Origin of the sequence: Silicimonas lutimaris (assembly GCF_047314965.1) — a bacterium.
Lineage (GTDB): Bacteria > Pseudomonadota > Alphaproteobacteria > Rhodobacterales > Rhodobacteraceae > JAVJUV01.
Genome location: NZ_JBLBVK010000047.1, coordinates 113,057 through 167,871, shown reverse-complemented (window position 1 = coordinate 167,871; position 54,815 = coordinate 113,057). Strand labels below are relative to the sequence as shown.

Here is a 54,815-nt window from a genome sequence, read left to right as displayed (position 1 = left end):
GTTCAGCATGAGGTTCCAGCGGTCAAACCAGACCAGCTTGCCGTCCAGCGTGTCGTCAAAACGCAGCCGGACGATGATGTCCCTGCCAAGCATTCCGCGCAGATAGTTGTTGGTCTGGAGCGGTTCCGGCGGCGGGGTCTTGGTCTTGAGTGTCAGGGGCTTGTTCATTCTCTTTCCTCTCGCTGTTTGCGTTTCCTGTCCGCCTCCGCTGTTTTTTCCTTCCAGCAGGGGACGTGCAGCTTCTGGTCGTCTGGGTCAGTTACGGACACGCGCCAGTCGGACTTGCCGCACCACGCGCATTTCGGGGGTTTCATGGTTTTCCGGTATTCAACCGCCCGGCGGGTCATTTCGGACCACATGGCCTCAATCGCCTCGGGCGTCCGCGCAACGCCATCGGCGTCAGGGGCGGTGGGGTCAGATTTTTGCAAGCCTGTCGTTTTTTCGCGGGGACCACAGGGACCACAGGGACCACTTTTTGTTTTCAATGGGTTATCTGGTCCCCTTGCCCGGGGACCGGCAGGGACCACAGGGACCGGACCGGCTTTCTGGTCCCCGTGGTCCCCGTGAGAATCTTCAAACAGGGACCGGAGTTTTCCCTTAATATCAACGTGGTCCCTGCTGGTCCCCGTGGTCCCTGTGTTTTTAGGATGCTTTTGCATTGTCAGCCCCCAAAATGTCGGCGAGGACCGCGAAGCATCGGGTTCTGTTTTTGACGAAGCGGGGGCTTCTGTGCATCAGCTTGGTTGCTTCGTTCTTTAGGTACCCGAGGTCACGCAGCGTTCTGGCGGCTGCCTGGTGGTCGTTCCCGGCGTGTATCTTTCGCCACGCGTCGTCGTGGATGTAATAGACGCCATCGGCAAACCATCCGGCGCGGTCTTGAATGATGTGGGTGTCAGCTTCGCGTTGAAAGCGTGAATCTCCATACCTGTTCAGGAATGCCACGACGCGCTGCACGGCTTCGCGTTCTTCTGCCGATCCGCTGCCGCCTCGGCCATCAACCCAAGCCTTCAGGGCGTCCATGGCTGCGTCTATGGCTGCACCATCGGGCCATCCGGTCAGACCCCAGATTGTCGCAACTTCGCCAGCCGCCGCGATCAGCCCAAGGCGTGCGGCGGCCCTCGCTATCTGGCCATCATTTCCCAGCCCGAGTTTTTCTTTTGCGACTTCGCAGAAATGCTCGATTCCGGCGCGCACCTCAGAGACCGCCGCATCCTTGTCCGCAATCAGCCGCCGCACAAACTCAGGACCGGCGGTGCCATATTGCTGCGCGGCTCGGATCTTCACCGCGTCGGCAAATGCCGCCCCGCTTGCCATTCCGTGCAGACTGTCAAAGACCCCGTGAGTGCGGTTCGTGGCGGCAATGTCCAGAAGCCGCACGTCTTGCCCTGCCTTTGGCTTCCTGCCGTCTTCGGCCATCTTGTCGGCAAGGCTCAACTCGCCTGATGACAATATCAGAGTGCGCCATGTCGCTGACGGCCTGATGACGCCCTTTACCGTTGCGCGTCCTTTGCCCTTGCCGTTTGCAAGAGTGTAGGCCGTTTGGCCCGCAACCTTGGGTTCGACTTGTCCCATTTCATCCAAGGCTATCAGCGTGCTGTTACACATCGCCGCCGTGCCTTCTGCTGCGTTGTCCGTTGTGCGCCATGTCTGAAGAAATCCCGGCGATCCCCAAACGCTGACCGCCGCCCGCTGGATGCTGGTTTTCCCCTGCGAGGATTGGCCGCGCAGGTGAATGCCGCCGCCTTCCATGCTGAGAGGCTCAAGCAGCGGCCCCGCGAAGGCGAGAGAGACGCCCAGTGTCATGAGGGGGTTCCCGACGCATAGAGCCGCCACCCCGTCGCGCCAGTCTTCAAGCGTGCCGCTGGACCTGATTTCGGCTGCTGCGCTTTTGACGTTTTCACTTTGAAAGACGACAGCCTGGTTTCCGATGACGCGCCCATCACCCAAGGCGAATGCGGCGCAGCTTTCGTCACTCCAGCCGAGCCGGTCCGTGCAGACTGCCCTTGTGCTGAGTTTCCATGTCTGGATCAGCCGTTGGAAAGTCTCTCTTGCCCGCCTACCGGGGGCGATGGACATTCCAAGCCTGACGCACTCAGAGATAAAGCCGTTTAGATCGACCGCATAAAGGGTGGCAGGTGCAGCCCAGCGATGCCAAACGCCGTCGTTGTCCCTGATCTCGATCAGGCGGCCCCAGTCATCGCTGCTACTGCTGCGCGTTTCCGCGCTCAGGCGGATTTCCGAGCAAAGCCATTTCCACTCGGGCTTGTCGTCGTCCTTGCCCTCGACCTCATAATAGATGCCGCCCTTTTTCAGCTTGTAGCCTTCCGGCAGGTCGTCGGTTTCGGAAAGGGTGAACGGCTTAATATCCATCAAAACGCCTCCCGTTCCAGAAGGTCGTTATGGTCTTTCCCGTCACCCGGATCGGCGAAGTCCACCGACCAGTCACTCAGGACAGCGCGTGTGCCGAGTTCCTTTGCAGCCGTGCGTCCGGCTTCGTCACCGTCTAGCGCAATGATCAGACGCCCCGGATGCGAAGGCAGCCGCATATTGATCATGCCGGATGTGCTCAGGGCCGCGCAGGCGCTGGCGGGTTTGCCGTAACGGATCAGGGCCGAAAGCGTGCTTTCGATGCCTTCACCGACAATCCAAGGCTGCCCGCCTGCATATGTCAGCCGGACGCAACCGCCGCGCATCGGGCCAAGCGTCATCTTGTTCGGCGCGATCTCGGCCTTGCGTCCGTCTTGCGTGAGATACGTCCGATGTACGGCAAAGCCTTCGCCGCCTTCGATCTTGGCAACCAGAGCCGGATAGCGGTGTGCGGTCGGGCCATGCCAGCACGCCGGATGAAACCCGAGGTTGTCGGCCTCGATCGCTATACCGCGCCGCCGCAGATAAGTTTCCGCCGGTGTACCGTCGATTTCCGTGCAGTCGGTCCAGCACTGCCGCGCCTGGCCTTCTCTGCGCTTGGTGTCGTCAGCCCATGCCTTGCGTGCAACCAGAAGGTTGTCGCCTGTGTCCTGTTCGCGCAGGGCTTCATCCAGTCCGTGCAGCCTCAGGTTCTCGGCTATGTCGGAAAAGGCGCATCGGCTCTTATGGCAGAAGAAAAGGACGCCTTTCTGTCCGTCCTTGATGGACAATGGTGGGTTTTTCGGATCGCCGCCGCAGACAGGGCATAAGGCGCGACCCTGATTGCGCTGCCATTTACCGTTCAGCGCCTCGGTCAGTTGTTTTGCATTCATTACTGTCTTCCTCAATATTGTCAGCGAGGAAGCAATGCGGTAACATTTCCGGGTTCATTATCTGCTCGGAAATAGAAACACGCGTGCTTCCGGCTCGCGTGTTTTTTTTATTCGGCAGGTACAGTGTTGGACTCGATATAGGCCAAAAGATCGCTGACGCGATAACGGACATGGCGGCCCATTTTTACATATGGAATGGTTGGACCAGTGCGGCGGTCAAGTTCCATCCATTTTCTTGACTTGCCGATAATCGCACCGGCTTCCTTCTCGTCCAACAGGTGAGGAACGGTAACGGTGGTTTCGATCTGCATTTCAGCCCCTTTCGGCTAAGGGGGCGAAAAATTGCCCCAGTTGCGGTTACTGGGGCATTGATATGTTTGGGCGGTATTTATTTCGTCGGTAAAATTGCGGCGTCCAGTTTTACCTACTCTAAGTGCGTGTAATAACTTCGCTTCTTCCAGATCGCGTACACGCCTTCATATGTTTGAGGTCTCAACCGCAATTCTTTCATAGCCTTTGCCACGATGTCGCAGGCGCTGTGTGGGGGTGACTCAGGATTCCGCGTAAAGTCATAGCCTTCAACCCAAACCCGATGGACCATATAGCAAATTGAAGCGTTGCGGCTGAAAGGAGACTTCTTTTCTTTTTTCGGGGGATTTGGGTTTTCCAGTTCCTCGGCCAACCAATCCGCAAGCTGTTTGGGCAACTCTCGGTTTTTTCTCAGGAGGCGGGCGCATATGCGCCTTACGATTTCGTATTCATAGCGATCCTGTGGCGGGAAGCAGTCATTAAACAGTTCTGCCACCGTGCGTGAATCAAAGGCTCGGTTAATTGTTTCTTCCGTCTCCCAGACCATCAATTCATGGTTGTCTTTGAGGAATGGCCCAAACCTGCCCTCGATAATGGCGTTTTTTATGCAGTCAACAGCTTCACGCTCCGTCATTCCTTTGTCGGTCACCGCCCTGCCTCCATCGAAACGATATTGCCGCCTGTCTGGCGATCCGGTGAGAGCATGAAATCCGCGATCCGCTGCATTGCCTCGCGCAAGTCTTCCAGACTGATCTGGACGTAACCGGCGGTCACGTCGCCGCCGCTGACATGATTGGTAAGGCGCTTCAGCTTGTAGGCCGAAATATCCAGCTTGTTCGCAACGCTGGCGAAGGTGCGGCGTAGATCGTGGGCGGTGACGCGCAGGCCGGTCTTTTCTTCAATCCGCGCATAGGATGCCCGCAGGTCATAGGGCACGCGGTCGTTTGCGTTGCCGAAAACATAGGTTCGGCTGCCGTATGCCTTGCGCTCTTTCAGGCGCTGGACAAGTTGGCGGGGCAGGGGAAGGACATGATCGTTTCTGTTCTTCGTGTCGGTGAATGTGACTGTGCCTTTCTCAAGGTCCACGTTTTCCCAGCGCAGCGGCTCATAGCCCGACATCGGATCGCCCAGCGCCTCGCCAAGCCTGGCCCCTGTCATCAGGAGAAACAGAAGGGCGTCACGGCATTCATTCTCACCGGCCAGACCGCCAAGGCCGTTTTCCACCGCGTCTATCCACTCGGACAGCTTGTCGTCTGGGATATGTCTTGTTGCCGGTGTGACGGGTGCCCATTGGCTCAGGCGGTTCAGGCGATCCACCGGGTTACGCTTCAGGATGGGATCGTCTTCGTCGGTATCGGCCATGACGTGATTAAAGACCGCGCGAAGATAGCGCATGATCAGGTTGGCTTGCGCAGGTGACGTTGCCGAAAACTCGGCGTGCTTCTTCTTCACCATGTCGCCTGTGATTTCGGTCACGGGCAGGTCAAGCCAATCGGATAGGCGGGCTTCAGCCTTTTCGATGTCGCGGATTGTCCGCGCCTTCTTCTTGCCGCCGCGTCCGCTGCCCTTCTTCTTGGGCGCATTCTTGTAGGCGGTGAAAGCGTCCCTTAGCGTCGATGTGCGGGCCTTCTGGCGCTTCTTCTCGGCCACCGGGTCAATACCGTCAGCAAACTGCACGACAAGCCGTATGGCCTTCTTACGGGCTGCGTCAGGGTGCATGTCGTCAGCCCGTCCAATGGTGATGCGGCGCTCTGCATTCCCGACACGGCGCTGGACGATGTAGGACTTAGCACCGCCAGGAGAGACGCGCAGACCGAAGCCGCGCACCTCGCTATCCCAGACCATGAATTGCCGGTCTTTTGGCTCGATTGCGTCAACCCTGTCCTTGGTGAATTTGATGCGGTCCATGCGCCCCTCCAAATCAATTAGTAAGCAAATAGTAAGCAGCTTACTTAGGGCTAACAAGGGGTTGCAGCGGATTAGAAGGACGAAAAGCCCATATTTTTATGGCACAATTCTGCTTACTAGGGTCAGAAGGGGTTACCTAAAAGCGGATTCAAAATCCGCCGGTAGCGATGCCGTGTCGGTTCGAGTCCGACCTCGGGCACCAACTCCATCTTCTTTGATGTCGGTTTGAGCTTGGCCGCGCCGATTTAACGCGATGTCAGGTATGGTCATGCAATGCGAACCTGATGACCGCACTCGTCAAGTGCGGCTGAAGAAATGGCTTTCGTCGGATTTTCGAGAAGTGGTCGAGGCAGGTGGAAGCCGATGAATGGGGGCTAGGCACGCACCCGAAATAACTAGGTACAGCACCGACCGCCCCGACCGATTCAAATATATTCTCCGAAGCGGCGGGGATAAACGCGTAGACACGAAACACTGTGTCCATTGCGCGAGTGCTGTAGCCGTGGAGGCGGGATACGTCTGACGTTGCACGTGAACATCGCGAAACGGGCTTCGCGTCCGACGTGGCCGGCAAGTCAATTCGTGGTAGCGTGGCAACCTTTGCGGTTGAACTCACGGTTCCAGAAGCTAAGTGATTAGTGCTCTGTTTGAATCGCGGGGCAGTCCCGATCGCGCTGGTTCGGTTTGTCCGCATTCCGGTGGGGTCGGGACACATAGGTCGTGCCAGCGAAACTTGCTGCCGCGCCGAGGCATACTAATTAAGATATGTGTTGCCGTCGCGTGTCCTGTCCCTCGTTTGCGGGCGGGTGGTTCCCTGTCGAGCAGCCGTCGGCGGCAACACCACCGGCTTATTTTTGGCACCGAAGCTTCCAGGCGTGGGCGGCGTAGGGCGATTGCGTGAACAGGGTCGCGCCATAATGCCCTTCGTAGTGAAACTCCGTCAGGGCGACGGCAGCCAGCGAATCCATCGTGTTACGCACGGCGTAGATGTCGTTGCCGTAAAAACCGCGCTGAACGATCGTATAGATGTCCTGACTGCTCTTTCGTTCGGGGTCCAGTTCGGTGACATATACGCTTTTCGCGTCGACGGCGATCAGGAAGGATTTTCTCAGCGCCGTTTCCACGACGCCCGGCTTGTCCTCTTCGAAGGAAGATACTTCGGCCACCGAACAGAGATACTCGCCCTTTGTCACCCAAGCTGCCGAGGCCTGTGACTGTGTGGCGATAGCGGCAAAAAGAAGCGCGCCTGCGACGCCGGCAAAACTGTTTTTCATTCCCTGCCTCTCTTTTCATTTTTTCCGAAGGCGAGACCCAAACACTCCATGTATGAAGGGAATAAGACGGCTGCCTCCTTGCCAACAGAACTAGCACATTTTTCAGAAAGTCACGCGTCTGACTGCTGCTTCATCGACGTCACACGAGCAGTACCCGGGGAAACGCGACCGAAGGTCTCGCAACGCCCCTAAATGACTTGCAAATCCCCCGAACCCATGTCCAGAAGAGCGAATGAAGCGAATTCTCGTACTTCTGCTCTTTCTGACCGCGCGCGCTGCCTTTGCTGGCGACGTGACTGTGGCTGTCGCCTCGAATTTCCTGACGACCGCAGAACAGGTCGCGGCGCGGTTCGAGGCGGAAACCGGCCATACGGTCACGCTGAGCCATGGATCGACCGGCCAGATCTATTCACAGATCGAGGCCGGAGCGCCTTTCGACATCTTCCTTTCGGCGGATGCGCGGCGGCCTGAGTTGTTGAAGGATGCCGGATTGACGCGCGACGTCCGCACTTATGCGCTTGGTCGGCTTGTCCTTGTGTCCCGGAGCGAGGTCACACGCGACTCGGCAGCCGAGGCTTTCGTTGGACGCACCGCCGCTCTGGCCGATCCCACAGTCGCGCCCTATGGCCTCGCGGCCACGGCGGCGATGGAACGATTGAAACTGGATACGGCGACCTTCCGGCCTGTGCTGGTCGCCAATGTCGGGCAGGTCGCGACCGTGTTCGCCACTGGAAATGCCGAATTCGCCTTCGTCTCGGCAGCCCAGTTGCCCCTTATCGACGCGCCTTTCGTTCTGGACCTTGAGGGGCTCTATCCCGCGATTGCACAAGACGCCGCGCTTCTGAAGCGCGCGGATGACAACGAAGCAGCCCAGACTTTCTGGGGCTGGCTTTTCTCGGATGACAGCCGGTCGCTGATCGCGGAATCGGGCTACGATTTGCTGGAATGAGTGCTTGGCCTGCCATATGGCTGACGCTGAAGCTCGCGACGGTCACGACCGTGATCCTGATGATCATCGCCCTTCCTCTCGGCTGGTGGCTGGCAAAGACCAAGGCGAAGATCCGGCCTCTGGTCGAGGCGATTACCGCCTTGCCGCTGGTGCTGCCGCCCACAGTCCTTGGTTTTTATCTCCTCGTGCTCATGCGCCCCGATGCGCCGTTGGGCGCGTTCTGGGTACGGATCACGGGCGATACGCTGGCGTTCAGCTTCTCGGGCCTCGTTCTTGCATCGGTCATCTATTCGCTGCCTTTCGCCGTCCAACCAATGCAAACAGCCTTCATGGCAGTGCCGCAATCGACGATCGATGCCGCGCGGACGCTGGGCGCGACGGCACGGGATGCGTTCTATTCCGTTTCGCTTCCTCTGGCGCGGCGTGGCTTCATCACGGCGGCGGTTCTCAGTTTCGCGCATACGGTCGGGGAATTCGGCGTAGTACTGATGGTCGGCGGAAATATCCCCGGCCAGACCCGTGTCATCTCGATCGAGATCTTCACCGCGGTTGAGACGCTGGATTACGCGACGGCGCATCGCCTGTCACTGTGGCTGTTGGTGCTGTCCTTCGTGGTGCTGACATTCATCTATGTCTTCAACCGTGGAGGCGGTGCCCGTGTCCGCTGATACGCTGCGATTTCGTATCGAACTGGCGCGGGGCGACGCGTTCTCGCTGGATGTCGATGGCACAATCCCGTTGACCGGAATCACGGCGATCGTCGGCGCATCGGGCGGCGGCAAGACCACGATGCTTCGGACGCTTGCCGGGCTGGAGCGGAGCGCGGATGCGAAAGTGCGTTTCCGCGAACAGGACTGGGACCGAGCCGGCACCCATGTTCCGCCCGAAGAGCGCCGCATCGGTTTCGTCTTCCAGTCACCGTCACTGTTCCCGCACTTGAACGTTCAGGGCAACCTGGCCTTCGGCGCCCGCCGGCGTGAGATCAAGGGGTACGATGCGATTATCGATGCCCTGGACCTTCGGCCGATCCTGCACCGGGACGTCGAGAATCTGTCCGGCGGTGAGGCGCGCCGGGTAGCGCTTGGGCGCGCGCTGGCGTCGAACCCTCAGATACTGTTCCTGGACGAACCGCTGTCCGGATTGGATCGCGCCCGCAAGGCAGAGTTGCTGCCCTACATTGGACGCGCAGTCGTCGAGGCTCAGGTTCCCGCGCTCTATGTGACCCATTCCATGGACGAGGTGACTGCCCTTGCCGACCGTGTCATGGGCCTTGCTGGCGGACGGCTGACAGGTTGGCGCACGCCGCCTGCGCGCCTGACGGCGACGGTCACGTCGACTACGGAAGGCTTGATGCGGGTGCTGATCGATGGCGCCGATCTGGGGCAGGGCGCTGATCTTTCCCTGCCGCTGATTGCACGGGTAGGCGAGAAGGTCGGCCTTGGGCTACCTTCCGAGAGCCTGATGATCAGCACAGCTGCGCCCGGACGAAGCGATGCCTTGGCCACCTTGCCTGCAACCGTGGTGCAGGGCGCCGATGGGCTGACCCTCTCGGTTTTCGGGCAGACCCTCAAGCTTCCGAAGGGCGGTCCTTATGCGATCGGTGCCACTGTCTGGCTTTCCATCTTACGCATTCTGCCACGCCCCGAGGGCGGCGATTCGGCGGTGAACGGTTAAGAGCCGGTTCCTAATCGCTTCGGAGAGGTGGGATTGATGACCGTCCATGAACGTCGCGCGCTCAAGGTCAGCCGCCATATTTTCGCCGCATTTTTTTGACGGGGCAGCGAGATTTTGTACAAAATCGAAACAAAACGGTTCCCCGCCTTGCAGGCGGAAAATGGATATCTTGCGAATATGGCCGCAGCTTGGCCGACAACCCGCAACATCAAGTAGGACCAATCGTTTCTGAACGGTAAACAATGACGACCAATTTACGCTGGACGTCCTGCCACAATACTTCCGACGGACACTGCGTTTCCTCAGTGGGTGCCAATATTCCGCCTTTTTTCCTTTGGCTTCCGGCCCTCTTTGGTTACCTTTTCCTTACCTCGCTGGGGGGTATGTGTCGCGGCGATTGGGGGTGCCGCACACACCTTGCAGGTCGACCTGCAGGGGTGGGTATCGAGTGCTGCCGTTCGGCGGCGGGGATCGATGCACCCCGTGTGATCTAATCGCCCTGGGTGGAGGGCTTCACGGAAGTTGCATTGATCCCCGCTTGTTCGCCAGTACACGCCCGACGGGTCCCCCGGGGGGTAGTTTGTATTGCCAGGTGCGTCTTCGGTTAGTCCGTGCTTTACGCCCGGAACGCTGATCGCAACCGACCGCGGACAGCGGCCGGTCGAAACATTGAGACGTGGCGACAAGGTGGTGACACGCGACAACGGGCTGCAACGCATCTACTGGGTCGGTCGGCGTGACCTGGGGTTTGATGAACTAACTGAAGCGCGGCGCTTGCGCCCGATCCTTGTCCGGGCAGGGGCCTTCGGTGACGGTATGCCGGCTCGCGACATGCTGGTCAGCCCGAACCACCGCTTCCTTCAGGAACTTGATCCGATGCCGGGAGACATCGGAGGGAACAAGGAGGAAGTTCTGGTCGCGGCGCGTCACCTTATCGACCACAGACGTGTCGGACCGGCTCGGACTTTGGGGGTCAGCTACATCCATATTCTCTGCAATCGACACCAGGTCATCCTGGCCAACGGCGCCTGGACGGAAAGCTTCCATCCCGACGACAGGGTAATGAGAGCGCTGGAGACGTCGCAGCGGCTTGAACTGAGCGAACTCTTCCCGGAAATCGAGACGATCGGCGCCTCTGCGCGGTTCCCCGCGGCACGAAAGATCGTCGAGGAACGCTCGCGTTTCGAGAAATAAGTCGCTCCCGTCAGACGCTTTGTCAGGGCAGGGGGTTTTCTCTTGCAATTCCTCCGCGCGCATCATAAACGGCGCGCACTTCACAGGCAGGGCTTGGGCCTTCGGGGGAGACATCCCCGTCTGGTCCGCCGGTTGGGAGAAATCCCGTGATAGCTCTGCCGAGGCGCAAACCGGAAAGGAACATGGACATGGCGCTCCCTGAATTCACTATGCGTCAGCTGTTGGAAGCTGGCGTTCACTTCGGTCACCAGACGCAGCGATGGAACCCCAAAATGGGCGAGTTCATCTATGGCGACCGCAACGGTATCCACATTCTCGACCTGACTCAGACCGTCCCGATGCTGGACGCGGCGCTGAACGTCATCCGCGAGACCGTCGCCAAAGGCGGCCGTATTCTCTTCGTCGGCACCAAGCGTCAGGCACAAAAGCCGATCGCCGACGCCGCCGAGCGCTGCGCACAGTATTACATGAACCACCGCTGGCTGGGCGGCACGCTGACAAACTGGAAGACCGTCAGCCAGTCGATCCAGCGTCTGAAGGCGATCGACGAGCAGATGGGTCAGGGCTTCGAAGGCCTGACGAAGAAAGAGCGTCTGGGCATGGAGCGTGAGCAGGCCAAACTGCAGGCTTCGCTTGGTGGTATCCGCGAAATGGGCGGCGTGCCTGATCTTCTGTTCATCATCGATGTGAACAAGGAAGACCTGGCCATTCTGGAAGCCAAGAAACTCGGCATTCCGGTTGTTGCCGTGGTCGACACGAACTGCTCGCCCGACGGCGTTGACTATATCATCCCGGGGAACGACGACGCGGCCCGTGCGATCGCGCTCTATTGCGATCTTGCCAGCCGTGCCGCTCTGGACGGCATGAGCGCACAGCTTGGCGCCGCAGGCGTCGACATCGGCGCTCTGGAAAATGCCGCCGAGGAAGGCCTTGAGCCGGAAGCCGCAGTCGAGGCTGCGCTGGCCGAGAGCGGTGCCGAGGACGAGACGGCCGAGTAAGGCCTGCCGCGACATTGATACCGGGCGCGGCCAGAGCCGCGTCCGAAACCGTTTCTGAAGATTGAGGAGAGGCCGATATGGCAATCACCGCTGCACTTGTGAAAGAGCTGCGCGACACGACCGGCGCAGGCATGATGGACGCGAAGAAAGCGCTGACCGAAACCGGCGGCGACATGGAAGCCGCCGTTGACTGGCTGCGCACAAAAGGTCTGGCCAAAGCCGACAAGAAAGCCGGCCGCACGGCTGCTGAAGGACTTGTCGCCGTCAAGACCGAAGGCGGAACCGGCGTTGCGGTCGAGGTGAACTCGGAGACCGACTTCGTCGCCAAGAACGGCGAATTCCAGACGATGGTCGCCGCTTTTGCCGACGCCGCAATGGGTGTGGATGACGTCGAAGCGCTGAAGGCCGCCTCGGTGAACGGCAAGCCCGCAAGCGAAGTGCTGACGGATGCAATCGCCAAGATCGGCGAGAACATGCAGCTGCGCCGCATGGCAAAGATCACCGGCGACAATGTGGTCTCATACGTCCACAACGCAGCCGCGGACGGCATGGGCAAAATCGGTGTGCTCGTGGCATTCAGCGGCGACGATGCAGCGACTGCAAAGCAGGTAGCCATGCATGTGGCCGCCGTGAACCCGGCGGCGCTGGCCGAAGCCGACATGGATCCGGCCGTGGTCCAGAAGGAGAAGCAAATCCAGATGGACATCGCCCGTGAAAGCGGCAAGCCGGAGCAGGTCATCGAGAAGATGATCGAGGGCCGGATGAAGAAGTTCATCGCGGAATCGACGCTTCTCAGCCAGGCATTCGTTGTGAATCCCGACCTGACCGTGGCAAAGGCCGCAGAGGAAGCCGGCATCACCATCACCGGCTTCATCCGCCTTGAAGTCGGCGAGGGCATCGTCGTCGAGAAGGAAGACTTTGCGGCGGAAGTCGCGAAAGCCGTTCAGGGCTGATACGAAAAATGGCGGTGCCGCCAGGAGCAGCACCGCCAAGACCACCCAATGGCCCGCGCGCTCATTGGGGATGACGAACAGCCGCGGGCATTTACTCTTAAGAAAATGCCGGCCTTCTACGGAAAAATAACGCTTCAGGCCGGCACCCGGTTTCCCGGTATCCCAAGGGTCCATCCCGTAATTACGGGCGGTTCCTAGGGCCTTGTTCCATGGCTAAATGCCACCACTCACGGAACGTCTCCAATATTCCCAAAAACTTTACTTATGGGAAGAAGAAATCGTCGCTATCGCTCTCTTAAAATTTTAGCGCTCAGATTCTTTTCGGAGTCGACAAGACCTATGCTTCGATTCCCGGGTGGGTGCCGAAAGCTGATCGCCCGAGACTGCGGGCTTTTCTCTGAAGAGCGGCGCGTAACTTTTTGGAAAAATGGGAGATATTCAAATATTCTGGAGCGCTGGGTTTGCAAATGGAACAAGCATCGTTCTTCGCTGGGGTGTCTATAAATTAACATAATATCGATTATACGATTATCACGCTTCCGAAAACAAACCGCCATTTCTGAGAATTATCCCAGCGCGTAGCCAGCTCCCCTGACGGTTCGGATCGGATCGTCCCCACCATCCCGACACAACGCTTTTCGCAAACGTCCGATATGGACGTCCACGGTTCGTGTATCCACGTAGATGTCGCGGCCCCAGACGCGATCCAGAAGCTGTTCCCGACTCCAGACACGTCCGGGCTTTTCCAGGAACGTCGCCAGAAGCCGGAATTCCGTCGGCCCCAACTTGATCTCGGTTTCACCGCGCGTCACGCGATGCGTCTCGGCGTCGAGTACGATATTCGCGAATTCGATCCGTTGTCCGACTGTCGAGGGCCGCACTCGGCGAAGTTGCGTTCGAACCCGAGCCATGAGCTCGTTCACGGAATACGGCTTCACCACATAGTCGTCCGCGCCGGTTTCCAGACCCCTCACCCGATCCGTCTCTTCGCCGCGCGCGGTTAACATAATAATCGGAATGGACCGTGTCTGACTGCCGGCCTTGAGGCGACGGCAAACCTCGATGCCGGAGACGCCGGGCAGCATCCAATCGAGGATGATCAGATCAGGCTGCGCTTCCTCGACGACGACAAGCGCCTCATCGCCGTCTTCCGCGTGGGAAACGCCATAGCCTTCGGCTTCAAGATTGTAGATCAGCACCTCTCGCTGCGCAGGTTCGTCCTCGATAACAAGAACGCTTGGGGCATCGACGGACACTGCATCAGGCTCCTTCACCTATGAACGACGTCCTGTCGTATTTTGGGCGGCTTTCATCCGGGAATTTCCCGGTCACGAGGTAGATCACCTGCTCTGCGACCGAGGTCACATGGTCTCCCATGCGCTCGACATTCTTGGCGATGAAATGCAAGTGCATACAGGGAGTTATATTGCGCGGGTCTTCCATCATGTGGGTCAGAAGCTCTCTGAACAACGCATTGTAAAGCTGGTCGACATCCTCGTCCCTCTGGATGACTTGCAGCGCCAGTGCGTCGTCCCGCTGGATATAGGCATCCAGCGCATCCTTGAGCATCAACTGCACTTCCCGCGCCATGCGCCGGATCGAGGCCGGAGCCCCCGCGATCACGTTGGATTCGGCCAGCACCGTGGTGCGCTTCGCCATGTTCTTGGCATAGTCCCCGCAGCGCTCAAGATTGGCGCTGATCTTGATGACGGTCATCACGGTGCGCAGGTCGCTGGCCGTTGGTGCACGCAGTGCGATGACACGGGTGGCCTCTTCGGTCAGTTGCTCTTCAAGTTCGTCTATCAAGGCATCGTTTTTGCGAACTTTTTCGGCAAGCTCAACATCCCGCGTCTCCAGCGAGAGAGCGCCTTCGACGATGGCTGTTTCGACAAGCCCGCCCATTTTCATCAGCATCGCCTGGATGGCTTCCAGGTCGCGATCGAAGGCCGAGACGATATGTTGTTCGTGCATCTCTGTGCTCCTAGCCGATACGGCCGGTGATGTAACTTTCCGTACGGGGATCGTTCGGATTGGTAAAAATCTGGCCGGTCTCGCCGAATTCGACCAGATCTCCCAGATGGAAGAACGCGGTCTTCTGGCTGACGCGGGCCGCCTGCTGCATCGAGTGCGTGACGATGACGACCGAAAAGTTCTGCCGCAATTCGTCGATCAGTTCCTCGACCTGGCTGGTCGCGATGGGATCGAGCGCCGAGCACGGTTCGTCCATCAACAGCACCTCGGGTTCGGTCGCCACGGCGCGCGCGATGCAGAGGCGCTGCTGCTGGCCGCCGGAAAGCCCGGTGCCTGGTGCATCGAGCCTGTCCTTGACCTCGTCCCAGATCGCGCCTCGGCGCAGGGATTTCTCGACGATGTCGTCCAGTTCGGCCTTGTTCCGGGCGAGCCCGTGAATGCGTGGCCCGTACGCGACGTTGTCGTAAATCGATTTTGGAAACGGGTTCGGTTTCTGAAAGACCATGCCGACTTTCGCGCGCAACTGAACGGGGTCGACCTTCGGGTCGTAGATGTCTTCTCCGTCCAGCGTGATCGAGCCGGTGACACGACAGATGTCGATCGTATCGTTCATCCGGTTCAGACACCGCAGAAAGGTAGACTTGCCGCAGCCAGACGGACCGATGAAGGCGGTCACGGTCTTGTCTTCGATATCGACGGTGACGTTCTTGATGGCATGATTGTCGCCGTAATAGACGTCGACCCCTTTTGCCGAGATCTTGGTTTCCTGCATTCCAGTCGCCCTGTCGATCATTCGCACATCATTCATGTTTCAACTCCCCTTTACCAGCGGCGCTCGAAGCGGCGGCGGAGGATGATGGCTATCGTGTTCATCATCAAAAGGAAGATCAGCAGAACGATGATCGCCCCCGATGCGCGCTCGACGAAGGCCGGATCGGCGCGTTGTGTCCAGTTGTAGACCTGCACGGGCAATGCCGAGGCAGGATCGAAAAACCCCTCGGGTGGTCCGGCAGGGTATTCCCGCACGAAGGCGACCATGCCGATCAGCAAAAGCGGTGCGGTTTCTCCAAGAGCCTGGGCCAGTCCGATGATCGTGCCGGTCAGGATGCCAGGCGCGGCCAGCGGCAGTACATGATGCATGACCGTCTGCATCTTCGAGGCCCCTACCCCCAGAGCCGCCTCGCGGATCGATGGCGGCACGGACTTCAGCGAGGCACGGGTCGCGATAATGATCGTCGGCAGGGTCATCAGGGTCAGCACGAGACCGCCCACCACCGGGGCCGACTGCGGCAGGCCGGCGAAGTTGATGAAGATCGCCAGACCGAGGATGCCGAAGACAATTGACGGAACGGCGGCCAGGTTCGAGATATTCACCTCGATGATGTCCGTGAGCCGGTTCTTTGGTGCAAATTCCTCGAGATAGATGGAGGCCGCGACGCCGATCGGCAGGGCAAGAACCAACACGATAATCATCATGTAGAACGACCCCAGGATCGCCACGCCAAGCCCGGAGGCTTCGGGGCGGTTCTCCGACGCATCGGGCCAGACAATGAAATTCCAGTTGAACCGGGTTTCCAGCGTGCCCGCTTCTTTCAGCGCATCGGCGAGTTGAAGCTGCTCGGGCGAGACGTTCTTGTCGCGCGACGCGGACTCCATGCTCACGCGCCCTTTGTAGTAGCCATCGACACGGCCGGAGGCGAGGAACTCCAAGGTACGCGTCGTACCGACGACTTCAGAGTTGGCGAGAACGAAGTCGCGCATCTGTGCGGCCGCTTCTTTCGAGATCAGATCTTCGGGTTTGTTCAGTCCTTCGATCTGAATCCCCAGTTCCTCGATCTTTCTCGCCATTGCGTCCTTGATCAGTGGCGCGTAGCCGAAGGTCGTGACCTTGGCCATTTCTTCCCTGTCGCGGTTGCCGGACTTGTCCAGTTTGCCTTCGTCCAGCGTCACATCGAGCGTGACGAAGGTCTGCATGAACGCCCCTGCCCCGTTCCGGACGATCGACGTCAGCAGAAACACCAGTGCGATCACTGCCAGACCAACGGCAACCATGCCATAAATGCGAAACCGCTTTTCGGCGGCATTACGCTTTGCGGTTCGGACATCGGCCGCCAGCAACGAACCCTTGCGCGACGCGGCGCCCGTTGGTTGTGCCGTCAAATCGGTCATTCATATTGCTCCCGGTAGCGGCGCACGATCCAGAGTGCCAGAACGTTCAGTCCAAGGGTGATGACGAACAACGTGAGTCCAAGTGCGAACGCCACGAGCGTTTCGGGCGAGGCAAAGTCGGTGTCGCCGGTCAGCTGGCTGACGATCTTGACGGTAACGGTCGTCATGGCCTCGAAGGGATTCACGAGGTCGCCCAGGCCGCGATTGAACTGGGCCGCGGCTGCCCCTGCCCCAAGGACCACGATCATCGTCTCGCCGATGGCGCGCGATGCGGCCAGCAGCACCGCGCCCACGATACCCGGCAGGGCGGCGGGAATGATCACCTGACGGATGGTCTCGGACTGCGTGGCGCCCAGCCCATAGGACCCGTCTCGCATGGACTGCGGGACTGCATTGATGATGTCGTCGGACAGCGAGGACACGAACGGGATCAGCATGATCCCCATGACCAGCCCCGCCGTGGCCACGCTGGATGACGACTCGCCCAGCCCCAGCGGCATCGCGAAATAGTCCCGCAGCATCGGCCCGATCGTGATCAGCGCGAACAGCCCGTAGACGATGGTCGGGATACCCGCCAGAATCTCGATGGCCGGTTTGGCGATCGAGCGAACGGTCTTGGACGCATATTCCGACAGGTAGATGGCGGCAAAAAGACCGATTGGAACCGAAACCAGAAGCGCGATGAACGAGATATAAAGCGTGCCCCAGAGCAAGGGCAGGATCGCAAGCTCTGAATTCCCCCGGAAATCCGGCGCCCAATTCGTGCCGAAGAAGAAATCGGTCCAGGAATGACCGGCAAAGAAATTCCGTGTCTCGAACAGCATCGAAAGAACGATGCCCAGTGTCGTCAGGATGGCGATCGATGCCGCACCGACAAGTACGATCAGGATGCCACGCTCAACCGTGTTGCGGGCCCGGAAGTCCTTGTCGGTCATCATCAACGACACGGCGAGCCCGCCAATTGCCGCCACAAGCACGACAAAACTCATCGCCATCCGGCCCCATTCGGCCTTGGCGCGGTAGGATTGAGCGGCGCTGTAGATCTCCGGACGCACATCGGCACCAAGCGCCACTCCGACACTTCCAAGGTCATCGCGAAGGGCGGCAAGATCATCGGCGCCGTCGCCGCCATCCATGGGACGGTCAAGAAGGTTCAGACCCTCGGCGATCCGGCGCACATCACTCATCAGGAGGCTGCGGTTCTCACCGTCCGCCAGAGCGCTGTCGGGAATGGAACCCGATACGGTGTTTTCGATGAACGCTGGTTGAATGAGAAGCCAGAGCGCAAGGAGTCCCAAGGCCGGAGTCAGGACGGTCAGGGCTACGTTCCAGCCGTAGAAATTCGGGAGCGAGTGAAGCCTGCGTGAGTCACCTCCCGCGGATGCCAGAGCGCGCCTGCGGCCCAGAACGAAGCCTGCGGCAGCGATGGCGGCGATGATCAGGACTAGCCAGTAAAACGGCATTTTCTTCCACCCGTGTGTCCGGCTCAGGTCCGGAGATGCAGAAAGGGCGGCAAGCCGCCCTTCCCGGTTCGTTCAGTCAGAGGCTCAGGAACCCGAACCCATCGTCTCTTCGTTCTCGATCGTCATCTGCGTTTCGGCCAGTGCCGGATCAGCAACGAGGCCATACTCGGCCAGCGGACCGTCGGGGCCGGCGATCTCATCCATGACGAAGAACTGCGCAAATTCCTTCAGTCCGGGAATAACACCGATATGCGCGCCCTTGATGTAGAAGTACAGCGGACGCGATACCGGGTATTCACCGGTCGATATCGTTTCCACCGACGGGGCGACGCCCGACATGGTGGCAACCTTCAGCTTGTCGGCGTTGTTCTCGTAGAACGCCAGACCGAACACGCCGACGCCCTGGGGGTTGGCATCGATACGGGCCAGCGTTTCGGTGTAGTCGCCGTCGATATCGACCGAGCGTCCGTCGGTGCGGACGCTCATGCAGGCATCCTCGGCTTCGTCTTCGGATTTACCCATGGCCACCATGGCTTCCATTGCGCCAGAGGCTTCACACCCTGCCAGGATCACCTTTTCTTCGAAGACCTCCCTGGTTCCGTGCTTGGTTCCGGGGATGAACGCCTGGATATCGGCATCGGGCAGAGAAGCGTCGATGTCCGACCACTTCGTGTAGGGGTTCGCAACCAGCGCACCGTCCACGACCACTTCAGCGGCCATGGCCTTGTACCACTGCTCTTCCGTGAATGCGGTGAACGCAGGACCGTCCGTCTGGCTGGCGAAAACGATGCCGTCATAGCCGATGCGTACTTCAATGATCTCTGTCACACCGGCGTCAGCACAGGCGGCGACTTCTTTTTCACGGATTTTGCGCGATGAATTGGCGATGTCGATCGTATTCTCACCCACACCTTCGCAGAACCGCTTGAGCCCGGCGGAGGAACCGCCAGATTCAACGACTGGCGTCGGGAAATCGAAGTTCTCGCCGAAGGCTTCGGCGACAATCGAAGCATAGGGCAGCACGGTCGAGGACCCCGCGACCTGCACCTGGTCGCGCGCTGCTGCGGCGGTTGCGGAAACGGCTACGATCGCCAGGGCAGAGGCGGTCGATCTCACGTTCAGCATGGAAAATCTCCTGGTTGTCTATGGTCGCCCCACGCGACCTCGCCTGTTTCACTAAGCGCCGCCGGCTATGCTTTTGTGACAGTTGCGTAACAGTTTTATGACAATGCTGGACGCGCCCGCGTCATGGGGCCGTCCGTTGGTCGCTGCAGAAATCAAAACTGCTCGGAGGCCGGCAAAATAACTGAAAATCTGCTTCCTTTGCCGAGATCGCTTTCGATCTTCAGACGTCCCCGGTGACGGTTGACGATGTGCTTTACGATGGCCAGTCCCAGTCCGGTCCCGCCCAACTCCCGCGATCTGTGACTGTCGATTCGATAGAATCGCTCCGTCAGGCGGGGAATGTGGATCGGATCGATTCCCTCGCCGGTATCGGTGACGGTCATGACCGCAGCCTCGCCCCGCATCATGGGATGATCCTGTTGGCGCGTCAGAGAGAGCGTGACGTGCTTCCCTCTGCCGGAGTACTTGATCGCGTTTTCGAGGAGATTAGTCATTACCTGAAGCAATTGGTCCCCATCCCCGCGCACCATGCAGGTCGCATCCAGCCCTTCGGTCGCTACGACAATATTCGCGTCTTCGGCCAGCTGTCCAAGGGCGCTGACCACGCTTCGCGCGATTGCGGCCAAATCGACCATGGTCGTCGGACGAACGCGCTCGTTCGCCTCGACCCGGCTGAGCGACAGAAGATCACCGACCAGGCGATTCATGCGCTGCGCTTCCTTGTGCATGATCCCCAGGAAACGGTCCCGTGTCGCAGGATCATCCCTCGCCGCGCCCTGCAGCGTTTCCACGAAGCCCATCAGCGCCGTCAGGGGCGTTCTCAGTTCGTGACTCACATTGGCCACGAAATCGCGGCGCATTTGACCCGCCTCTTCCAGCGGGGTCTGATCATCGAAATACACCAGTATGTCGCCCGAAGGACGAACCGGCGCGCAATGCGCCATCAGGGTAATGTCTTTCTGGGCATCAGTAGTCAGGTAGCGCGCCTGAGAGGCGCTTCCATCGCGCATGACCTTTTCTATCGCATCGAGCAAAATCGGCTGCCGGAGGACCGTTATGTAGTGTCTGCCGATGATGGCCTCGCCGAACATCCTGCGAGCGCCTTCGTTGGCTACTCCCAGCCGACCGGAGCGTTCGATCAGCAGCGCCGGGCGCGGCAAAGCATCGATCAATCCCTGCGTCATTGGCACTCATTCCTGTTCGGACGGACATGCGGCGTCGATGCCCAGAGCTTCAATCATAAGAATATCCGGAAGCATACAGCAAAACCCATACCCCACACGGAATGTAGGGCCACACTGTCGGACGCGACGTTTTCTGCTGAATTGGATTTTCAAATGTACAACCATGACATGCATATTAAGTCGCTCGGGAGTTTGTGCCGGTGCGTGACACATTGATTGAAGAAATTTTGCCGACCGGAGCCAAGGCGCATACCAGAATTCTGGCCGTAGGCTCGCTGGACGAATGGAACCGACGTTACGAGAACGTCCGAATTCCGATGAACATCAGGTTCGTGGATTTTCACGAAGTGACGCCGGCGTTGTTGGAACTGCTCCATCCGGAAGCGGTTGTGTCGCCTGCCCTCGCGCGGAATTTCGACTGCATCGAGCTGGCCTGCTTGCTGGACAGCCTTGACTACCGCGGCGTCTATTGCGCGACGGCTTACGGTCTTCCGAACCCGCGCCTCATCGAGAACGAGATATCCGAACTTTGCCCGGGGCTTAACTTCCAGATCATCGCGGAACGCTAACCGCCCCGGGAAATGCTGCCGACGAACGTCTCAATCAAAGCATCCGGCTCTTCGCAGCCAACGGACACCCGGATGAATCCTTCGGAAATACCCAAGCCCAGGCGCTCGGCCTCGGACAGCGCCCGGTGCGATGAACTCGCCGGATGGCTGATCGTCGTATTCACATCGCCGAGCGTCGGGGCGAAAGACAGGCTCGAAGCCGCGCGCAGAAAGCCGTTCACCGTCTCGCGCCCTCCGTCCAGTTCGAAACTGACCATGTTGCCGCCAATTCCGCCCAGAAGGGACGCCGCCCGGTTGTGATCGGGATGGTCTGGGCGCGTCGGATAGAGAACGCGCCGAACCCCTGTGGTCGAAGACAGGGCTTCGGCGAGCCGAGACGCCGTGGCAACGGCGCGGTCGAAGCGCAATCCGAATGTGTAGAGCCCTCGTTCCGCCAGCCAGCAGTCAAAAGGTGAAGGCGTAAAGCCCATTGTTGCTGCCAGCACATGCATCCGGGCGCGCACCTCCGGGTCCCGTGCCGCGACATAGCCCAGGGTGGCATCCGAATGCCCGGCCAGCAGCTTGGTCACGGAGTGGATTACGATATCCGCGCCAATCGCGAACGGCTGCAGGGCTCGAGGCGTGGTGAAGGTATTGTCCACTGCCAGCAACACCCCGTGACGACGTGCCAGTTCCGCAGCTCCCTCGAGGTCGGCGACCCGGAGCGTAGGGTTCGATACGGTCTCCAGCAGCATCATCCGCGTGTTGGGCCGGATCGCAGCGGCCAGGCGCCCGGCGTCGGTCGGATCGACAAGCGTGACGTCGATCCCGAACCGCGGCAGATCCTCCCGCATCAGGCGCAGGGACCGGCCATAAAGCTGATCCGCTCCGATGACGTGATCGCCCGCTTTGAGATTTGCCAACAACGCTGCCGTGACCGCGGCCATACCGGAGCCGGTCACCAGACCACCCTCCGCGTCCTCCAGCGCATCGATCATGCCGGCAAGCGTATCGGCGTTCGGATGTCCTTCACGGGCATAGGTATAGCCCTTGGTCCGCCCTTCGTACTGGGCGTCCAGCGCGTCGGCGTCGACCGATGCATAAACCACGGAGGGCTGGATCGGAGAGACAACGGGTCGGCTGACGCCGACGGGAAAACGTGGGCGGCGAATATCGTCGGATGTCATGTGCCGGAAGGCTCCACCGGTTTCAGCGCAGTTCGGAAATGCCGCATACGCGTGCGGTAGTGCTCGGCAGACGATGGGATTCCGGTTCGCGCGGCTTCGTCAAGCTGCCGCACGACCTTGCCGGGCACACCCATGACGAGGCTGCCATCGGGTATCTCCTTGCCTTCGGCGATCAAGGCGCCCGCCCCGATGATACATCCCTCGCCGATCACCGCGCCGTTCAGAATCGTCGCTCCCATCCCGATCAGGCTGCCGTCCTTGATCGTGCAGCCATGCAGCATCGCCTTGTGGCCGATCGTGCAATCGCGACCGACGGTACAGGGATAGCCCAAGTCGGTGTGGATCACGCAGTTCTCCTGGATGTTCGAACCCTCACCGATGGTTATCGGCTCGTTGTCCCCGCGCAGAGTCGCGCCGAACCAGACCGAAGCCCCCGACTTCAGAATCACGCGGCCAATCAGGTTGGCGTCCGGAGCCACCCAGAAATCCCCGTCCTCGGGAAGTGTCGGGGAAATTCCATCAAGTGCATAGATCGTCATGAGTCTTCCTCGAATTCGGCATGCAGGCGGCGTACGTGATCGATAAGATCGGGCTGCTGCGTGCGCCGCAGCCTTTCCGCGGTGACGATGGTCTTCAGTCGCTCTTCAGTCGCGTCGAGATCGTCATTGATCAGCACATAGTCATAGCTATCCCAATGCGAGATCTCGTCCCACGATCGCGTCATGCGCTTGGCGATCACCTCGGCGCTGTCCTGACCGCGTGTTTCGAGCCGGCGGCGCAGTTCCGTGATCGACGGTGGCAGGAGGAAGATCGAAAGGACGTGCTGCGACAGCGGCGAGTTCGCGATCTGCTGCGCGCCTTGCCAGTCGATGTCGAACAGCACGTCTGAGCCAGCCTCGATAGCATCCGCAACCGGTCCCTTCGGAGAGCCGTAGAAATTGCCGAACACATGGGCGTGCTCCAGCATATCGCCGTCCGCAACCATTCGTTTGAAATCGTCGACCGTCAGAAAACGGTAATCCTTGCCATTCACTTCGCCCGGCCGTGCAGCGCGCGTCGTTGCCGAAATCGAGAAACTGATCTCGGGATCCCATTCTCGCAACCTTCGGGTCAAAGTGGATTTACCGGCACCCGATGGCGACGACAGGATGATCAAAAGTCCGCGTCGTTTCATGTCCCCCGTCCGGTCATTCGATGTTCTGAACCTGCTCGCGCATCTGATCGATCAGCGCCTTGAGGTCAAGGCCGACGGCCGTCAGGGCAGTGGACTGCGACTTGGAGCACAGGGTGTTGGCCTCGCGGTTGAATTCCTGCATCAGGAAGTCGAACTTGCGCCCCACCGCGCCGTCCTGCGTCAGCAGATCGCGGGCAGCGCCGATATGCGCGCCAAGGCGGTCGATCTCTTCGGTCACATCGTTCTTGACTGCGATCAGCGCCAGTTCCTGTATCAACCGCGCCTCGTCGGGAACCTCGGTGACGTCGAGCAATCGGGATACCGCGCGCTCCATACCCTGTCGCGCGGCCGCGTCGCGGTCACCCGCGGCGGCGCGCGCTTCGGCGACCAGCGACTCGATACGATCGATCTGCGAACCAATGACGGTTGCAATGGCCGCGCCCTCGCTGTTGCGGTCGGCAAGAAAGGCATCGACGCATGTGCTGGCCGTCTCAAGAACGGATGAACGAAGCGCCGCGATATCCTGTGTCGCCGTATCCGTCTGATCGAGCACTCCGCGGATTGTCGCGATGTCGGCTGCGCTGATCTTCCGAACAGACAGCCCCCGCGCACGAGCCGCGGATTCGATTTCTGCCAGGAAACTCAGGGCATGGTCCAAGGCCTTGGGATTCAGTGCCAGACCAGCCACGCTTTCATCCCTCTGGACGCGCACGCTCACGTTCACCGTTCCCCGGTGCAGCCGTCCCTGAAGTGCCTTGCGAAACTCGGGTTCCAGACCCTCGATCCATTCCGGCATCCTGAACCGGAGGTCGAGGCCGCGGCCGTTGACGGAGCGGATGTCGACGGTCCAGGACCAGCCGGGGGCGGCGCCTTGGGCGGCGGCGAAGCCGGTCATGGAGGATAGGGATGTCGGGGCCATCGCGTTAACCTTCTGGAAAGAAATCTGAAGTCTTCGTGGCTTTTTTGTGTCAGAATTCACGAGGTGGTTAAAGAGAGGTTATCGGCGCAATTCCATCGGCGCCGCTTGTGAGGGGTAACGATGACGACGAATGATTTCCACGGACCGACTGTCGTGCCGTTCCAGAACGGGCATCCGGCGCAGCATGATTCCTCCCTGGCCCGGATCGAGGCGTACTGGACCGAGATCCGTGCGGGCCGCCTTGTCCCGTCACGCTCGGAAATCGATCCGAGGGGGCTGGAAGGCGTTCTCGGCCACGCCTTCATACTGGAGCGACTGACCGCGGGCCTGGCCCGGCTCCGGATCGCGGGATCGCATATGACGGACATCCTCGGCATGGAAGCAAGGGGCTTGCCGCTCTCTTCGATCTTTGCCGCCGGATCCCGCGAAACCCTTGCGGACGCTTTGGAATCCGCGTTCGACGATCCGTCGACCATTCGCTTTTCGCTTGCCTCCGAAGCCGGGATCGGCAGGCCGGAACTGTCGGGCGGCATGGTGCTTCTGCCGCTCCGAAGCGATCTGGGCGATATCACTCGCATCCTTGGCGGCATCTCGCTGAAAGGCGAGATCGGACGGAAGCCCAGGCGGCTGGAGATCACCGAGCAATCGCGGCGCAGCCTTGTGGGCTATGCCGAAGCACCCGGAAAGAGTACCGGCCTGTCCGGTGTCTTCATGCCGCCGAAGCCGAAAGCCGCGCCCCCTGCCCCGGTCCGGCGCGGGCATCTGCGCCTTGTCGTGGTCAACGATGGCACAGCCGCGCCGGCTTAACGAAGGACCGTACGCTGGCAACGCCCCGTGCGGGCCGCTGCAGAGGGTCAATGCTCATGTTCCTCGAGAACTTCGGCTGAAATCACCCGCTGCAAAGCGTCGGCATAGCGTCGGCAAAATGTATGGCACCGGTATGGCCCAGGCTGGCCGGCCACCAGATATGTTGCGCGCGTTCACCAGGGTTAACGACGGCTTAACCTGAACGCTCCGTCAAACCGTCCGCATCCGGCCGCCTATTCGGCCGGGCGCCTGTTCGGATTGATCTCCTGCTGGTAGGCGTCGATCACGTCCAGCGAGAAGAAGGTCTGCAGCGTGGTGAAGGTCAGGCAATCGCGGCCCAGGATCGCGGATCCGGCTTCCATCAGAAGGATCACGCCGAGGATCCAGGACGTCGCAATCGCGTTCGCCAGGAAGAACCCGGCCCACATCCAGACGTAATCCATGACCGAGTTCAGAACGCTGTCGCCGATATAGCCCTGGTAGATGGTGACCTCGCGGAACTGCCCCAGAACCCACTCCGTATGCTCGACGATCTCCCAGGCCATGCCCGTCCCGATGGCCAGCAAAAGAAGAACGGGATAGCCGATGCGTCCTCCCGAGACGCGGCCCAGGAGAACGATCAGCATCCCGTGCACCATGTGAGACAGGGAATACCAGTCCGCCACATGCTGGGAATTTCCCGAAGACCAGATGAAGCCTTCCCAGAGCTTCACGTACCCGCAGGTGCAGATCAGCGGCTGCCCCCATGCCCAGAGAGTTACGCCGATCACCAATGCGCCCAGTACCGCAGCGCCGTACAGCGCCTTTTCCACGCTCATGCGGTCATCGATCGGCGCACGTCGCCGACCTGCCTGGTGATCTCGCCGATATGCCGTCCATCGGTGCCGCAGCATCCGCCCCAGACGTTGATATGGTCAAAGCGCCGGGCCAGCTCCGCCATCTGCCCGCCCAGCTCCACCGGGTCGCCGTCTTCGAGATGGCCGAGTTTGCAGAGATCGAGCGTTTCCATGGCGACGGCGTTCGGCATGAAACCACCCAGACGCCGGGTCCAGTCGCCCCCGGTCAGCGCCGGCGCGAATTCGGTCGGATGGGTGCAGTTGATCATGTAATAGGCTGGCGCATTGTCTGTGGCGGCATCGACCTGCCGGATCGCCTCTTCCAGCGTCTCTCCGCCTTTCAGCTTGCCGCCCTTTGCCACGAAAAACGAGATGACGACGGGCATCCCGGCCGCTTTCGCCGCGCGAGCCAGTCCCGTCGCTTCCTCCAGGCTGGAGAATGTCGCCGCCGTCACCAGATCGGCGCCAGCCTTCTTGAAGGTCTGGATCTGTTCGGAGTGATAGTCTTCGGCCTCGGCAGCGTCGGGCGTCCGCCCCACGTTGTAGGCGTCCCCCCGCGGCCCGATCACGCCGCCCACCAGCATCGGCGTGTCATCGGAGGCGTATTCCCGCGCGAAGTCCTTGTAGAACTCGATCCCGCGGATATTGATCTCTTCAAGACCTTCACGGGAAAAGCCGATCAGCTCTCCCCAGTCGCGGCTTGCGCGGTAATGCAGCCCTTCGTTGATGACGCCGAACCCGTTTTCCACGGCAGCCTCCACCAGCTTGCGGTGGTAGTCGGTCAGACATTGCAGTCCGCGTGGATTGTCGATCAACTCGAAACCACAGAAATGGCGCAGCTTGAAGCCGTCGACATACTGGAGCCAGGTCTCGAAACCTCCGCCGCAGGTCATGTTGCGGCCCGCAAGCTGAGGCAGTTCATTTCGAACGGTCATGGTTCCTCCCTAGGCTGCTTTCCTCAAGAGCCTATGGGAACCGTATGTTCATCTCAATTCCGTTATGCTTCGGCGCGGGTGGCCGGGTTTGGCCAGGAAAAAAACCCGCGCCGGATGGCGCGGGCCGTGTTCACGGTCATGAACGGCCGGTTCAGCCGACGGCAACCTCGGCCTGCCGGGTCCGGCGTGCCGACAGCTCTTCCGCCACCAGGAACGCCAGTTCCAGCGACTGCGACGCGTTCAGTCGCGGATCGCAGGCGGTATGGTAGCGGTCGGAGAGGTCCTCCTCCGTCACCGCGCGCACGCCGCCGGTGCATTCGGTCACGTCCTGCCCGGTCATCTCGAAATGGACGCCGCCCGGCACTGTGCCTTCGGCAGCATGCACGTCAAAGAACTCGCGGACTTCGCGCAGCACGCTGTCGAAGGGGCGCGTCTTGTAACCCGTGGCCGACTTGATCGTGTTGCCGTGCATCGGGTCGCAGGTCCAGAGCACGTTCGCGCCTTCCTCGCGGACCGTCTTGATCAGGCGCGGCAGATGCTCGCCCACGGTTCCTGCGCCGAAACGCGCGATCAGCGTCAGGCGGCCCGGTTCGTTCTCGGGATTCAGCTTCTCCATCAGGACCTTCAGGTCGTCGGCCGTCGTGGTCGGGCCGCACTTCAGCCCAATCGGGTTCAGCACACCGCGCGCGAATTCCACATGCGCGCCGTCGGGCTGACGCGTGCGGTCTCCGATCCAGATCATGTGACCCGAACCCGCAAGCCATTTGCCGGAGGTGGAATCGACACGGGTCAGCGCCTCTTCATACTCCAGCAGAAGCGACTCGTGGCTGGTGTAGAAGTCGACCGTGTGCAGTTCATGGTTGTTGTCGCCGGTGATGCCCGCGGCGGTCATGAAGTCCAGCGTGTCCTGGATGCGGTTGGCCACGTCGCGGTATTTCTCGGCCTCGTCCCGGTCTGTGAAGCCCAGCGTCCAGGCGTGGACCTGGTGCACGTCGGCGTAGCCGCCTGTCGAGAAGGCACGCAGAAGGTTCAGCGTGGCGGCGGCCTGGGTGTAGGCCTGCAGCATCTTCTTCGGGTCGGGGATCCGGGCCTCGGGCGTGAAGTCCAGCTCGTTGATGATGTCGCCCCGGTAGGAGGGCAGCTCCACGCCGCCCACGGTCTCGGTCGGCGCCGAGCGCGGCTTGGCGAACTGGCCGGCCATGCGGCCGACCTTAACGACGGGTACCTTCGCGCCATAGGTGAGCACCATCGCCATCTGAAGCATGACCTTGAAGGTGTCGCGAATGTTGTCGGCCGAGAACTGCGCGAAGGCTTCGGCGCAGTCGCCGCCTTGCAGGAGGAACGCCTCGCCACGGCTGGCAGCGCCGAGTGCTTTCTTCAGGCGGCGCGCTTCGCCGGCGAAGACGAGCGGCGGATACTTGGACAGCTGCGCCTCGACGGCGCCAAGCGCTGCGGGGTCTGTATAGTCGGGCATCTGTACCCTGGGCTTGGATCTCCACCCGGATTTTTGCCACTCACTCATCGGTCTGTCCTCGGTCCAGAATTGCTTGCGAAGCACGCTTATAGGGAAATCTCGGCGGCTTGAAAACCGCAATCGAAGCCCTTTGGAAATGGATTTCGACCGTTTGCGGTCGTTTTTGGATCACGACATACCTTGTGGCCGTTCTCAAAATGGTGTTTCGCTGAAGACAGGGAGAGAGTTGAGACTGGCATGGCCGACATCAGGATTCAGACCATTCCGGTGCAAAGCGATGGCAAACCGCGCCGCTTTGTCTTCGTGCTCCTCGATCAGTTCACTCTGCTCTGCTACGCCTGCGCGGTGGAAAGCCTGCGCATCGCGAACCGGATGTCCGGCAAGAAGCTCTACGAGTGGCGGATCATAGGCGAAGGCGGCCAAACCGCCACGTGTTCGGCCGGAACGGCGTTCCAGCTGGACGGCGATCTGGAAGAAATTCCGCGCGACGAGACGATCATCCTGTGCGGCGGTATCGACGTGGCCTCGGCAACGACGAAGAAACTGCTGAACTGGCTTCGCAGGGAAGCCCGGCGCGGCGCGAAGGTCGGGGGCCTCTGCACGGCCGGGTACTCGCTGGCGAAGGCGGGGCTTCTGGACGGCAAGCGCGCGACGATCCACTGGGAGAACCAGGACAGTTTCGTCGAGGAGTTCGAGGACGTCACGCTGACCAAGTCGGTCTTCGTCATCGACGGCAACACCTTCACCACAGCCGGAGGCACCGCGTCGATCGACCTGATGCTGAAATTCATCGCGGACGATCACGGCGAAGCGCTGGCCGGAGCGGTGGCCGATCAGCTGATCTACACGACGATCCGCACCGACCAGGACACGCAACGCCTGTCGGTGCCGACCCGTATCGGCGTGCGCCATCCGAAACTCTCGGCCGTCATCCACATGATGGAAGCCAATATCGAGGAGCCGATCAGTCCTTCGATCCTGGCCCGCGACGTGGGCATGTCGACCCGTCAGTTGGAACGGTTGTTCCGGCGCTATCTCAACCGCTCGCCCAAACGCTATTACATGGAACTGCGGCTTCAGAAGGCGCGCAACCTGCTGATGCAGACCGACATGAGCGTCATCAACGTGGCGCTGGCCTGCGGCTTTGCCAGCCCGTCGCATTTCTCGAAATGCTACCGGTCCCAGTACAACACGACACCCTACCGGGAACGCGGCGCCCACGCCACGCGGCTGTCGATCTGAGCCGGCGACCCGGTCCGGGTTAACCCATCCTTATCAGTCCCGCTCTAACCTCGTCCTCCAAAGCCTTTCCGACGGGTACGAAGTGGCGAGCAGAGGTCAGATCATTCATCATTCCGCAGCCGGCCCGACCGTCGAGGCCGGACAGGACGCGGTCTGGCAAATCCTCGAAATGTTCGAACATTCGGCCGCCCTGCTTGGCGTCTATGACGCCGACGAGTACCTGCGCTTCACCAACCATGCCTTCCGGCAGAGCTATTTCATCGAACCAGGCGAACGGCTGGACTGGCAACAACTGATGCGCCGGAACTATACGGCAAATCGCGGCACGGTGATCAAGACGTCCGACATCGACGCCTGGATCTCTTCTGTGCGCTCCCGCCGGGGAAAAGGCCGCGTGCGCACCTATGAAAGCGATCTGCACGACGGGCGGTACATCTGGGTTGTCGAGACAATGCTGGAGAACGGCTGGATCATCTACGTGGGAAGCGACGTGACCGAGTTGAACGCATCCGAGCGGATGCTGCGGCTTGCACGGGACGTGGCGCTGCGAAACTCCCATACCGACGAGTTGACCGGGATTTCGAACCGCCGCCACGTGATCGGAAAGCTGGAGGAGCTGGCCGCGAGCGACAGGCTGGCAAAGGGAACCGCCTGCCTGCTGGACATCGATCATTTCAAGAAGATCAACGACACGTTCGGGCACCAGGCTGGCGACGCGGTTCTGGTGGGTTTTGCCCGTTCGGTCCGCGAAACGATCCGTTTGCGCGACGGCTTCGGTCGCGTGGGCGGCGAAGAGTTTCTGGTGCTGTTCCCCGGTCAATCGGCCCGCGACGCGCAAGCCACCATGATCCGCGTTTCCAATGCGGTCCGCGACTTGCGTCCGATTCCCGGCGCTCCCGATCAAGCTATCACCTTCTCCGCCGGCCTTTCAGAAATCACCGAGGGAGACGAGGCGCACCATGTGCTGTCCCGGTGCGACCATGCCCTTTATGCCGCGAAAGAGGGTGGCCGGGACCGCTTGCATGTCGCTCCACCACGATGATCGGGACCCGCGCATTTTGCCAATGGACGCCGGACGCGCCCGGGCATAGCGTCCGGTCATGGGAGACAGCGAACACGACAGCAGATATTCCTGGGCGCGACTGGGTATCAGTCTGGCTCTGGCCGTCATAGGCAACATCGGCATGTGGGCCGTCATCGTCGTGCTGCCCGACATGCAGGCCGATTTCGGGATCGACCGCGCCGGCGCCTCCCTGCCCTATGTCGCCGCGATGATCGGGTTCGCGGTGGGTAACCTGACCTTGGGACCGGCCGTCGACCGGTATGGCATCACTCCGGTGCTGGCCGCCGCGGCGGCGATCCAGGCGGCCGGCTTTGCGCTGGCGGCGCTGGCGGCGTCGCCCTTGATGGTCACCTTGCTACACGTGTTCCTGGGTATCGGCGCATCGGCCGCCTTCGCGCCCCTGATCGCCGACGTCTCGCAGTGGTTCCTGAGGCGGCGCGGCGTTGCGGTGGCGATCGCGGCCAGCGGCAACTACCTGTCCGGAACGTTCTGGCCCCCGGTGATCGTCTGGATCATGGCCGATCACGGCTGGCGCGGCAGTTACCTTGTGCTTGCGGTGTCGATCCTGATCGTCGTGATCCCGGGCAGCCTGCTTTTGCGCCGCCAGATCGGAGCAATCGCAACCGAACGGGCGACGCAGGCCGCGGCCGCCAAGGCCATGACAACGGGTCTGCCGCCCCGGACGCTGCAACTGCTGCTGATGATCGCCGGTGTCGGATGCTGTGTCGCGATGTCGATGCCGCAGGTCCATATCGTGGCCCTGTGCATCGACCGGGGTTTCGGGTCTGTCGCCGGCGCCGAGATGCTGAGCCTGATGCTTGCAGGTGGTGTCGTCTCGCGCTTGACCTTCGGCGTTCTGGCCGACCGCATGGGTGGGCTGAAAACACTGCTTCTGGGGGCGGTTTTGCAATGCATCGCCCTTTGCCTCTTCCTGATCGAGGGCGGTCTGACCTCGCTTTACATCGTGTCGCTGATCTTCGGGCTGAGCCAGGGCGGCATCGTTCCGAGTTACGCGATCATCGTGCGGGAATACATGCCACCGCGCGAAGCCGGAAAGCGCGTGGGCTTCGTCATGGCCTCCACGATCATCGGAATGGCGCTGGGCGGCTGGCTGTCGGGCTGGCTCTACGACCTGTCGGGCAGCTATGCGCTGGCGATCTGGAACGGCATCGGCTGGAACCTGATCACGATCGTGATCACGCTTCTGATCCTGGTGCGGATCGGGACTCCACGTGCTGCGGCGGCAGCGTGAGGGGCATAAAAAAACGCCCGCACAAGGCGGGCGTTAAGTTATTGAGGCAGGTTTCATACAGGCAAGAAACCTATCGAGCAGTAATGTCTTTATACGCAACTGTTCGCCGCAGGCCAAGCTAAAAGTTTGAAAACTCTGGAATCGCCACGTAGGCTGATGCTCAATGAATAAAGCAGGCACAGGGATTGTTTCCGAAATGCGCATAAAGTTTTTCGCAGGTCTCGTCGCGGCACTTTGTCTGAGCGCTTCTTTCGCAAGTGCGGAACCGAAGCATGGCATAGCTATGTATGGGGACCCCGGTCTGCCACCTGATTTTGTGTCTCTCCCCTATGCCAATCCGGACGCACCGAAGGGTGGCCGCATGGTGCAGGGAGAGGTGGGCAGCTTCGACTCGCTTAATCCGCATATCCTGAAGGGCCGCGTCCCGTGGCAGTTGCGCTTCCTGGCGCACGAGAGCCTGATGGGACGGAGTTACGACGAACCCTTCACGCTTTACGGGCTTCTTGCCGAATCAATCGAGGTGCCCGACGACCGGTCCTGGGTCGAGTTCACCCTGAGGCCCGAGGCCCGGTTCTCAGACGGCTCGCCGGTCACGGTGGAGGATGTCCTGTGGTCCTACGAGACGCTGGGGACGGTTGGGCACCCGCGCTATCATGGAAGCTGGGCCAAGATCGCCAGCGCCGAGGCGGTGGGCGAACGCACCGTGCGCTTCACCTTCTCCGAACGCGACGACGAACTGCCCCTGATCATGGGGATGCGCCCGATCCTGAAAAAGGCTCAATGGGATGGCGTGGATTTCGCGGAATCCGGCGTGGACATCATCCCGATCTCTTCTGCGCCCTATGTCATCAGCGATTTCGACCCAGGCCGGTACGTTACTCTGAAGCGGAACCCCGATTACTGGGGCAAGGACGTGCCCTTCATGCGGGGACAGGCCAACATCGACGAGATCCGGATGGAGTTCTTCGCCGATGGCACAGCGATGTTCGAGGCGTTCAAGGGCGGTCTTCTGAACACGATGCGCGAGACCAACGTGCAGAAATGGGACACGCAGTACGATTTCCCCGCGATGCAGGCGGGCGACATGGTCAAGTCCGTGATACCGCATCAGCGCCCGTCCGGCATCACCGGACTGGTCATGAACACCCGCCGCCCGGTCTTTGCCGACTGGCGCGTGCGCGAGGCGCTGATCACCGCGTTCAACTTCGAATTCATCAACCAGACGATCAACGGCGATCTTCAGCCGCGCATCACCTCGTATTTCTCGAACTCGGTTCTGGGCATGCGCGAAGGCCCCGCCGAGGGGCGCGTCCGGGAATTCCTGGAGCCCTTCGCGGATGAGCTTCTGCCCGGCGCTCTTGAGGGCTATTCCATGCCCGAGGGCGACGGGACCGAGCGCAACCGGGCCAACATTCGCAAGGCGCTGGACCTTCTGGCCGAGGCCGGGTGGACGCTTGACGGATCGGTGCTGAAGAACGCCGCGGGGCAACCCTTTGCCTTCGACATCCTTCTCCAGACGGGTGCGACGGAAACCCAGCAGATCGTGGATCTCTATGCCGCCGCGCTGGGACGGATCGGCGCGCAGGTGACCGTGACCGCCGTGGACAGCGCCGAGTACAACGAGCGCACCAACGTCTTCAATTTCGACATGACCTGGTACACCCGCGGGCTGTCCCTATCGCCGGGCAACGAACAGATGCTTTACTGGGGCAGCGAGGCCGCGGACACCGACGGCAGCCGCAACTGGATGGGCATGAAGAGCCCCGCCGCCGAGGCGATGATCCAGCGGCTGCTGACCTCGGAAAGCCAGGACGATTTCCTGGCGGCCACGCAGGCGCTCGATCGCATCCTGACGACGGGCCGCTATGTTGTTCCGATCTGGTACAACCCGGTCGCGCGTCTTGCCCATGTGAAGGAGCTTCGCTATCCCGAGGCATTGCCGATGTACGGCGACTGGATCGGCTTCCAGCCCGACGTCTGGTGGTATGAGGAGTGAGAGCATATGAAAAAGACCGCCCTTCTGACATTGCTGCTTCTGGGGCTTGCCGCCTGCAACACGATCGAAGGCTTCGGCCAGGACGTTTCCGCCGGCGCGCGCGCCATAGATCGGGCGATCTGACCGGGATGCGTGGAGGGGGCTCTGCCCCCGCGCGCTGACGCGCGCACCCCGAAGTATTTCGGCCAATAGGAAGGACAATTTCAGTCGAATTGTCCGGGTTCACGCGTGTCATAAAAACTTCATTTGAGGTGGCGCTGATAATTCCATAATTCATGAATTATGGAATACAATGAGCAAACCCGAAAATTCTCGGCCCTGTCCCATTCCGGGCGCCTGGCCGTCTTCCGGCTGATCATCCGCCATGCGCCGCAGGCGGTGCGTCCCGGCGAGATCGCGGAGGCGCTTGGGATCAAGCCGAACACGCTGTCCGTCTATCTGGGCGCGCTGGCCGAGGCTGGTCTTGTGTCGGCCGAACGGCGCGGCACCGCCATCCACTACAATGCCGCCCTGCCCGCCATCGGTGCACTGGTCGATTTCCTGGTGGCCGATTGCTGCCGGGGTCGCCCGGATCTCTGCGCGCCGCTGACTGCCCATCTGATGTCGCAAGAAGGAGGCCCCGCCATGAGCGGACCGACATATTCCGTCCTGTTCATCTGCACCGGAAACTCTGCCCGGTCGATCTTTGCCGAGGCCCTGTTGCGGGATCTGGGAGAAGGCCGGTTCGACGTGCACTCAGCGGGGACGCGTCCCACGTCGGAGCTCAACCCCTTCGCGCTGGAGGTGCTGGCGCGCAACGGGCATGACGTTTCGCGGTTGCGCGCCAAGAACGTCAGCGAGTTCCAGGGCAGCGACGCGCCCAGGCTGGATTTCGTCTTTACCGTCTGCGACCGGGCGGCGAGCGAGGAATGCCCGCCCTGGCCCGGCCAGCCCGTCACCGCTCATTGGGGGATGAAGGATCCGGTGAAGGTCGAGGGGACAGATGCCGAGAAGGCCTATGCGTTCGCCGACGCCTATGCGCAGATGCGCCGGCGCGTGCTGGCTTTCGCCGCGCTGCCGATCGAGAGCCTGGACAGGATGTCGATTCAGCGTCGGCTGGATGATATCGGCGCGAGCGAGGAGGCCTGACATGACCCCACGGATCGCGATCAATGGCCTGGGCCGGATGGGCAAGCTCTTGCTCCGGGACCTGTTCGATGCGGACGCGGGCGGCGAGATCGTTCTGGTGAACGAGCCTTACGGCGATATTGACCAGCACGCGCTGCTTCTGGAGTTCGACACTGTGCATGGCCGCTGGCCGGCCGCGATTGCAGCCGACGGCGACAGGCTGGTGGTGAACGGGCGCCCGATGCGTTTCACGCAGGAGAAAACGCTGGAGGCGCTGCCGCTGGCGGAGCTGGGCGTGGACCTGGTGGTGGACTGCACCGGCGTCTTCAAGACCGAGGCCAAGGTCGCGCCCTATTACGCGGCGGGCGTCAGGAAGGTGGTGGTTTCGGCCCCGGTCAAGGACGCGTCGGCGCTGAACCTGGTCTATGGCGTGAACCACGGCCTTTACGATCCGGAGCGGCATGACCTGGTGACGGCGGCCTCCTGCACGACGAATTGCCTCGCGCCGGTTGTGAAGGTGCTGCATGAGGAGATCGGCATACGTCATGGCTCGATCACCACGATCCATGACGTGACCAACACCCAGACCATCGTCGACAAGGCGCATAAGGATCCGCGCCGCGCGCGCTCGGCATTGAACAGCCTGATCCCGACCTCGACGGGCTCGGCCACCGCGATCACGCTGATCTATCCCGAGCTGAAAGGCCGGCTGAACGGGCTGGCGGTGCGTGTGCCGCTCTTGAACGCCTCGCTGACCGATTGCGTCTTCGAGATGGAGCGCGAGACGACGCCCGAGGAGGTGAACGCGCTCTTTGCCAAATGGTCGGAGGGGCCGCTGAAGGGCATCCTCGGCTACGAGGAGCGCCCACTGGTTTCGGCGGACTACGTCAACGATCCGCGCTCCTCTATCGTGGACGCGGGCTCGACCATGGTGATCAACGGGACTCAGGTGAAGGTCTATGCCTGGTACGACAACGAATGGGGTTATGCCTGCCGGCTGGGCGACATCACGCGGATGGTCGCCGGGAGCCTGACGTGAGCGACCGGGGTGGTATGAAGGCCTATGTCGCCGTCACGGTGGCCTATTGGGCGTTCATGCTGACCGATGGCGCACTCAGGATGCTGGTGCTTCTTCACTTCCACACGCTCGGTTTCTCGCCGGTGCAGTTGGCTTACCTGTTCCTGCTCTACGAGGTGATGGGGATCGTCACCAATTTGTCGGCTGGCTGGTTGGCCAGCCGGTTCGGGCTGACCTCGACGCTTTATGCCGGGCTTGTCCTGCAGATCGGGGCCTTGGCTGCTTTGGCCGGGCTGGATCCCGAATGGAGCGTTGCGGCTTCGGTGGTCTATGTCATGGCCGTGCAGGGCGTCTCCGGCGTGGCCAAGGATCTGGCCAAGATGTCGTCGAAAAGCGCGGTCAAGCTGCTGGCGCCCGATGCGGACGGCGCGCTCTTCCGCTGGGTGGCTCTGCTGACGGGCTCGAAGAACGCGGTGAAGGGCGTGGGCTTCTTCCTTGGCGCCGCGATGCTGGGCCTGTTCGGCTTTGCCGCCTCGGTCATCGGGATGGCGGTGGCGCTGGCGCTGATCCTGACGGCGATCGTTCTGTTCATGCCGAGAGGCCTGCCCGGTGGCAAGAAGGGCACCAAGGTTTCGGCGGTCATCCCCGAGGACCCGAACATCCGGGCCTTGTCGCTGGCGCGCATGTTCCTCTTTGGCGCGCGGGACACCTGGTTCGTGGTCGGCATCCCGGTCTTTTTCTACGGCGTCCTGTCGGATGGCACGACCGAGGGCGCACGGCAGGCGTTTTTTCTGATCGGCGCGTTCATGGCGGCCTGGATCGTGCTTTATGGGGCGGTTCAGGCAAATGCGCCGCGAATCCTAAAATCGCAGACCGGCACCCCGGCCGGAACAGTGGCGGCGGCACGGTTCTGGGTCGGGCTTCTGGCGCTGATCCCTGCGCTTCTGGCGGTGGCGGCATGGTCGGACCTGCCAGGATTGACGGCGGTGGTGATCGCGGGGCTGCTGGTCTTTGGCGCGGTGTTCGCGCTGAACTCGGCGCTGCATTCCTACCTTATCCTCGAATTCTCGAAATCCGAGAGGGTCACTCTGGACGTGGGGTTCTACTACATGTCGAATGCCGCAGGGCGGCTTCTGGGCACGCTTCTGTCGGGGCTCAGCTTTCAGCTTGGTGGCGTGGCCGGGTGCCTGGGGATGGCGGCGCTGATGTCGGCGGCAAGCTGGCTGGCGGCGCGGCGGCTGGAAGCGGTGCATCTGAAGGCCGCGTGAGTTGTATCGTTAATCTTTGATTAAAGTTTCGGTGAAACGATGCCCGGGCGGTCAACCCCGGAGGGCGCGAGATGACATGGGCATCGGTGCAAGGCGACTGGAACGGATTTCTCGACGTGGTGCGGCAATGCGCCCCCTGCGTGGATCTGGGGCGCCCCGGCGGCATGCCCGCGATCAGCATGTCGTCCTTCTGCAGCGACATCGCCCGCCACGCCGACGTGACGGTGGCGGAGGCCGAGGAACTGGTCGAGACGTTGTTCCTTCCGGCATGGCTGAACCGCAAGATCGCCGTCGCGGCCGAGTGACCTTTACCCGCTCTCTTGCATCGGCGGGCCGGGCTGCCTAATCCGGCCCCATGCTCTCCGTCGAGGACCATCGCACCGACCTTGATCCGCCAGCGCGCTTCAGCCTGGCGCATCATGTGCTTTGGGCCAACGGCGCGAGCGACGACAAGATCGCCCTGACGGTTCTGAAACCTTCGGGCTCCGAGCGCTGGAGTTACGGGCGGCTTCGCGACAGCGTGCTGGCCACCGGGGCCGCGCTGGTGCAGGCGGGACTTGAGCCCGGGGACCGTTTGCTGCTCCGGCTGGGAAACACGACCGAGTTTCCGCTGGCCTTTCTCGGGGCGGTGGCCGCGGGGATCGTGCCCGTGCCCAGTTCCGCCGCGCTGAACGAAACCGAGATCGCGCGGATCGCCGATGTTCTGCGCCCGAAGGCCGTTCTCTGCGCCCCCGGCATCGCCCTGCCGCCGGGCTTGCCTGTCCTTTCGATGGCCGAGCTTGAGGCTGCGGAACCTCTGACCGGGGTAATCGAGGGAGACCCTGAACGACCCGGTTACGTCGTCTTCACCTCAGGCACCTCGAACGCGCCGGTGGGCGTCGTCCATGCCCATCGCGCGATCCTTGCGCGGAGGATGATGTTCGACGGCTGGTACGGGTTGACCGTCGAAGACCGCATTCTGCACGCAGGCGCCTTCAACTGGACCTATACGCTGGGGACCGGCCTTCTCGACCCGTGGACCGTTGGCGCCACCGCGCTGATTCCCGGCCCCGGCGTCACGCCAGACATGCTGCCTCTTCTGATCAGGCGCCACGAGGCGACGCTGCTCGCCGCCTCTCCGGGCGTTTTCCGGCGGATCCTGAGGGCCGAGCCCGCGCCCTTCCCAAAGCTGCGCCATGGGCTGTCGGCGGGTGAGAAACTGTCGGAGAGCCTGCGCGAGCGCTGGCGGGACAGGATGGGCACCGACCTGCACGAAGCTTTCGGACAGTCGGAATGCTCGACCTTCATCTCGGGCTCGCCCACGCGCCCTGCCCCGGCCGGCACGCTGGGCTATGCCCAACCCGGACGAGCGGTCGCCATTCTGGGACCGGACGGAGCGGTGCCCCGCGGCGAGACCGGTGAGATCGCGGTGCACAAGAGCGATCCGGGGCTGATTCTGGGATATCTGGGCGACGCCACGCCGCGCCTCGATGGCGACTGGTTCCGGACCGGCGACATGGGACAGATGCGCGAAGATGGGGCGATCGTCTATGCGGGGCGCAACGACGACGTGCTGACGGCTGGCGGGTTCCGGCTGTCTCCGCTGGAGATCGAGGAGGCCATGAGCCGCTGCCCGGGCGTCCACGATGCGGCCGCCGTGGATCACGCGCTTGACGCCGAGACGGTGGTGGTCGCGCTGCATTATGCGGCCGATGCGCCGATCCCCGAGACCGTTCTGCGTGCACATGCCACGCAACACCTGGCCCGGCACAAACAGCCGCGCCTCTTCGTCCACCACGCTTCACTTCCGCGCAATCCGAACGGAAAGCTCTTGCGCCGGGCGCTCAGGACTGACAACGAGGCCGGGTCATGATCACGCTCGACATTCTCTCCGACCCCATCTGCCCGTGGTGCTATATCGGCAAGGCGAACCTCGACCGCGCACTTGAAGCCCGGCCCGAGCACGCGCTGACCATCCAGTGGCATCCGTTCCAGCTGAACCCGGACATGCCCGAAGGCGGGATGGACCGGCGCGAGTATCTCGAGACCAAGTTCGGCGGCAAGGAAAACGCGGTACGCATCTATTCCCGCATCGCCGGGGCCGCCGAGGCTGCGGGACTGAAGATCGATTTCGGTGCGATCCAGCGCACGCCCAACACCATCGACGCGCACCGCCTGATCCACTGGGCCGGACTGGAGGGGCGCCAGACCGCCGTGGTGTCGCGGCTTTTCAAGGCCTATTTCGAGGAAGGCCGGGACATCGGAGACCGGGAGGTTCTGCTCTCGATCGCAGAAGGTGTGGGACTGGACCGCGAGATGATCGCGCGGCTGTTCGACAGCGGCGCCGATCTCGAGGACATCCGCGCGCGCGACGAACATGCCCGCCAGCGTGGCGTGACCGGTGTTCCGACGTTCGTTCTCGCCAACCAGCATGTGCTGCCCGGCGCGCAACCGACCGAGTTGTGGCTTCAGGTCATCGACGAGATCTCCGAACGACTGAAATCCGAGGAATGAGCGCGGTCCGGAGGCCGGACGGCCATGCCCACTGACATCACGGCGAAGGAAGCGCCGCGGGAGCCGATCTCGCGCGTCGAACTGGTGGCGCTTCTGGCCATGCTGTCGGCCACCATCGCCTTTTCCATCGACGCCATGCTGCCCGCCCTGCCCGAGATCGGGCAGACGCTGAACCCCGCCGACCCGAACCGCGCGCAACTGATCATTGCGGCCTTCGTTATCGGTATGGGAGCCGGCACGCTGTTCTCCGGTCCTCTCAGCGATGCGCTTGGCCGCCGGCCTGTCGCGGTGGGCGGCGCGATCATATACTCGCTCGCCGCGCTCTACGGCGCCACAAGTGACAGCCTGGACGAACTTCTGATGGCTCGCGCCGTTCAGGGCCTCGGCGCCGCCGGGCCCCGCGTCACGGCAATCGCCATCGTTCGGGATCTCTTCTCCGGCCGCCAGATGGCGCGGATCACCAGTTTCATCATGATCGTCTTCACTCTGGTTCCGGTTGTTGCCCCGAGCCTTGGAGCGGGTATCGCCTGGGCCTTCGGCTGGCGCGCGATCTTCATGGCCTTCGCGGTCTTCTCGGCGCTCTCGATGCTCTGGCTTCTGACACGCCTGCCCGAGACTCTGCCTCACGATCGCCGCCGCCCGTTCCGTCTCGGCAAGCTGGCCGAGGGCCTCGCGGAGGTTTTCTCGAACCGTCAGGTCGTGCTGGCGATCGGGGTGCAGACGCTGGTCTTCGGCATGCTGTTCTCGGCGCTCATGTCCAGCCAGGCCGTCTTCGGCCAGATCTACGGCAAGGAAGAGACATTTCCTCTCTGGTTCGGCTTCATGGCAGCGATCACGGCAAGCTCCAGCCTGTTGAATGCAATGGTGGTCGTCCGCTTCGGCATGAAGCGCGTCGTAACGCTGGCGCTCCTGGTCCTAGCGGTCCTCACGGCGCTGTTCCTGCTTGGCCAGCTTGCCCTCTGGTCCGCCGGGCCGCCGCCCTTTGCGATCACCTTCCTCTGGATCACGGCCGTCTTCTACATGGCGGGGCTGGGGATCGGGAACATGAACGCCATCGCGCTCGAACCCATGGGGCATATCGCGGGCATGGCGTCCTCGGTGGTCAGCGCCACTTCGACCGTGGCCAGCATCCTTCTGGCCGCCCCCGTGGGCCAGATGTTCGACGGAACGGCCTTTCCGCTGACGGCAAGCGTGCTTGGGCTGTCGGCTGGGGCCTTGCTTCTGGTTCTCTTCATCCGAGAGACAGACGGCGGCGTCTCCTAGGCCTTGCCCCAGCCTTCGGACTGCATCTCGCGCAAACGGCTGGCCGTGCGCTCGAATTCGAAACTGCCCTCGCCTTCGAGATAGAGCCGCTCAGGCTCGTCCGCTGCCGTGGCGATCAGCCGGACCCGCGCCTCGTAAAGCGCGTCGATCAGCGTGACGAAGCGGCGCGCCTGGTTGTAGTTGTCGGCCGACAGCCTCGGGATGTCTTCGAGGATCAGGACACGCACAACGTCGGCGATCGCAAGATAGTCCGCCGGCCCCAACGGCCTGCCGCAGAGATCATAGAACCGCGCCCGGCCGATGCCGTTGGCGAAAAGCGGCAATTCCACCTCGCGCCCCTTCACGTGAAGCACCAGTGAATTTCGGGCATCCCCGGTCAGATCGTCCCAGATTGCGTTGATCTCCGCCTGGGCACCCGCATCGGCGGGCCAGAAATATGTCTGGGCGTCCTTGAGCCGGTTCTGGCGATAGTCGCGGGGCGACACCAGTTCATGCACGGCCATCCGTTGCTTCAGAAGCTCGATGAACGGCAGGAACAGCGCCCGGTTCAACCCGTCCTTGTAAAGCGCGTCGGGCTCGCGGTTCGAGGTAGTCACGATGGTGACGCCTGCGTCCATGATCCGCTGGAACAGGCGACCCACGATCATCGCGTCGGCGATGTCGGTGATCTGCATTTCGTCGAGGCAGAGAAGGTTCAGCCCCTCGGCCATGTCGTCGGCCACCGGGCGGATCGCGTCGTCGACGCCTGTCTGCCGGGCGCGGTGCAGCGCGGCCTGCACTTCCTGCATGAACGAATGGAAATGAACACGGCGCGTCTTGGGCGTCTGGACGACCTCGTGGAAAAGATCCATCAGCATGGATTTTCCGCGCCCGACGCCGCCCCAGAGATAGAGCCCGGGGATAGGCGGCGGCTTCTTCGCGAAAAACCCGCCCAGCCCCTTGCGTTCGGGACGCCGCGCCATCGCTTCGGCAATGCGGTCCAGTTCGGCCACGGCCGCGAACTGGGCTTCGTCGGGCGACAGGTCCCCGGACGCGACTTTCAGATCATATGCTTCGCGGACAACGCTCATGGCAGAGGGCAAAGCACATGAGGGGCATAAAGAAAAGACAGATCAGGCGCGGGTCACATCGTGACGGTAAAGCCAGTCGAAGCGGCCGAGCAACCGGTCCGGCGCGACCGCGCCCAGAACCCTCAACCCGCCGTGCGCGACGTAGCGGACAACCGGCGACGACAGATGGTAATTCCGGGCATTCGCGGTGGCCGCATCGACGACGCGCGTAACCCGCGACTTTCTCCGCGACTGGTAGCGCGCCAGGGCGTCCGCCATGGGGCCTGCGGACAGGCAATCGGCCAGCACCCAGGCATCCTCCAGCGCCATGTTCGCGCCCTGTGCGAGGAAGGGCAGCGTCGGGTGCGCCGCGTCACCGATCAGGGCCTGATGGCCACTGTGCCAGCGGTCCGCGACACGGTGCCGGAACAGGCCCCAGAGATGCACGTCGCCGACCTTTTCGAGCCAACCCTGCACGCGCGGCGAGAAACCGGCGAAGGCGCCCCTGAGGTTGGCCGGGTGGTCCTGATGGCTCCAGCCCTCTTCCGCCCAGCCCTGACGCTCCTCGACCGCCACGATATTTCGCAAACCGCCCTGCAAGGGATAGCTGACCAGGTGACGCCCCGGCCCCATGTGAACCTCCACAACGGGCTGGCCGCCGGCTTCGGGCAGGAGCGCCCGCCAGGCCACCTGCCCGGTGAAGAACGGCTTTGACGCCTCGTCGACGCGGGCGCGCATGCGGGACTTCAGCCCGTCGGCACCGATCAGTAGGTCATCGCCCGGCAAGGCCGCGCCGGCGGGCGGCGGATCGATCGCCGCACCGGTCTCGAGCGTCACCCCGGCCTCGACTGCGCCGTCCTTCAGCACGTCGATCAGTCGCGCGCGGTGCACGAAGCGCCAGCCGCCTTCCCCGCCGGCGCGCGTCAGGTCGAGAGACACGACCTCCCGTCCCGTCGGCCCGTCGACCATGCGCAGCGTGTCTGCGCGGATCGAGACGGAATCCAGCGCATCGGACAGGCCAAGGGCGCGCAGCACGGCATACCCGTTCGGGCTCACCTGAATTCCGGCCCCGACCTCGCTGATTTCCGGGCTTTTTTCGCAGACGCGCACCTCGTGGCCCGTTTGTGCCAATGCCCGCGCCGCCGACAGTCCGGCGATCCCCGCTCCCGCGATGGTGATCTTCACCTGACGTTTCCTTTCTGCCCTGACAGATCGTGGCTACCAGACATGGAAACGCCCGCCTTGATACCGATCAAGACGGGCGCAATCCTTTTTTCCGGCCGGTCCGGGCGATCAGTCGTCGCGATGGACCTTCTCGGCCCTTTCGTGGCGCTCCTGCGCTTCGAGGCTCAGCGTCGCGATCGGACGAGCGTCGAGGCGCTTGAGCGAGATCGGCTCGCCGGTTTCCTCGCAATAGCCGTACTCGCCGTTATCGATTCGGCGAAGCGCCGAGTCGATCTTGGCGACCAGTTTGCGCTGGCGGTCCCGGGTGCGCAGTTCGAGAGCGCGGTCGGTTTCTTCGCTGGCACGGTCGGCGATGTCGGGGATGTTGCGAGTCGAGCCCTGAAGGCCTTCGATGGTGGATTTACTGTCGTCCAGCAGTTCCGCTTTCCAGTTCAGCAGCTTTCTGCGGAAATACTCGAGCTGACGCTCGTTCATGAAGGGTTCGTCTTCGGCGGGGCGATAATCGTCCGGGAGGAAAACCTCAGCTTTCATGTTGTTCCCCTTTTTATTCATTATTCGCTTCCCCGGACTGCGGTCCACCACACACGTACTCGACTGTCCGGCTCCTCATGGCCGGGCACATATCGCATCGCCAATGGGTTGTCACTACACGATCGCTCCCCTTGAAGGCCCAAAGGTCGCGGTCTAGGCTGGCCTGCCTGACATTCATCGAAGGATACCCGGAAGACATGAGGTTCGAGGGAACGGACGCCTATATCGCTTCGGATGACCTGGCCGTGGCGGTGAACGCGGCAATCAGGCTGGAGCGGCCGCTTCTGGTCAAGGGAGAGCCCGGCACGGGCAAGACCGAACTGGCGCGCCAGGTCGCCTCGGCTCTCGATATGCCGATCATCGAATGGCATGTGAAATCGACGACGCGGGCCCAACAGGGTCTTTACGAATACGATGCCGTCAGCCGGCTGCGCGACAGCCAGCTGGGAGACGAGAAGGTTCACGACATCGGTGCCTATATCAAGCGGGGAAAGCTCTGGGAGGCGTTTGCGGCCGGCGAGCGCGTTGTCCTGCTGATCGACGAGATCGACAAGGCCGACATCGAGTTTCCGAACGATCTGTTGCAGGAGCTCGACCGGATGGAGTTCCACGTCTACGAGACCGGCGAGACGGTCCGCGCCAGACAGCGCCCCGTGGTCATCATCACCTCGAACAACGAGAAGGAGTTACCGGACGCCTTCCTGCGCCGCTGCTTCTTCCACTACATCCGCTTCCCTGACATGGACGTCCTTAAGGCCATCGTGGGAGTGCATTTCCCCGGCATCAAGGAACGCCTGCTGACGACCGCACTGACCGAATTCTTCGAGATCCGCGAGACGCCGGGGCTGAAGAAGAAACCCTCCACCTCCGAGGTCCTGGACTGGCTGAAACTGATCCTTGCCGAGGATCTTGCGCCCGAAGACCTCAGGCGCGACGGCAAAGACGTGCTGCCAAAGCTTCACGGCGCGCTTCTGAAGAACGAGCAGGACGTGCATCTGTTCGAGCGTTTGGCCTTCATGGCGCGTGGCCGGGGCTAGATGGCCGCCGAACCCAGGCTTTTCCGGGCGTTCGATACCTATTGGAATGTCGAGGATGTCTTGCCCGAGGGAAGTCGCGACACGACTCTGACAGCCCTTGCAAAGCAGATCGAAGACATGCGCCGGGAACGGACACTGGCGCTGACGGCTCAGGTCAGCGGCGATCTTTTCGCGGAAAGACTTAACCTGCCCTTCGGCGATGGATGGATCACGGCGTTTGGCATCTCATTTGCGGCGCATCCGAAACCCGGCTTTGACGTCAACGTGGACAACAGTCTATGGACCGATGTTCCCTTCGACCCGCGGGATTTCCTGTCACTGCCGAACGATCCCGAGATTATCGGAGAACGGCTGATTGCGGCGACTGAATAGGGCCTTAAAAAACTGGAGAAATTCCCGAATTTCCCGGCAGATACGATCCGCTCCTCATGTGAGGTTTTCCGCAGGAACAATTACGTCACCCATTACGGAACGAAGAAGGGCGGCATCGAAGGCACACCGCTCAAGACCCGGCTGGACGTCTTCGTCGATCCTTTGACAACACGCCGCGACCTCTGCGTCCTTTATCGGGGCAAGCCGCTCCTCTCGACGACAGTGACCCAAAGTGATCAGGTCGACTGTACCCTGGCACTTGCATTGAACAGCGTCGAACTGAGTGGCCATACCCTGACCTATCGCCCCATCAGTCAGGAGCAGCTCGACTGGTGGCACAAGGTCACCCCAAAGGCCGGAAAACATCCGCTCCATCAACCGGTCGAGATCGACCTTGGCAGATTTCCCGATGCTCTCGCCCTGATGGTCGAAAAAGGCTGGATCACCGCCTAATGCTTCACGTCCTCACCCACAACATCCTGCCCGTCTTCGCCATGCTGGCGCTTGGCTTCGTCATGGGCCGGATGAAAACGGCAAGCATCGACGAGGCGCGCGCGGTCAACCGGATCGCTTTCCTCGTTCTGCAGCCGCCACTGATCTTCATGCTGCTGACCGGGCTGGACCTTGGCGCGATCCATTGGGGTGCGCTTGGTCTTTATGCACTGTGCGAGGTGATCGGCTTCACCCTCGCCTTCCTGCTCGCCCGCCATGTGCTCGGCTGCGACCTTGCAGAGGCATGGCTTCTGGGCATGGCGGTCGTCTTCGTGAACACGCTTCTCTACATCTGGCCCATCGCGACTCTGATCTATGGCGAAGCCGGCGCGATGCCGATCACAGCCATCGTCGCGCTGGATGCCTCGGTTTCCTTCGCGTTCTTCATCATCAGCAGCGAACTGATCGCCGGGAAAGGCGATCTGAGCGGCACTTTCCGGCGTATGGCGCGCAATCCGGTACTGGGCACGATCCTGTTGTCGATCGCGCTGAACCTTGCCTCGGTCCCCATTCCCGAACCCATCCAGACGGCCGCGCGCTTTGCAGGCGCGGGCGCCGCGCCCATGATGCTGTTCGCGATGGGCGTGGTCCTGTCCTCGCACAGCATCCGTCCGGGTCCGACGATCGCGGCGATTTCGGCGGCAAAACTGCTGGGTCTGCCGCTTCTCGTCGCTGCCGCCTTCGCGATTGGCGCGCCGGACAGCGACTGGCGGCAGTTGTTCCTCATGGCCTCCGCCGGGCCGGCGGGAGCGATGAGTTTTTCGCTGGCGCTGCTCTACGGGGTGAAGACCGACAACATCGCTCCTGTCATCGTCTGGACGAGCGTTCTGTCGCTCCTGTCGCTGGCATGGCTGGCATGACGGCCGCTGCCCTCCAAATCCTGTGGAAACCGCCGTCCCAAGCGGCTAGACAGTCCACATGAGCGTGCTTGTCCGCCCCCTGACGCGAAGCGACGAGGCCCAGTGGCGCCGCCTTTGGCGCGACTACCTGGCGTTTTACGAAACGGAAGTGCCCGAAGAGGTCTATGCCGCCTATTTCGAGCGGCTTCTCGGAAACGATCCAAATGATTACATAGGCTTGATCGCCGAAGTTGATGGGCAGCCTGTCGGACTGACGCATTACCTTTTCCACCGCCACGGCTGGAAGATCGAGAACGTCTGCTACCTGCAGGACCTTTACGCAGACCCCGACGTTCGGGGCAAGGGCGTCGGACGGGCCCTGATCGAGGCGGTCTATGCCGCAGCGGACGCTGCGGGCGCGCCCTCGGTCTACTGGTTGACGCAGGATTTCAACGCCGAGGCCCGCAAGCTGTACGACCGGATCGGGCAGGTCACCCCCTTCATCAAGTACACGAGGGCCTGATGAGAACCGTACTGACCCTTCTCGGCGCCCTCGCGCTCGCAGCCTGCACCACGACCGAGACCAGCCGCCGCGCCGGACCCGAGATCTCGCTGCCGCCGATGAAGACCTTCTCTGCCGTCTCTGTGCGCCCGCCGTCGAAATCGAACGTCCAGATCGCGCGTGATTTCCTGGACCTGACCTTCAGGCTGGAGAACGGCGAAAAGATGCCGCGCTTCACGCGGTTCGAAGGACCGGTCACGGTGCGTGTCGCGGGGAACCCTCCCGCCAGCCTTGGACCGGACCTCGACCGGCTTATTTCCCGACTGCGCCGCGAGGCGGGCATCCCGATCAGCCGCGTCGGCGGCGACGGGCCAGCCTCGATCACCATCGTTCCGGTCAGCCGGGCCCAGATCCAGAGCGTCGCACCGTCGGCGGCCTGCTTCGTGCGGCCGAACGTGTCGAGCTGGGAAGAATACCGGGCACGGCGCAACGACCCCACCACCTATTGGACCGAGCTGACGGAACGCAAGCGAATGGCCGTCTTCCTGCCGGTCGATGTCAGCCCGCAGGAGATCCGCGACTGTCTTCACGAAGAGATCAGCCAGGCGCTCGGTCCGGTCAACGATCTCTACCGGCTGCCGGAATCGATCTTCAACGACGACAATTTCCATACCGTCCTGACCGGCTTCGACATGCTGATCCTGAGGGCGTTTTACGACCCGGCCCTGCAAAACGGCATGCGGGAACCCGAGGTTGCGGCGCGCCTGCCCACGATCCTGAACCGTCTGAACCCATCGGGCCGCCGTGGCGGGACAAGTGACGCGACCACCGAGTTCGCGGCCTGGCAGAACGAGATTGGCACCGCGACGATGCCGCGCACATCGCGCAACCGCCGGATTGCCGCCGCAGAGCGCGCGGTCTCGCTGGCCCGCCAGTTCGGTCCGAACGATTCCCGTCTTGCCTTCTCCTATTACATTCTTGGGCGTCTCTCCCTTTCGAACGCGCCCGAGACGGCGCTGGCGGCGTTCCTCGAAGCAGGGCGCATCTATCAGAGCCGGCCGGACACGGCGATCCAGGAAGCGCATGTGGCGATGCAGGTGGCGGCGTTCCAGCTGTCGGCGGGCCGCGCCGAGGTCGCGATCAACCTCGTCGACCAGAGCCTCGACGCGGTGAACGAGGCCGAACACGCCGCGCTTCTGTCGCTTCTGCTCATGGTCAAGGCCGAGGCGCTGGTTCTGCTCGACCGCGACTGGGATGCGCGCCGGGTTCAGGACGAGGCGCTGGCATGGGCCCGCTACGGGTTCGGCAGCGAGAAGGAAGTGCGCGAACGCGCCGCAGAAATCCGGGCGATCAGCCCGCGGGCAAGAACAGGAGAACGGACATGATCGCACTGATCGCGGGACTGATCGGCGCGATTATCGGCGCCCTCACCGCGCGCCGCCGCAAGGGCACGGCCGCGGATATCGCGCAATACGCCGCCGGCTACGGCATCGCCTTCGCGGTGGCCGGCGTCTTCGGCGGGCTACTTCTGGAACACTTCGTGTTTTCCTGATGTTCCTGCGCTTCTTCGAGCACCTGAGGCAAAGCGGGCTGCCCGTCAGCCTGCGCGAATTCCTGACCTTTCTCGAAGCGCTCGATGCCGGCTTGGCGACATGGGACATCGATACGTTCTATTACCTGGCCCGGACCAGCATGGTGAAATCCGAAGCCCATATGGACCGCTTCGACCGCGCCTTCGCCGCCGCCTTCGAAGGCGTCGAGGCGATCCCGGCCGATGCGGTTCTCGCCGCGCTGGACCTGCCCGAGGACTGGCTTCGGAAAATGGCCGAAAAGCACCTGTCCCCCGAGGAGATGGCCGAGGTCGAGGCCCTTGGCGGGTTCGATAAGCTGATGGAAACGTTGCGCCAGCGGCTCGAGGAGCAGAAGGGCCGGCACCAGGGCGGCTCAAAATGGATTGGCACTGCAGGAACCTCGCCCTTCGGGGCCTACGGGTACAATCCCGAGGGCGTCCGGATCGGTCAGGATAGCTCACGCCACCAGCGCGCGATCAAGGTCTGGGACCGGCGCGAGTTCCGCGATTTCGACGACACGCGCGAAATCGGGACGCGGACGATCAAGGTTGCACTCAAGCGGCTTCGGCAATGGGCACGCGAGGGCGCGCTGGAGGAACTGGACCTCGATGGCACGATCCGTTCGACCGCAGAACATGGCTATCTCGACGTCAAGACCAGGCCCGAGCGGCGCAACGCCGTGCGCGTGCTGCTGTTTCTCGACGTCGGCGGTTCGATGGACCCCCATGTCCACATGGTGGAAGAGCTGTTCTCGGCGGTCCGGACCGAGTTCAAGCACCTCGAACATTTCTACTTCCACAACTGCCTTTACGAAGGTGTCTGGCGGGAAAACCGCCGCCGCTGGGTTGACCGCACCCCGACCTGGGACCTGATCAACAAGTTCGGCAGGGGTTACAAATGCATCTTCGTCGGCGACGCCTCGATGTCGCCCTACGAGATCGCCATCCCAGGCGGCGCGAACGAGCACTGGAACGAGGAATCGGGTGAGACATGGTTGCGGCGTGCGGCGGCGCAATGGACCGATCTTCTCTGGATCAACCCTGTGCCAGAGCGCCACTGGCAATACACACAGTCGACCCAGATGATCCGGCAGATCATCGGCGCGGACCGCATGGTGCCGTTGACGCTGGAAGGGCTGACACGGGGAATGCGGCGGCTCAGCTGAGGTCGGGCCCCGCCAGTCATGTAGCGTGGTTTCACGATGCCGGATTGACCAAGACCCAGTTCTATTGGAATCTGCATGTGTTTTGATCAAAGGGTAGTGCGTTCTGATGGCAAATAACCGCGCCTTGGTCAGGGATCCGCGCCTGCTTCGATCTCTGCAGTATTTCGAATCTGTCGCGCGTCACGGATCGGTCAAGGCGGCAGCGGACGAGTTCAACGTCTCTCCCAGCGCTATCAGTCACCAGTTGCGCGAGTTGAAAAGCTATCTGGGCGAGGAAGTTCTTGCCAAATCAGGGCGCGGCATACGCCTGACCGAGACAGGTGAACAGCTTTTCCAGCACGTGTCGGGCATGCTGGCCAACCTGGACCGGGTCATCGAGAACACCGTGGGCAAGTCGAAACCGCTTGTCCGTCTCGCCGTATGCTCCAGTCTTGGACCGACATGGCTGGCAAAGAGACTACCCGAGTTTCTGGATCGTGAATCTTCAGTCGACGTCGAACTTCGCCTCTATGCCAGCGACCCGCTGCAGACCGACACGATCGCTGACATCGTCATCACCGCCGGAGAAGTGGAAGAGGGGTTCACGTCGTCGACGCTTTTTGAAGAAATGCTGATTGCAGTCGGCAGCCCGACAATGCCCCGCGGCGGAAACGGCATGCCTCTGCGCCTGATCACAACCGATCTCGATCCCGGCAGTCTTGCCGAAGACTGGCGCGACTTTTCCGATGTATCGGGCGTGGATTACGCCGGCTCGGTGGACGGCAGGTTAGTGCGTTGCACGCATTACCTGCTGGCGATGGGCCTCGCGGAAACTGGGGTCGGCGCGGCGCTTGTTCCGGATTTCCTTGTGGCGGATGCTCTTGAGAGGGGCGATCTCGTACAGATTGACCCTGCGGAACTTCCGGCCGGTCGCTTCTACAAGCTGTGTTACAAGCTGTCGCGAGAGCGCGATCCCGTCATCCGGGGACTGGCGCGTTGGTTGGAGGCCCAGGTAAGATTTGTCGGGATCGCTGCCCAGTAAGTCCAGACGCCCTGCCCGCTCCCTCGCCTGAATTCTCCGCGGTTAGACCGTATGCAGCCGACGCACGCCCGCGTTTTAGCTGAGCGGCATTCAGCAATCGATATCTTTCTCAGTTGTTACCTATGGTTGTTTTTCTAATCCTTTCGATTGTGTTCATCCGCAACGTCAGGAAGCCTTTCATGAAGAAACCACTCATTGCAGTTACCGCTGCGGCGCTTGCGCTGCAGGTCTGGAGCGGCCCCGCACTTGCCCTGAGCGAAAAGGAAAAAGCCGAGCTTGCAGCGCTGGCCATTCTCGGGATCGCGGCTTTTTCGCACAACGAGAACCATTATCGCGAAGGATACCGCCCGAACACCGCGGAAGAGACCGCCGAGTTTGAGCGCGGCTACCGCGACGGGCTTCATAACGAGCCGTTCGACGCGTATCGCAGCAGTACCGCCTTCGCGCAGGGCTATGATGCCGGCCACAAGGAACGCATGAACCGTCTCGCACACAAGAGCCGGGACGTGAACGGAACGCGGGTGCCGCAGGCCGCGCTCAGCAGTTGCGTCGCCGATGCCGCCTCCGCCATGAACGTCGGACGCCATGACATTCATGTCATCAAGGCAGCGCAGGAAGGCGCCGCTTCCTATTACATCGAAGTCGCGTCCGGCCACCGGCACCTTGTCTGCGAAACCAATGCCGAAGGTCAGATATTCAATACCCGTTTCGGGCGGCTCTGACGAGTACGGGGGCCGGTACCCATACCCCGACCCGCCCCGTGGTTATCGAGTATCTGCTGTCCAAGTCGCGTCCGGCCTGGAATCTTGCCGGACGCGATCAACTCGAGGACGCAAGGTCTGAAGCCTCCATAACGTAAGTCAAGATTGATTGAGTTCTCCGGCATCCTCCGCAGGATTTCAAAGGGGAGCATCATAGTCGGGCAAGGCCCGAAAACCGTCATTCAAGGAAGGAAACCAAAATGAAATCATCCGTCAAAATCACCATGGGTCTCGCCGCCGCCGTCCTTCTGGCGGGCTGCGTCGAAGACACCGGGGCCCCGGCGACATCGAACCCGATGTTCCCCAACGTCGGATTCTCTGCAGACGTCAGCAACGCCGCTGTAACCGCCTGCCGCAACGCGGTCGATGCACAGACAGATGGTGCGGTCGACGTGGTCGGCACCGAATTCTCGCAGGCCAACAATGCCGTCTACATGCTCGTCGGGCCGCAGCGCGCTCAGTGGCGTTGCCTCGTCTCGAATGATGGCCGTGTCGCCGAAGTGATGTTCGTCGGCAGCGAAGGCGCCGCTTAAGCCGGCAACCTTACAATGAAGGGGTAGAATTCATGAAACATCTTTCACTTGCAGCGCTTGTCACCGGGGCAATTTGCGTCGCCGGCGGTGTCGCGCAGGCCCAGTCTCCGGACTACATGATCGAGGATTGCAGACTGGCGTCGCAGCAGTTCTATCAGGAATTCGAGGCGCGGACGGAAGCGACTTACGAAAACCAGCGCACCGACGGCACCCATGCCGTCAACGGCATCATATATCTTGAGACCAGGAGCGCCAATTACAGCTGCTCCTACGACCGGTCCGGAACAACGCTGGTCGAGTTTTTCGCCGAACAGAAGTACTGGCCAGAGTTCGTGCGCGGCGGCGGCAGCCCCTACCAGACGGGCGGCAGCGGTTCCGGGTCCCAGCAGACCATCACGACAGAGCGCGTGCGTTTTCCCTCGGGCGCAAGCTCTTTCGAATTCCCGGCCCAGCTTCCGCCGCGCATGACAGTCCGTTATGAACTCGGTGCACGCGACGGGCAGTTCCTCGACGTGAGCGTCTCGCCGGCAGGTGCGCCGCTGACCTACCGGATCCTCAATCCGAACGGGACCGCTCTTCTGGATGAAATCTCGATCGAGACGCCATATCGCGGCCAGCTCTGGCAGAATGGCGACCACGTGGTCGAGGTGATCAACCGGACGGGATCGACTGTCCAGTTCGACATCTACTTCGGAATCGAGTGAAAAACCTCGGGTGCGCGCCCGCTTCTGCTGGCGCGCACCCTGTGACCACGAGGGCGGGATGCGACTTCTGACATTCATCTTCGCACTCGTGTTCACCGGTGCGGCCGTCCTGTCTGCCTCCGCCGGTATCCTGATAACCGCCAGCCTCTTCATTGCCGACCGTGCGCCCCAAAGCACCGAATTCCTGGAAATCAGCCTCTTCGTCAGCGGCGTGTTCCTTGTCCTTGGCATGCTGCTGGCTGGAATAGAACTTCAGGTCTTCGGAATCGCGAGGCTTTCGGAGGACCGGGAGCGCGACGCCAGCCTCAGGACAAGGGTGCGTCGTCTTCTGATCCTCCTGGTCATCGCAGGCGTGGCGCTTTGCGGTCTCCTCGCCGTTCTGACCTATGCGATCCTGGCCCGGATCGATCAGGGCTTGGCGGTATTCGGCTGAAGGCCGCACGCTGCTCACCACCTCGCACGCGCCCGGCGCCTGACCCTCCCTTTGCACACTCACGCTCGACCCGACCAACTGCGGATCGCACGCGGCCAGAAACCAAGGCTTCATGGAAAGAGCGCGTGCGACGAAATCCGCCATCACCCGTTCGGTCTCGTCAGTTGTGACCTGAACGGACACGCACGTCTGCAACGGCGCCTGGAAAGCGTGGCATCGGCGCATTCGGTTTCAACGGCAACACCGTCGTACCGGGTCACCCGTCCTTTCCGCGCGGCCAGCATCTTAATTGCCATTCCGACACATCCGGCAGGTTCAGCCAGCTGAAATCCAGACGAAAGCCGGTGGCCCAGATGATGGTCAAGAACCGTCCCCGCGCCAGATCGAGGCCACGGCCCGGCAACGCCGGCAGATTGGTGGCATCGAACCGCTCGGGCGGGGTCATGCCCTGGACCGAGGGAATATCGTCGGCCCGGCCGATGCGAAACATCAGGGTGTTTCGATGAAGAACACGAAGCAGAAGCTGATCAGCAGGAAAAGGATGCCAAGGGGACGATAGCGGCTTGGCTGGTGACTGATCGGCGGCATCTGGCCGGCACCTTCCTCTAAAGGATCCGACGCGGAATCGGGAAACGCCGAACCGACGTCTGAAGTGGTCTCCTCGTCGAAAAGGCCCAGGGACCGTTCGCGCTCCACACGCAGGATTTCTTGCTTTTCGTGCGCTCGGCCAATCCAGTCCGTGGTCCCCGACTGGGAAGGCGCGCCGATGTCGGAAGGCACGATGTCTCCAAATCGCGGTTCGGGTGCGCATGCCTCTTCGGGCTCTCCGCCGATTGAAGGCGGTTCGGAGGACAGGCTCAGCGATTCTTTGTTGAATTCATCGATCCATACGGGCTTTGCCGGCTCTTTCGGATCGCTTGCCGCCACCTCCGTTGGTTCCGGAGATGCGCTCGACCTGCTCACCTCGTGGTTGGTTTCCTTGACCAGCCGTGTCAGCGACAGTTCGAGATCAAGACTGAGATCCTTGCTGGTCGGACGCACCAGCGACGCATGCCTTGCGAGTTCTTCGCAATCGGCGTCGGCGATCATGCTTTTCCATTTGGCAGCGGTCTGCAGGCGCCTGCTCGGATTGATGTCCATCGCCGTATCGATCGCCTCAAAGAATTCGCTGGAATACCCTTCGATCCGTCCGGCGAGCGGGATGCAGGGGTCGGGTCTGCCCGCCGCGACCTCGCTCATCCTCATCTGGCTCTGCACGGGTGCCTGACCGGCAATGAGATGATGGAAGGTCGCAGCCAGTGAATAGAGATCGCCGCACGGGGTCTGTTCGCTGCCAGGCACGTAGAGCTCCTGGGGTGAATAGCCGTCCTTGACCACGAGCAGGGACGAAACCGCGCGGCTGTTCCGGCTGGCATCCCCGCGTGCCGACCCGAAGTCGATCAGGACAGGCGCACCCGACTTTTCGATCAAGATATTGTCCGGCGAGATGTCCCGGTGAAGGAGGTCAACCTTGTGAACCTTCTCTATGGCGTCGAGAAGTTGCAGCAGGATGTCCTTTATGCGCGCGGGCGACAGAACTGCCTCTTTCGAACCGATGAAGACCGACAAATCCTGCCCGTCGATCAGAT

Annotated in this window: 59 protein-coding genes (2 of these 59 running past the window's edge); 33 read left to right on the top strand and 26 right to left on the bottom strand. The window is 61.7% G+C overall.

The features are described from left to right. The 7 genes from ACKLNI_RS10050 to ACKLNI_RS10020 all read right to left on the bottom strand — a co-directional run. A protein-coding gene (locus ACKLNI_RS10050; protein WP_413718928.1) for an RNA chaperone Hfq crosses the window boundary here: on the bottom strand, positions 1 to 168 show its 5' portion. 75 nt of this gene lie to the left of the window's left edge; the window shows 168 of its 243 coding nt (coding positions 1–168); the start codon lies at positions 166 to 168; its stop codon lies beyond the left edge, outside the window. Positions 169 to 642: 474 nt separating this feature from the next. Continuing rightward, complete coding sequence (locus ACKLNI_RS10045; RefSeq protein ID WP_413718927.1) at positions 643 to 2,370, bottom strand: DUF927 domain-containing protein; 1,728 nt, start codon at positions 2,368 to 2,370, stop codon at positions 643 to 645. Further along, a complete protein-coding gene (locus tag ACKLNI_RS10040; RefSeq protein ID WP_413718926.1) occupies positions 2,370 to 3,239 on the bottom strand; it encodes a DUF7146 domain-containing protein in 870 nt (289 codons plus the stop codon). Before ACKLNI_RS10040 ends, ACKLNI_RS10045 begins: the two co-directional genes overlap by 1 nt. A gap of 107 nt (positions 3,240 to 3,346) precedes the next feature. Continuing rightward, positions 3,347 to 3,550, bottom strand: a complete 204-nt coding sequence (locus ACKLNI_RS10035) for a helix-turn-helix domain-containing protein (protein ID WP_413718925.1) — start codon at positions 3,548 to 3,550, stop codon at positions 3,347 to 3,349. Between the two features lie 113 nt (positions 3,551 to 3,663). Further along, on the bottom strand, positions 3,664 to 4,197 hold the full coding sequence (locus ACKLNI_RS10030) for a hypothetical protein (RefSeq protein WP_413718924.1): 534 nt from the start codon (positions 4,195 to 4,197) through the stop codon (positions 3,664 to 3,666). Continuing rightward, a complete protein-coding gene (locus ACKLNI_RS10025; protein ID WP_413718923.1) occupies positions 4,194 to 5,456 on the bottom strand; it encodes a tyrosine-type recombinase/integrase in 1,263 nt (420 codons plus the stop codon). The genes ACKLNI_RS10030 and ACKLNI_RS10025 overlap by 4 nt, the downstream gene beginning before the upstream one ends. Before the next feature lie 848 nt (positions 5,457 to 6,304). Continuing rightward, a complete protein-coding gene (locus tag ACKLNI_RS10020) occupies positions 6,305 to 6,730 on the bottom strand; it encodes a hypothetical protein (RefSeq protein ID WP_413718922.1) in 426 nt (141 codons plus the stop codon). 232 nt (positions 6,731 to 6,962) lie between these two features. On the opposite strand from ACKLNI_RS10020, the gene modA reads away from it, so the two are divergent. The 6 genes from modA to tsf all read left to right on the top strand — a co-directional run bounded on the left by modA (position 6,963) and on the right by tsf (position 12,498). Then, on the top strand, positions 6,963 to 7,679 hold the full coding sequence (modA, locus tag ACKLNI_RS10015) for a molybdate ABC transporter substrate-binding protein (RefSeq protein ID WP_413718921.1): 717 nt from the start codon (positions 6,963 to 6,965) through the stop codon (positions 7,677 to 7,679). After that, on the top strand, positions 7,676 to 8,347 hold the full coding sequence (gene modB, locus ACKLNI_RS10010; protein WP_413718920.1) for a molybdate ABC transporter permease subunit: 672 nt from the start codon (positions 7,676 to 7,678) through the stop codon (positions 8,345 to 8,347). The genes modA and modB overlap by 4 nt, the downstream gene beginning before the upstream one ends. Next, positions 8,337 to 9,353, top strand: coding sequence for an ATP-binding cassette domain-containing protein (locus ACKLNI_RS10005; protein WP_413718919.1), 1,017 nt, complete (start codon positions 8,337 to 8,339; stop codon positions 9,351 to 9,353). Before modB ends, ACKLNI_RS10005 begins: the two co-directional genes overlap by 11 nt. 585 nt (positions 9,354 to 9,938) lie before the next feature. Then, positions 9,939 to 10,547, top strand: a complete 609-nt coding sequence (locus ACKLNI_RS10000) for a Hint domain-containing protein (RefSeq protein WP_413718918.1) — start codon at positions 9,939 to 9,941, stop codon at positions 10,545 to 10,547. Positions 10,548 to 10,735: 188 nt separating this feature from the next. Then, positions 10,736 to 11,545, top strand: coding sequence for a 30S ribosomal protein S2 (rpsB, locus tag ACKLNI_RS09995; RefSeq protein WP_413718917.1), 810 nt, complete (start codon positions 10,736 to 10,738; stop codon positions 11,543 to 11,545). Positions 11,546 to 11,622: 77 nt separating this feature from the next. Continuing rightward, positions 11,623 to 12,498, top strand: coding sequence for a translation elongation factor Ts (gene tsf / locus ACKLNI_RS09990; RefSeq protein WP_413718916.1), 876 nt, complete (start codon positions 11,623 to 11,625; stop codon positions 12,496 to 12,498). Between the two features lie 566 nt (positions 12,499 to 13,064). Here tsf and phoB read toward each other — a convergent pair. The 7 genes from phoB to ACKLNI_RS09955 all read right to left on the bottom strand — a co-directional run bounded on the left by phoB (position 13,065) and on the right by ACKLNI_RS09955 (position 20,410). Further along, positions 13,065 to 13,754 (bottom strand): phosphate regulon transcriptional regulator PhoB, encoded by a 690-nt coding sequence (phoB, locus tag ACKLNI_RS09985; protein WP_413718915.1) that lies wholly within the window; start codon positions 13,752 to 13,754, stop codon positions 13,065 to 13,067. A gap of 4 nt (positions 13,755 to 13,758) precedes the next feature. After that, entirely contained in the window at positions 13,759 to 14,469 is a 711-nt protein-coding gene (gene phoU / locus ACKLNI_RS09980) for a phosphate signaling complex protein PhoU (protein ID WP_413718914.1), read from the bottom strand. 10 nt (positions 14,470 to 14,479) lie between these two features. Continuing rightward, a complete protein-coding gene (gene pstB, locus ACKLNI_RS09975) occupies positions 14,480 to 15,277 on the bottom strand; it encodes a phosphate ABC transporter ATP-binding protein PstB (RefSeq protein WP_413718913.1) in 798 nt (265 codons plus the stop codon). A gap of 14 nt (positions 15,278 to 15,291) precedes the next feature. Next, positions 15,292 to 16,638, bottom strand: a complete 1,347-nt coding sequence (pstA, locus tag ACKLNI_RS09970; RefSeq protein ID WP_413718912.1) for a phosphate ABC transporter permease PstA — start codon at positions 16,636 to 16,638, stop codon at positions 15,292 to 15,294. After that, the gene (gene pstC / locus ACKLNI_RS09965; protein WP_413718911.1) at positions 16,635 to 18,101 is read right to left on the bottom strand and encodes a phosphate ABC transporter permease subunit PstC; all 1,467 of its coding nucleotides are present in this window, start codon (positions 18,099 to 18,101) and stop codon (positions 16,635 to 16,637) included. The genes pstA and pstC overlap by 4 nt, the downstream gene beginning before the upstream one ends. A gap of 84 nt (positions 18,102 to 18,185) precedes the next feature. Beyond that, positions 18,186 to 19,226 carry a substrate-binding domain-containing protein gene (locus ACKLNI_RS09960; RefSeq protein ID WP_413718910.1) on the bottom strand — a complete coding sequence of 347 codons (1,041 nt, stop codon included), beginning with the start codon at positions 19,224 to 19,226 and terminating at the stop codon, positions 18,186 to 18,188. 152 nt (positions 19,227 to 19,378) lie between these two features. Continuing rightward, complete coding sequence (locus tag ACKLNI_RS09955; RefSeq protein ID WP_413718909.1) at positions 19,379 to 20,410, bottom strand: ATP-binding protein; 1,032 nt, start codon at positions 20,408 to 20,410, stop codon at positions 19,379 to 19,381. A 200-nt stretch (positions 20,411 to 20,610) separates the two neighbouring features. Between ACKLNI_RS09955 and ACKLNI_RS09950 the strand changes: the two genes are divergently transcribed. Then, the gene (locus ACKLNI_RS09950; protein WP_413718908.1) at positions 20,611 to 20,979 is read left to right on the top strand and encodes a hypothetical protein; all 369 of its coding nucleotides are present in this window, start codon (positions 20,611 to 20,613) and stop codon (positions 20,977 to 20,979) included. On the opposite strand, the gene ACKLNI_RS09945 is transcribed toward ACKLNI_RS09950, so the two are convergent. Genes ACKLNI_RS09945 through ACKLNI_RS09930 form a run of 4 tightly spaced genes read right to left on the bottom strand, consistent with a single transcriptional unit; the run spans position 20,976 to position 24,238 of the window. After that, entirely contained in the window at positions 20,976 to 22,145 is a 1,170-nt protein-coding gene (locus ACKLNI_RS09945) for a trans-sulfuration enzyme family protein (protein ID WP_413718907.1), read from the bottom strand. The genes ACKLNI_RS09950 and ACKLNI_RS09945 overlap by 4 nt on opposite strands. Next, the gene (locus tag ACKLNI_RS09940) at positions 22,142 to 22,684 is read right to left on the bottom strand and encodes a gamma carbonic anhydrase family protein (RefSeq protein ID WP_413718906.1); all 543 of its coding nucleotides are present in this window, start codon (positions 22,682 to 22,684) and stop codon (positions 22,142 to 22,144) included. The genes ACKLNI_RS09945 and ACKLNI_RS09940 overlap by 4 nt, the downstream gene beginning before the upstream one ends. After that, complete coding sequence (gene gmk / locus ACKLNI_RS09935) at positions 22,681 to 23,319, bottom strand: guanylate kinase (RefSeq protein WP_413718905.1); 639 nt, start codon at positions 23,317 to 23,319, stop codon at positions 22,681 to 22,683. The genes ACKLNI_RS09940 and gmk overlap by 4 nt, the downstream gene beginning before the upstream one ends. A 13-nt stretch (positions 23,320 to 23,332) precedes the next feature. Then, a complete protein-coding gene (locus tag ACKLNI_RS09930; protein ID WP_413718904.1) occupies positions 23,333 to 24,238 on the bottom strand; it encodes a YicC/YloC family endoribonuclease in 906 nt (301 codons plus the stop codon). Between the two features lie 120 nt (positions 24,239 to 24,358). Between ACKLNI_RS09930 and ACKLNI_RS09925 the strand changes: the two genes are divergently transcribed. Next, on the top strand, positions 24,359 to 25,045 hold the full coding sequence (locus tag ACKLNI_RS09925; RefSeq protein WP_413718903.1) for a PAS domain-containing protein: 687 nt from the start codon (positions 24,359 to 24,361) through the stop codon (positions 25,043 to 25,045). A gap of 233 nt (positions 25,046 to 25,278) precedes the next feature. Here ACKLNI_RS09925 and ACKLNI_RS09920 read toward each other — a convergent pair whose 3' ends face one another. From ACKLNI_RS09920 to ACKLNI_RS09910, 3 genes are all read right to left on the bottom strand, one after another. Further along, positions 25,279 to 25,863 (bottom strand): DUF2585 family protein, encoded by a 585-nt coding sequence (locus tag ACKLNI_RS09920; RefSeq protein WP_413718902.1) that lies wholly within the window; start codon positions 25,861 to 25,863, stop codon positions 25,279 to 25,281. After that, on the bottom strand, positions 25,860 to 26,816 hold the full coding sequence (locus ACKLNI_RS09915; protein ID WP_413718901.1) for a homocysteine S-methyltransferase family protein: 957 nt from the start codon (positions 26,814 to 26,816) through the stop codon (positions 25,860 to 25,862). The genes ACKLNI_RS09920 and ACKLNI_RS09915 overlap by 4 nt, the downstream gene beginning before the upstream one ends. Positions 26,817 to 26,967: 151 nt before the next feature. Beyond that, complete coding sequence (locus tag ACKLNI_RS09910) at positions 26,968 to 28,338, bottom strand: class II 3-deoxy-7-phosphoheptulonate synthase (RefSeq protein ID WP_413718900.1); 1,371 nt, start codon at positions 28,336 to 28,338, stop codon at positions 26,968 to 26,970. 189 nt (positions 28,339 to 28,527) lie between these two features. Here ACKLNI_RS09910 and ACKLNI_RS09905 point away from each other — a divergent pair, with 189 nt between their 5' ends. The 12 genes from ACKLNI_RS09905 to ACKLNI_RS09850 all read left to right on the top strand — a co-directional run bounded on the left by ACKLNI_RS09905 (position 28,528) and on the right by ACKLNI_RS09850 (position 40,992). Further along, a complete protein-coding gene (locus ACKLNI_RS09905; RefSeq protein ID WP_413718899.1) occupies positions 28,528 to 29,532 on the top strand; it encodes a GlxA family transcriptional regulator in 1,005 nt (334 codons plus the stop codon). 82 nt (positions 29,533 to 29,614) lie between these two features. Beyond that, entirely contained in the window at positions 29,615 to 30,574 is a 960-nt protein-coding gene (locus ACKLNI_RS09900) for a GGDEF domain-containing protein (protein WP_413718898.1), read from the top strand. A gap of 58 nt (positions 30,575 to 30,632) precedes the next feature. Further along, positions 30,633 to 31,847, top strand: a complete 1,215-nt coding sequence (locus tag ACKLNI_RS09895; RefSeq protein ID WP_413718897.1) for an MFS transporter — start codon at positions 30,633 to 30,635, stop codon at positions 31,845 to 31,847. 196 nt (positions 31,848 to 32,043) lie between these two features. Continuing rightward, positions 32,044 to 33,843 carry an extracellular solute-binding protein gene (locus tag ACKLNI_RS09890; protein WP_413718956.1) on the top strand — a complete coding sequence of 600 codons (1,800 nt, stop codon included), beginning with the start codon at positions 32,044 to 32,046 and terminating at the stop codon, positions 33,841 to 33,843. 6 nt (positions 33,844 to 33,849) lie between these two features. Further along, positions 33,850 to 33,966 carry an entericidin, EcnA/B family gene (locus ACKLNI_RS09885; protein WP_413718896.1) on the top strand — a complete coding sequence of 39 codons (117 nt, stop codon included), beginning with the start codon at positions 33,850 to 33,852 and terminating at the stop codon, positions 33,964 to 33,966. Between the two features lie 159 nt (positions 33,967 to 34,125). After that, on the top strand, positions 34,126 to 34,971 hold the full coding sequence (locus ACKLNI_RS09880; RefSeq protein ID WP_413718895.1) for an arsenate reductase/protein-tyrosine-phosphatase family protein: 846 nt from the start codon (positions 34,126 to 34,128) through the stop codon (positions 34,969 to 34,971). A 1-nt stretch (position 34,972) separates the two neighbouring features. Then, entirely contained in the window at positions 34,973 to 35,989 is a 1,017-nt protein-coding gene (locus tag ACKLNI_RS09875; RefSeq protein ID WP_413718894.1) for an ArsJ-associated glyceraldehyde-3-phosphate dehydrogenase, read from the top strand. Positions 35,990 to 36,003: 14 nt separating this feature from the next. Beyond that, positions 36,004 to 37,236 carry an organoarsenical effux MFS transporter ArsJ gene (gene arsJ, locus ACKLNI_RS09870; protein ID WP_413718955.1) on the top strand — a complete coding sequence of 411 codons (1,233 nt, stop codon included), beginning with the start codon at positions 36,004 to 36,006 and terminating at the stop codon, positions 37,234 to 37,236. Between the two features lie 71 nt (positions 37,237 to 37,307). Further along, positions 37,308 to 37,541, top strand: a complete 234-nt coding sequence (locus ACKLNI_RS09865; RefSeq protein ID WP_413718893.1) for a hypothetical protein — start codon at positions 37,308 to 37,310, stop codon at positions 37,539 to 37,541. 50 nt (positions 37,542 to 37,591) lie between these two features. Further along, positions 37,592 to 39,088, top strand: coding sequence for a class I adenylate-forming enzyme family protein (locus tag ACKLNI_RS09860; protein ID WP_413718892.1), 1,497 nt, complete (start codon positions 37,592 to 37,594; stop codon positions 39,086 to 39,088). Beyond that, complete coding sequence (locus ACKLNI_RS09855) at positions 39,085 to 39,729, top strand: DsbA family oxidoreductase (protein WP_413718891.1); 645 nt, start codon at positions 39,085 to 39,087, stop codon at positions 39,727 to 39,729. The genes ACKLNI_RS09860 and ACKLNI_RS09855 overlap by 4 nt, the downstream gene beginning before the upstream one ends. Before the next feature lie 24 nt (positions 39,730 to 39,753). Then, the gene (locus ACKLNI_RS09850; protein ID WP_413718890.1) at positions 39,754 to 40,992 is read left to right on the top strand and encodes a multidrug effflux MFS transporter; all 1,239 of its coding nucleotides are present in this window, start codon (positions 39,754 to 39,756) and stop codon (positions 40,990 to 40,992) included. Here ACKLNI_RS09850 and zapE read toward each other — a convergent pair. The 3 genes from zapE to dksA all read right to left on the bottom strand — a co-directional run bounded on the left by zapE (position 40,989) and on the right by dksA (position 43,757). Further along, positions 40,989 to 42,062: a cell division protein ZapE gene (gene zapE, locus ACKLNI_RS09845; protein WP_413718889.1), complete on the bottom strand. Its 1,074-nt coding sequence runs from the start codon at positions 42,060 to 42,062 to the stop codon at positions 40,989 to 40,991. The two genes, ACKLNI_RS09850 and zapE, sit on opposite strands and share 4 nt — an antisense overlap. A 42-nt stretch (positions 42,063 to 42,104) precedes the next feature. Continuing rightward, positions 42,105 to 43,226 carry an FAD-dependent monooxygenase gene (locus tag ACKLNI_RS09840; RefSeq protein ID WP_413718888.1) on the bottom strand — a complete coding sequence of 374 codons (1,122 nt, stop codon included), beginning with the start codon at positions 43,224 to 43,226 and terminating at the stop codon, positions 42,105 to 42,107. A 108-nt stretch (positions 43,227 to 43,334) separates the two neighbouring features. Continuing rightward, positions 43,335 to 43,757 carry an RNA polymerase-binding protein DksA gene (gene dksA, locus ACKLNI_RS09835; protein ID WP_413718887.1) on the bottom strand — a complete coding sequence of 141 codons (423 nt, stop codon included), beginning with the start codon at positions 43,755 to 43,757 and terminating at the stop codon, positions 43,335 to 43,337. Positions 43,758 to 43,954: 197 nt separating this feature from the next. Here dksA and ACKLNI_RS09830 point away from each other — a divergent pair, with 197 nt between their 5' ends. The 13 genes from ACKLNI_RS09830 (at position 43,955) to ACKLNI_RS09770 (ending at position 53,187) form a co-directional block, all read left to right on the top strand. After that, positions 43,955 to 44,794: an AAA family ATPase gene (locus ACKLNI_RS09830; protein ID WP_413718886.1), complete on the top strand. Its 840-nt coding sequence runs from the start codon at positions 43,955 to 43,957 to the stop codon at positions 44,792 to 44,794. Next, positions 44,795 to 45,166: a hypothetical protein gene (locus ACKLNI_RS09825; RefSeq protein WP_413718885.1), complete on the top strand. Its 372-nt coding sequence runs from the start codon at positions 44,795 to 44,797 to the stop codon at positions 45,164 to 45,166. A 162-nt stretch (positions 45,167 to 45,328) separates the two neighbouring features. Beyond that, positions 45,329 to 45,619 (top strand): hypothetical protein, encoded by a 291-nt coding sequence (locus ACKLNI_RS09820; protein ID WP_413718884.1) that lies wholly within the window; start codon positions 45,329 to 45,331, stop codon positions 45,617 to 45,619. Beyond that, positions 45,619 to 46,518: an AEC family transporter gene (locus ACKLNI_RS09815; protein WP_413718883.1), complete on the top strand. Its 900-nt coding sequence runs from the start codon at positions 45,619 to 45,621 to the stop codon at positions 46,516 to 46,518. Before ACKLNI_RS09820 ends, ACKLNI_RS09815 begins: the two co-directional genes overlap by 1 nt. A gap of 58 nt (positions 46,519 to 46,576) precedes the next feature. Further along, complete coding sequence (locus tag ACKLNI_RS09810; protein ID WP_413718882.1) at positions 46,577 to 47,020, top strand: GNAT family N-acetyltransferase; 444 nt, start codon at positions 46,577 to 46,579, stop codon at positions 47,018 to 47,020. Further along, the gene (locus ACKLNI_RS09805; protein WP_413718881.1) at positions 47,020 to 48,384 is read left to right on the top strand and encodes a DUF2927 domain-containing protein; all 1,365 of its coding nucleotides are present in this window, start codon (positions 47,020 to 47,022) and stop codon (positions 48,382 to 48,384) included. The genes ACKLNI_RS09810 and ACKLNI_RS09805 overlap by 1 nt, the downstream gene beginning before the upstream one ends. Beyond that, on the top strand, positions 48,381 to 48,551 hold the full coding sequence (locus ACKLNI_RS09800) for a Z-ring associated ZapG family protein (RefSeq protein ID WP_413718880.1): 171 nt from the start codon (positions 48,381 to 48,383) through the stop codon (positions 48,549 to 48,551). Before ACKLNI_RS09805 ends, ACKLNI_RS09800 begins: the two co-directional genes overlap by 4 nt. Next, positions 48,551 to 49,735 carry a vWA domain-containing protein gene (locus ACKLNI_RS09795; protein ID WP_413718879.1) on the top strand — a complete coding sequence of 395 codons (1,185 nt, stop codon included), beginning with the start codon at positions 48,551 to 48,553 and terminating at the stop codon, positions 49,733 to 49,735. Before ACKLNI_RS09800 ends, ACKLNI_RS09795 begins: the two co-directional genes overlap by 1 nt. Before the next feature lie 106 nt (positions 49,736 to 49,841). Further along, positions 49,842 to 50,756 (top strand): LysR family transcriptional regulator, encoded by a 915-nt coding sequence (locus ACKLNI_RS09790; RefSeq protein ID WP_413718878.1) that lies wholly within the window; start codon positions 49,842 to 49,844, stop codon positions 50,754 to 50,756. Positions 50,757 to 50,935: 179 nt separating this feature from the next. Beyond that, positions 50,936 to 51,478, top strand: a complete 543-nt coding sequence (locus ACKLNI_RS09785) for a hypothetical protein (protein ID WP_413718877.1) — start codon at positions 50,936 to 50,938, stop codon at positions 51,476 to 51,478. A 239-nt stretch (positions 51,479 to 51,717) separates the two neighbouring features. Further along, the gene (locus tag ACKLNI_RS09780) at positions 51,718 to 52,050 is read left to right on the top strand and encodes a hypothetical protein (RefSeq protein WP_413718876.1); all 333 of its coding nucleotides are present in this window, start codon (positions 51,718 to 51,720) and stop codon (positions 52,048 to 52,050) included. 32 nt (positions 52,051 to 52,082) lie between these two features. Continuing rightward, positions 52,083 to 52,754 carry a hypothetical protein gene (locus ACKLNI_RS09775; protein WP_413718875.1) on the top strand — a complete coding sequence of 224 codons (672 nt, stop codon included), beginning with the start codon at positions 52,083 to 52,085 and terminating at the stop codon, positions 52,752 to 52,754. 58 nt (positions 52,755 to 52,812) lie between these two features. Next, a complete protein-coding gene (locus tag ACKLNI_RS09770; protein ID WP_413718874.1) occupies positions 52,813 to 53,187 on the top strand; it encodes a hypothetical protein in 375 nt (124 codons plus the stop codon). A gap of 256 nt (positions 53,188 to 53,443) precedes the next feature. On the opposite strand, the gene ACKLNI_RS09765 is transcribed toward ACKLNI_RS09770, so the two are convergent. Beyond that, entirely contained in the window at positions 53,444 to 53,677 is a 234-nt protein-coding gene (locus ACKLNI_RS09765; protein WP_413718873.1) for a hypothetical protein, read from the bottom strand. Then, positions 53,677 to 54,815, bottom strand: the 3' portion of a protein-coding gene (locus ACKLNI_RS09760; protein ID WP_413718872.1) for a serine/threonine protein kinase. 367 nt of this gene lie beyond the right edge of the window; the window shows 1,139 of its 1,506 coding nt (coding positions 368–1,506); its start codon lies off the right edge, out of view — the gene reads right to left on this strand; it ends in the stop codon at positions 53,677 to 53,679. The genes ACKLNI_RS09765 and ACKLNI_RS09760 overlap by 1 nt, the downstream gene beginning before the upstream one ends.

What these genes read in the sequence shown, in the direction of transcription:
- ACKLNI_RS10040 (WP_413718926.1), bottom strand. Translation starts at nt 3,239, where the DNA reads ATGAATGCAAAACAACTGACCGAGGCGCTGAACGGTAAATGGCAGCGC.
- ACKLNI_RS09945 (WP_413718907.1), bottom strand. Translation starts at nt 22,145, where the DNA reads ATGACATCCGACGATATTCGCCGCCCACGTTTTCCCGTCGGCGTCAGC.
- pstC (WP_413718911.1), bottom strand. Translation starts at nt 18,101, where the DNA reads ATGCCGTTTTACTGGCTAGTCCTGATCATCGCCGCCATCGCTGCCGCA.
- ACKLNI_RS09830 (WP_413718886.1), top strand. Translation starts at nt 43,955, where the DNA reads ATGAGGTTCGAGGGAACGGACGCCTATATCGCTTCGGATGACCTGGCC.
- ACKLNI_RS09795 (WP_413718879.1), top strand. Translation starts at nt 48,551, where the DNA reads ATGTTCCTGCGCTTCTTCGAGCACCTGAGGCAAAGCGGGCTGCCCGTC.
- ACKLNI_RS09930 (WP_413718904.1), bottom strand. Translation starts at nt 24,238, where the DNA reads ATGGCCCCGACATCCCTATCCTCCATGACCGGCTTCGCCGCCGCCCAA.
- ACKLNI_RS09800 (WP_413718880.1), top strand. Translation starts at nt 48,381, where the DNA reads ATGATCGCACTGATCGCGGGACTGATCGGCGCGATTATCGGCGCCCTC.
- arsJ (WP_413718955.1), top strand. Translation starts at nt 36,004, where the DNA reads ATGAAGGCCTATGTCGCCGTCACGGTGGCCTATTGGGCGTTCATGCTG.
- ACKLNI_RS09905 (WP_413718899.1), top strand. Translation starts at nt 28,528, where the DNA reads ATGGCCGACATCAGGATTCAGACCATTCCGGTGCAAAGCGATGGCAAA.
- modA (WP_413718921.1), top strand. Translation starts at nt 6,963, where the DNA reads ATGAAGCGAATTCTCGTACTTCTGCTCTTTCTGACCGCGCGCGCTGCC.
- ACKLNI_RS09770 (WP_413718874.1), top strand. Translation starts at nt 52,813, where the DNA reads ATGCGACTTCTGACATTCATCTTCGCACTCGTGTTCACCGGTGCGGCC.
- ACKLNI_RS09805 (WP_413718881.1), top strand. Translation starts at nt 47,020, where the DNA reads ATGAGAACCGTACTGACCCTTCTCGGCGCCCTCGCGCTCGCAGCCTGC.
- ACKLNI_RS09860 (WP_413718892.1), top strand. Translation starts at nt 37,592, where the DNA reads ATGCTCTCCGTCGAGGACCATCGCACCGACCTTGATCCGCCAGCGCGC.
- zapE (WP_413718889.1), bottom strand. Translation starts at nt 42,062, where the DNA reads ATGAGCGTTGTCCGCGAAGCATATGATCTGAAAGTCGCGTCCGGGGAC.
- modB (WP_413718920.1), top strand. Translation starts at nt 7,676, where the DNA reads ATGAGTGCTTGGCCTGCCATATGGCTGACGCTGAAGCTCGCGACGGTC.
- ACKLNI_RS09790 (WP_413718878.1), top strand. Translation starts at nt 49,842, where the DNA reads ATGGCAAATAACCGCGCCTTGGTCAGGGATCCGCGCCTGCTTCGATCT.
- ACKLNI_RS09825 (WP_413718885.1), top strand. Translation starts at nt 44,795, where the DNA reads ATGGCCGCCGAACCCAGGCTTTTCCGGGCGTTCGATACCTATTGGAAT.
- ACKLNI_RS09765 (WP_413718873.1), bottom strand. Translation starts at nt 53,677, where the DNA reads ATGTTTCGCATCGGCCGGGCCGACGATATTCCCTCGGTCCAGGGCATG.
- ACKLNI_RS09865 (WP_413718893.1), top strand. Translation starts at nt 37,308, where the DNA reads ATGACATGGGCATCGGTGCAAGGCGACTGGAACGGATTTCTCGACGTG.
- ACKLNI_RS10020 (WP_413718922.1), bottom strand. Translation starts at nt 6,730, where the DNA reads ATGAAAAACAGTTTTGCCGGCGTCGCAGGCGCGCTTCTTTTTGCCGCT.
- ACKLNI_RS09910 (WP_413718900.1), bottom strand. Translation starts at nt 28,338, where the DNA reads ATGAGTGAGTGGCAAAAATCCGGGTGGAGATCCAAGCCCAGGGTACAG.
- dksA (WP_413718887.1), bottom strand. Translation starts at nt 43,757, where the DNA reads ATGAAAGCTGAGGTTTTCCTCCCGGACGATTATCGCCCCGCCGAAGAC.
- ACKLNI_RS09895 (WP_413718897.1), top strand. Translation starts at nt 30,633, where the DNA reads ATGGGAGACAGCGAACACGACAGCAGATATTCCTGGGCGCGACTGGGT.
- ACKLNI_RS09925 (WP_413718903.1), top strand. Translation starts at nt 24,359, where the DNA reads ATGACGACGAATGATTTCCACGGACCGACTGTCGTGCCGTTCCAGAAC.
- ACKLNI_RS09920 (WP_413718902.1), bottom strand. Translation starts at nt 25,863, where the DNA reads ATGAGCGTGGAAAAGGCGCTGTACGGCGCTGCGGTACTGGGCGCATTG.
- ACKLNI_RS09940 (WP_413718906.1), bottom strand. Translation starts at nt 22,684, where the DNA reads ATGACGATCTATGCACTTGATGGAATTTCCCCGACACTTCCCGAGGAC.
- ACKLNI_RS09915 (WP_413718901.1), bottom strand. Translation starts at nt 26,816, where the DNA reads ATGACCGTTCGAAATGAACTGCCTCAGCTTGCGGGCCGCAACATGACC.
- phoU (WP_413718914.1), bottom strand. Translation starts at nt 14,469, where the DNA reads ATGCACGAACAACATATCGTCTCGGCCTTCGATCGCGACCTGGAAGCC.
- ACKLNI_RS09815 (WP_413718883.1), top strand. Translation starts at nt 45,619, where the DNA reads ATGCTTCACGTCCTCACCCACAACATCCTGCCCGTCTTCGCCATGCTG.
- ACKLNI_RS10035 (WP_413718925.1), bottom strand. Translation starts at nt 3,550, where the DNA reads ATGCAGATCGAAACCACCGTTACCGTTCCTCACCTGTTGGACGAGAAG.
- ACKLNI_RS10045 (WP_413718927.1), bottom strand. Translation starts at nt 2,370, where the DNA reads ATGGATATTAAGCCGTTCACCCTTTCCGAAACCGACGACCTGCCGGAA.
- rpsB (WP_413718917.1), top strand. Translation starts at nt 10,736, where the DNA reads ATGGCGCTCCCTGAATTCACTATGCGTCAGCTGTTGGAAGCTGGCGTT.
- pstA (WP_413718912.1), bottom strand. Translation starts at nt 16,638, where the DNA reads ATGACCGATTTGACGGCACAACCAACGGGCGCCGCGTCGCGCAAGGGT.
- ACKLNI_RS09855 (WP_413718891.1), top strand. Translation starts at nt 39,085, where the DNA reads ATGATCACGCTCGACATTCTCTCCGACCCCATCTGCCCGTGGTGCTAT.
- ACKLNI_RS09960 (WP_413718910.1), bottom strand. Translation starts at nt 19,226, where the DNA reads ATGCTGAACGTGAGATCGACCGCCTCTGCCCTGGCGATCGTAGCCGTT.
- ACKLNI_RS09955 (WP_413718909.1), bottom strand. Translation starts at nt 20,410, where the DNA reads ATGACGCAGGGATTGATCGATGCTTTGCCGCGCCCGGCGCTGCTGATC.
- ACKLNI_RS09880 (WP_413718895.1), top strand. Translation starts at nt 34,126, where the DNA reads ATGGAATACAATGAGCAAACCCGAAAATTCTCGGCCCTGTCCCATTCC.
- ACKLNI_RS09780 (WP_413718876.1), top strand. Translation starts at nt 51,718, where the DNA reads ATGAAATCATCCGTCAAAATCACCATGGGTCTCGCCGCCGCCGTCCTT.
- ACKLNI_RS09810 (WP_413718882.1), top strand. Translation starts at nt 46,577, where the DNA reads ATGAGCGTGCTTGTCCGCCCCCTGACGCGAAGCGACGAGGCCCAGTGG.
- pstB (WP_413718913.1), bottom strand. Translation starts at nt 15,277, where the DNA reads ATGAATGATGTGCGAATGATCGACAGGGCGACTGGAATGCAGGAAACC.
- gmk (WP_413718905.1), bottom strand. Translation starts at nt 23,319, where the DNA reads ATGAAACGACGCGGACTTTTGATCATCCTGTCGTCGCCATCGGGTGCC.
- ACKLNI_RS10025 (WP_413718923.1), bottom strand. Translation starts at nt 5,456, where the DNA reads ATGGACCGCATCAAATTCACCAAGGACAGGGTTGACGCAATCGAGCCA.
- ACKLNI_RS09875 (WP_413718894.1), top strand. Translation starts at nt 34,973, where the DNA reads ATGACCCCACGGATCGCGATCAATGGCCTGGGCCGGATGGGCAAGCTC.
- tsf (WP_413718916.1), top strand. Translation starts at nt 11,623, where the DNA reads ATGGCAATCACCGCTGCACTTGTGAAAGAGCTGCGCGACACGACCGGC.
- ACKLNI_RS09885 (WP_413718896.1), top strand. Translation starts at nt 33,850, where the DNA reads ATGAAAAAGACCGCCCTTCTGACATTGCTGCTTCTGGGGCTTGCCGCC.
- ACKLNI_RS09775 (WP_413718875.1), top strand. Translation starts at nt 52,083, where the DNA reads ATGAAACATCTTTCACTTGCAGCGCTTGTCACCGGGGCAATTTGCGTC.
- ACKLNI_RS09785 (WP_413718877.1), top strand. Translation starts at nt 50,936, where the DNA reads ATGAAGAAACCACTCATTGCAGTTACCGCTGCGGCGCTTGCGCTGCAG.
- ACKLNI_RS09850 (WP_413718890.1), top strand. Translation starts at nt 39,754, where the DNA reads ATGCCCACTGACATCACGGCGAAGGAAGCGCCGCGGGAGCCGATCTCG.
- ACKLNI_RS09890 (WP_413718956.1), top strand. Translation starts at nt 32,044, where the DNA reads ATGCGCATAAAGTTTTTCGCAGGTCTCGTCGCGGCACTTTGTCTGAGC.